The organism is Mycolicibacterium chitae (genome assembly GCF_900637205.1).
Classification (GTDB): domain Bacteria; phylum Actinomycetota; class Actinomycetes; order Mycobacteriales; family Mycobacteriaceae; genus Mycobacterium; species Mycobacterium chitae.
The window spans coordinates 2,680,208-2,737,878 of the sequence record NZ_LR134355.1 but is presented as its reverse complement, the minus strand read 5'-3'; the positions used below and the strand labels follow the sequence as shown (position 1 = coordinate 2,737,878).

The 57,671-nt window shown below is 70.0% G+C and carries 50 protein-coding genes and 2 pseudogenes (2 of these 52 running past the window's edge); 35 read left to right on the top strand and 17 right to left on the bottom strand.

From position 1 onward, the window contains the following. The 5 genes in view from EL338_RS12920 to EL338_RS12900 are tightly spaced (at most 53 nt apart) and all read left to right on the top strand, a layout consistent with a single transcriptional unit that may run on beyond the window. On the top strand, positions 1-35 hold the 3' portion of the coding sequence (locus EL338_RS12920) for a DUF58 domain-containing protein (RefSeq protein ID WP_126334119.1). Its footprint begins 910 nt before the window's first position; 35 of the gene's 945 nt are visible here — the last part of the coding sequence; the start codon falls outside the window, past its left edge; the stop codon is at positions 33-35. Positions 36-60: 25 nt separating this feature from the next. Then, positions 61-1,068 (top strand): VWA domain-containing protein, encoded by a 1,008-nt coding sequence (locus EL338_RS12915; RefSeq protein WP_126334118.1) that lies wholly within the window; start codon positions 61-63, stop codon positions 1,066-1,068. Between the two features lie 53 nt (positions 1,069-1,121). After that, complete coding sequence (gene fabG1, locus EL338_RS12910; RefSeq protein WP_126334117.1) at positions 1,122-1,886, top strand: 3-oxoacyl-ACP reductase FabG1; 765 nt, start codon at positions 1,122-1,124, stop codon at positions 1,884-1,886. Between the two features lie 20 nt (positions 1,887-1,906). Further along, the gene (gene inhA / locus EL338_RS12905; RefSeq protein ID WP_126334116.1) at positions 1,907-2,716 is read left to right on the top strand and encodes an NADH-dependent enoyl-ACP reductase InhA; all 810 of its coding nucleotides are present in this window, start codon (positions 1,907-1,909) and stop codon (positions 2,714-2,716) included. Between the two features lie 9 nt (positions 2,717-2,725). After that, positions 2,726-3,757: a ferrochelatase gene (locus EL338_RS12900; protein WP_126334115.1), complete on the top strand. Its 1,032-nt coding sequence runs from the start codon at positions 2,726-2,728 to the stop codon at positions 3,755-3,757. Here EL338_RS12900 and EL338_RS12895 read toward each other — a convergent pair. Beyond that, on the bottom strand, positions 3,729-4,604 hold the full coding sequence (locus EL338_RS12895) for an Rv1486c family protein (RefSeq protein ID WP_126334114.1): 876 nt from the start codon (positions 4,602-4,604) through the stop codon (positions 3,729-3,731). The genes EL338_RS12900 and EL338_RS12895 overlap by 29 nt on opposite strands. Positions 4,605-4,693: 89 nt before the next feature. Between EL338_RS12895 and EL338_RS12890 the strand changes: the two genes are divergently transcribed. From EL338_RS12890 to EL338_RS12880, 3 genes are read left to right on the top strand one after another with little or no spacing between them, the layout of a single operon-like run. After that, a complete protein-coding gene (locus tag EL338_RS12890; RefSeq protein ID WP_126334113.1) occupies positions 4,694-5,128 on the top strand; it encodes an NfeD family protein in 435 nt (144 codons plus the stop codon). Between the two features lie 10 nt (positions 5,129-5,138). Continuing rightward, the gene (locus EL338_RS12885) at positions 5,139-6,317 is read left to right on the top strand and encodes an SPFH domain-containing protein (RefSeq protein ID WP_235666124.1); all 1,179 of its coding nucleotides are present in this window, start codon (positions 5,139-5,141) and stop codon (positions 6,315-6,317) included. Further along, positions 6,314-6,673 carry a DoxX family protein gene (locus EL338_RS12880; protein WP_126334112.1) on the top strand — a complete coding sequence of 120 codons (360 nt, stop codon included), beginning with the start codon at positions 6,314-6,316 and terminating at the stop codon, positions 6,671-6,673. The genes EL338_RS12885 and EL338_RS12880 overlap by 4 nt, the downstream gene beginning before the upstream one ends. Here the strand turns inward: EL338_RS12880 and EL338_RS12875 are convergent. Beyond that, positions 6,589-7,377: a TVP38/TMEM64 family protein gene (locus tag EL338_RS12875; RefSeq protein ID WP_126336839.1), complete on the bottom strand. Its 789-nt coding sequence runs from the start codon at positions 7,375-7,377 to the stop codon at positions 6,589-6,591. The two genes, EL338_RS12880 and EL338_RS12875, sit on opposite strands and share 85 nt — an antisense overlap. Before the next feature lie 185 nt (positions 7,378-7,562). On the opposite strand from EL338_RS12875, the gene mutA reads away from it, so the two are divergent. The 6 genes and pseudogenes from mutA to EL338_RS26335 form a co-directional block, all read left to right on the top strand. Further along, positions 7,563-9,428, top strand: a complete 1,866-nt coding sequence (gene mutA, locus EL338_RS12870) for a methylmalonyl-CoA mutase small subunit (RefSeq protein WP_126334111.1) — start codon at positions 7,563-7,565, stop codon at positions 9,426-9,428. A 2-nt stretch (positions 9,429-9,430) separates the two neighbouring features. Further along, entirely contained in the window at positions 9,431-11,713 is a 2,283-nt protein-coding gene (gene scpA, locus EL338_RS12865; protein ID WP_126334110.1) for a methylmalonyl-CoA mutase, read from the top strand. A 5-nt stretch (positions 11,714-11,718) separates the two neighbouring features. Next, positions 11,719-12,708, top strand: a complete 990-nt coding sequence (gene meaB / locus EL338_RS12860; RefSeq protein ID WP_126334109.1) for a methylmalonyl Co-A mutase-associated GTPase MeaB — start codon at positions 11,719-11,721, stop codon at positions 12,706-12,708. A gap of 79 nt (positions 12,709-12,787) precedes the next feature. After that, the gene (lipL, locus tag EL338_RS12855) at positions 12,788-14,059 is read left to right on the top strand and encodes an esterase/beta-lactamase LipL (protein ID WP_235666458.1); all 1,272 of its coding nucleotides are present in this window, start codon (positions 12,788-12,790) and stop codon (positions 14,057-14,059) included. A 660-nt stretch (positions 14,060-14,719) separates the two neighbouring features. Next, a pseudogene (locus tag EL338_RS12850) lies at positions 14,720-16,195 on the top strand (beta-ketoacyl synthase N-terminal-like domain-containing protein); the annotation flags it as partial. Continuing rightward, positions 16,092-17,105, top strand: a pseudogene (locus EL338_RS26335) (AMP-binding protein); the annotation flags it as partial. The pseudogenes EL338_RS12850 and EL338_RS26335, both read left to right, overlap by 104 nt. Before the next feature lie 6 nt (positions 17,106-17,111). Here the strand turns inward: EL338_RS26335 and EL338_RS12845 are convergent. Beyond that, a complete protein-coding gene (locus tag EL338_RS12845; RefSeq protein ID WP_126334107.1) occupies positions 17,112-17,846 on the bottom strand; it encodes a hypothetical protein in 735 nt (244 codons plus the stop codon). 37 nt (positions 17,847-17,883) lie between these two features. After that, positions 17,884-18,249 (bottom strand): XRE family transcriptional regulator, encoded by a 366-nt coding sequence (locus EL338_RS12840; RefSeq protein ID WP_126334106.1) that lies wholly within the window; start codon positions 18,247-18,249, stop codon positions 17,884-17,886. A 97-nt stretch (positions 18,250-18,346) separates the two neighbouring features. Between EL338_RS12840 and EL338_RS12835 the strand changes: the two genes are divergently transcribed. Both EL338_RS12835 and ileS read left to right on the top strand, forming a co-directional pair. Then, positions 18,347-18,919 carry a hypothetical protein gene (locus tag EL338_RS12835; RefSeq protein WP_126334105.1) on the top strand — a complete coding sequence of 191 codons (573 nt, stop codon included), beginning with the start codon at positions 18,347-18,349 and terminating at the stop codon, positions 18,917-18,919. Positions 18,920-19,170: 251 nt separating this feature from the next. Continuing rightward, positions 19,171-22,344: an isoleucine--tRNA ligase gene (gene ileS / locus EL338_RS12830; protein ID WP_126334104.1), complete on the top strand. Its 3,174-nt coding sequence runs from the start codon at positions 19,171-19,173 to the stop codon at positions 22,342-22,344. An 18-nt stretch (positions 22,345-22,362) separates the two neighbouring features. On the opposite strand, the gene EL338_RS12825 is transcribed toward ileS, so the two are convergent. Further along, a complete protein-coding gene (locus EL338_RS12825) occupies positions 22,363-22,581 on the bottom strand; it encodes an RNA-binding S4 domain-containing protein (protein ID WP_126334103.1) in 219 nt (72 codons plus the stop codon). A gap of 19 nt (positions 22,582-22,600) precedes the next feature. Then, complete coding sequence (locus tag EL338_RS12820) at positions 22,601-24,040, bottom strand: HNH endonuclease signature motif containing protein (protein WP_126334102.1); 1,440 nt, start codon at positions 24,038-24,040, stop codon at positions 22,601-22,603. Between the two features lie 54 nt (positions 24,041-24,094). Between EL338_RS12820 and EL338_RS12815 the strand changes: the two genes are divergently transcribed. Continuing rightward, complete coding sequence (locus EL338_RS12815) at positions 24,095-25,453, top strand: DNA polymerase IV (RefSeq protein ID WP_126336836.1); 1,359 nt, start codon at positions 24,095-24,097, stop codon at positions 25,451-25,453. Here EL338_RS12815 and EL338_RS12810 read toward each other — a convergent pair. Beyond that, entirely contained in the window at positions 25,435-25,884 is a 450-nt protein-coding gene (locus tag EL338_RS12810) for a hypothetical protein (RefSeq protein WP_126336837.1), read from the bottom strand. The genes EL338_RS12815 and EL338_RS12810 overlap by 19 nt on opposite strands. Positions 25,885-25,907: 23 nt before the next feature. Further along, on the bottom strand, positions 25,908-26,849 hold the full coding sequence (locus EL338_RS12805) for an asparaginase (protein ID WP_126334101.1): 942 nt from the start codon (positions 26,847-26,849) through the stop codon (positions 25,908-25,910). A 64-nt stretch (positions 26,850-26,913) separates the two neighbouring features. On the opposite strand from EL338_RS12805, the gene lspA reads away from it, so the two are divergent. From lspA to dnaE, 5 genes are all read left to right on the top strand, one after another. Further along, positions 26,914-27,570 (top strand): signal peptidase II, encoded by a 657-nt coding sequence (lspA, locus tag EL338_RS12800; RefSeq protein WP_126334100.1) that lies wholly within the window; start codon positions 26,914-26,916, stop codon positions 27,568-27,570. Next, positions 27,570-28,490 carry an RluA family pseudouridine synthase gene (locus EL338_RS12795; RefSeq protein ID WP_126334099.1) on the top strand — a complete coding sequence of 307 codons (921 nt, stop codon included), beginning with the start codon at positions 27,570-27,572 and terminating at the stop codon, positions 28,488-28,490. The genes lspA and EL338_RS12795 overlap by 1 nt, the downstream gene beginning before the upstream one ends. Beyond that, positions 28,490-29,428: an EamA family transporter RarD gene (gene rarD, locus EL338_RS12790; RefSeq protein WP_126334098.1), complete on the top strand. Its 939-nt coding sequence runs from the start codon at positions 28,490-28,492 to the stop codon at positions 29,426-29,428. Before EL338_RS12795 ends, rarD begins: the two co-directional genes overlap by 1 nt. Further along, complete coding sequence (locus EL338_RS12785; RefSeq protein ID WP_126334097.1) at positions 29,425-30,012, top strand: SecDF P1 head subdomain-containing protein; 588 nt, start codon at positions 29,425-29,427, stop codon at positions 30,010-30,012. Before rarD ends, EL338_RS12785 begins: the two co-directional genes overlap by 4 nt. 95 nt (positions 30,013-30,107) lie before the next feature. Next, a complete protein-coding gene (gene dnaE / locus EL338_RS12780; RefSeq protein WP_126334096.1) occupies positions 30,108-33,647 on the top strand; it encodes a DNA polymerase III subunit alpha in 3,540 nt (1,179 codons plus the stop codon). Between the two features lie 50 nt (positions 33,648-33,697). On the opposite strand, the gene EL338_RS12775 is transcribed toward dnaE, so the two are convergent. Beyond that, entirely contained in the window at positions 33,698-33,937 is a 240-nt protein-coding gene (locus tag EL338_RS12775; RefSeq protein WP_126334095.1) for a hypothetical protein, read from the bottom strand. Between the two features lie 103 nt (positions 33,938-34,040). Between EL338_RS12775 and EL338_RS12770 the strand changes: the two genes are divergently transcribed. Both EL338_RS12770 and ilvA read left to right on the top strand, forming a co-directional pair. After that, positions 34,041-34,475: a nitroreductase family deazaflavin-dependent oxidoreductase gene (locus EL338_RS12770; protein ID WP_126334094.1), complete on the top strand. Its 435-nt coding sequence runs from the start codon at positions 34,041-34,043 to the stop codon at positions 34,473-34,475. Between the two features lie 42 nt (positions 34,476-34,517). After that, entirely contained in the window at positions 34,518-35,810 is a 1,293-nt protein-coding gene (ilvA, locus tag EL338_RS12765; RefSeq protein WP_126334093.1) for a threonine ammonia-lyase IlvA, read from the top strand. On the opposite strand, the gene EL338_RS12760 is transcribed toward ilvA, so the two are convergent. Genes EL338_RS12760 through sucT form a run of 5 tightly spaced genes read right to left on the bottom strand, consistent with a single transcriptional unit; the run spans position 35,803 to position 44,632 of the window. After that, a complete protein-coding gene (locus tag EL338_RS12760; RefSeq protein ID WP_126334092.1) occupies positions 35,803-36,246 on the bottom strand; it encodes a hypothetical protein in 444 nt (147 codons plus the stop codon). The genes ilvA and EL338_RS12760 overlap by 8 nt on opposite strands. 53 nt (positions 36,247-36,299) lie before the next feature. Beyond that, on the bottom strand, positions 36,300-38,033 hold the full coding sequence (gene treZ / locus EL338_RS12755) for a malto-oligosyltrehalose trehalohydrolase (RefSeq protein WP_126334091.1): 1,734 nt from the start codon (positions 38,031-38,033) through the stop codon (positions 36,300-36,302). Continuing rightward, entirely contained in the window at positions 38,026-40,317 is a 2,292-nt protein-coding gene (treY, locus tag EL338_RS12750; RefSeq protein WP_126334090.1) for a malto-oligosyltrehalose synthase, read from the bottom strand. The genes treZ and treY overlap by 8 nt, the downstream gene beginning before the upstream one ends. Continuing rightward, a complete protein-coding gene (gene glgX, locus EL338_RS12745) occupies positions 40,314-42,464 on the bottom strand; it encodes a glycogen debranching protein GlgX (RefSeq protein ID WP_126334089.1) in 2,151 nt (716 codons plus the stop codon). The genes treY and glgX overlap by 4 nt, the downstream gene beginning before the upstream one ends. Next, entirely contained in the window at positions 42,461-44,632 is a 2,172-nt protein-coding gene (gene sucT, locus EL338_RS12740; RefSeq protein WP_126334088.1) for an acetyltransferase SucT, read from the bottom strand. The genes glgX and sucT overlap by 4 nt, the downstream gene beginning before the upstream one ends. Before the next feature lie 67 nt (positions 44,633-44,699). On the opposite strand from sucT, the gene EL338_RS12735 reads away from it, so the two are divergent. From EL338_RS12735 to EL338_RS12720, 4 genes are read left to right on the top strand one after another with little or no spacing between them, the layout of a single operon-like run. Continuing rightward, entirely contained in the window at positions 44,700-46,016 is a 1,317-nt protein-coding gene (locus tag EL338_RS12735) for an adenosylmethionine--8-amino-7-oxononanoate transaminase (RefSeq protein ID WP_126334087.1), read from the top strand. A 46-nt stretch (positions 46,017-46,062) separates the two neighbouring features. Next, entirely contained in the window at positions 46,063-47,211 is a 1,149-nt protein-coding gene (locus tag EL338_RS12730) for an 8-amino-7-oxononanoate synthase (RefSeq protein ID WP_126334086.1), read from the top strand. Next, positions 47,208-47,879, top strand: coding sequence for a dethiobiotin synthase (bioD, locus tag EL338_RS12725; RefSeq protein ID WP_126334085.1), 672 nt, complete (start codon positions 47,208-47,210; stop codon positions 47,877-47,879). Before EL338_RS12730 ends, bioD begins: the two co-directional genes overlap by 4 nt. 1 nt (position 47,880) lies before the next feature. Further along, the gene (locus tag EL338_RS12720) at positions 47,881-48,390 is read left to right on the top strand and encodes a 2'-5' RNA ligase family protein (protein WP_126334084.1); all 510 of its coding nucleotides are present in this window, start codon (positions 47,881-47,883) and stop codon (positions 48,388-48,390) included. A 3-nt stretch (positions 48,391-48,393) separates the two neighbouring features. On the opposite strand, the gene EL338_RS12715 is transcribed toward EL338_RS12720, so the two are convergent. Beyond that, a complete protein-coding gene (locus tag EL338_RS12715; protein WP_126334083.1) occupies positions 48,394-48,978 on the bottom strand; it encodes a TetR family transcriptional regulator in 585 nt (194 codons plus the stop codon). Between the two features lie 49 nt (positions 48,979-49,027). On the opposite strand from EL338_RS12715, the gene bioB reads away from it, so the two are divergent. Genes bioB through EL338_RS12700 form a run of 3 tightly spaced genes read left to right on the top strand, consistent with a single transcriptional unit; the run spans position 49,028 to position 50,932 of the window. Continuing rightward, positions 49,028-50,041, top strand: coding sequence for a biotin synthase BioB (gene bioB, locus EL338_RS12710; RefSeq protein ID WP_163792347.1), 1,014 nt, complete (start codon positions 49,028-49,030; stop codon positions 50,039-50,041). Positions 50,042-50,051: 10 nt separating this feature from the next. Continuing rightward, positions 50,052-50,300, top strand: a complete 249-nt coding sequence (gene bsaP, locus EL338_RS12705) for a biotin synthase auxiliary protein BsaP (RefSeq protein WP_126334081.1) — start codon at positions 50,052-50,054, stop codon at positions 50,298-50,300. Next, entirely contained in the window at positions 50,297-50,932 is a 636-nt protein-coding gene (locus EL338_RS12700; protein WP_179967200.1) for a DUF2567 domain-containing protein, read from the top strand. The genes bsaP and EL338_RS12700 overlap by 4 nt, the downstream gene beginning before the upstream one ends. Here the strand turns inward: EL338_RS12700 and EL338_RS12695 are convergent. Together EL338_RS12695 and EL338_RS12690 are read right to left on the bottom strand one after the other, a co-directional pair. Continuing rightward, positions 50,913-52,250 (bottom strand): lipase family protein, encoded by a 1,338-nt coding sequence (locus EL338_RS12695; protein ID WP_126334079.1) that lies wholly within the window; start codon positions 52,248-52,250, stop codon positions 50,913-50,915. The two genes, EL338_RS12700 and EL338_RS12695, sit on opposite strands and share 20 nt — an antisense overlap. 73 nt (positions 52,251-52,323) lie before the next feature. Next, positions 52,324-53,016 carry an NUDIX hydrolase gene (locus EL338_RS12690; protein ID WP_126334078.1) on the bottom strand — a complete coding sequence of 231 codons (693 nt, stop codon included), beginning with the start codon at positions 53,014-53,016 and terminating at the stop codon, positions 52,324-52,326. 46 nt (positions 53,017-53,062) lie between these two features. Here EL338_RS12690 and nadA point away from each other — a divergent pair, with 46 nt between their 5' ends. The 4 genes from nadA to hisD form a co-directional block, all read left to right on the top strand. After that, on the top strand, positions 53,063-54,106 hold the full coding sequence (gene nadA / locus EL338_RS12685) for a quinolinate synthase NadA (protein WP_126334077.1): 1,044 nt from the start codon (positions 53,063-53,065) through the stop codon (positions 54,104-54,106). Beyond that, complete coding sequence (locus EL338_RS12680; RefSeq protein WP_126334076.1) at positions 54,103-55,710, top strand: L-aspartate oxidase; 1,608 nt, start codon at positions 54,103-54,105, stop codon at positions 55,708-55,710. The genes nadA and EL338_RS12680 overlap by 4 nt, the downstream gene beginning before the upstream one ends. Further along, complete coding sequence (gene nadC / locus EL338_RS12675) at positions 55,710-56,576, top strand: carboxylating nicotinate-nucleotide diphosphorylase (RefSeq protein WP_126334075.1); 867 nt, start codon at positions 55,710-55,712, stop codon at positions 56,574-56,576. Before EL338_RS12680 ends, nadC begins: the two co-directional genes overlap by 1 nt. 77 nt (positions 56,577-56,653) lie before the next feature. Continuing rightward, positions 56,654-57,671: the 5' portion of a histidinol dehydrogenase gene (gene hisD / locus EL338_RS12670; protein WP_126334074.1), read on the top strand. The gene runs 323 nt beyond the window's last position; 1,018 of the gene's 1,341 nt are visible here — the first part of the coding sequence; its start codon is at positions 56,654-56,656; its stop codon lies off the right edge, out of view.

The following is a 57,671-nucleotide window of genomic DNA, read 5'->3' as shown; positions in this document are numbered from 1 at the left end:
CCCGGCGCCGCGGCGCGCTGGCGGGCCGGCAATGACAGCGAGAGAGAAGACTGAGCGTTTATGACCTTGCCGTTGCTCGGGCCGATGTCGCTGAGCGGCTTCGAACACCCGTGGTTCCTGCTGTTCTTCTTCGCCGTCCTCGGCATCATCGCGCTCTACATCGTCGTGCAACTGGCCCGCCACCAGCGGGTGCTGCGGTTTGCCAACATGGAGCTGCTGGAAAGCGTTGCGCCCAAACGTCCGTCGCGTTGGCGGCACTTGCCGGCGATCCTGATGGTGTGCTCGCTGAGCCTGCTGACCGTGGCGATGGCCGGCCCCACCCACGACGTGCGGATCCCGCGCAACCGGGCCGTGGTGATGCTCGTCATCGACGTGTCCCAGTCCATGCGCGCCACCGACGTCGCCCCCAGTCGGCTGGCCGCGGCCCAGGAGGCCGCCAAGCAGTTCGCCGACCAGCTCACCCCCGGGATCAACCTGGGCCTGATCTCCTATGCCGGCACCGCCACGGTGCTGGTCTCGCCGACCACCAACCGCGAGTCCACCAAGAACGCGATCGACAAGCTGCAGCTCGCCGATCGCACCGCGACCGGTGAGGCGATCTTCACCTCGCTGCAGTCCATCGCCACGGTGGGCGCGGTGATCGGCGGCGGCGACGAACCCCCGCCGGCCCGCATCGTGCTGATGTCCGACGGCAAGGAGACGGTGCCGTCGAACCCGGACAACCCCAAGGGCGCGTTCACCGCCGCGCGCACGGCCAAGGACCAGGGCGTGCCGATCTCGACGGTGTCCTTCGGCACGGCCTACGGCTACGTCGAGATCAACGAGCAGCGCCAGCCCGTCCCGGTGGACGACGAGATGCTCAAGCGCATCGCGGACCTGTCCGGCGGCAACGCCTACACGGCCTCCAGCCTCGAGCAGCTCAAGGAGGTGTTCACCTCGCTGCAGGAGCAGATCGGCTACGAAACCATCAAGGGTGACGCCAGCACGGGCTGGCTGCGATTGGGTGCGCTGGTGTTGGCCGCCGCGGCGCTGGGCGCCCTGCTGATCAACCGCCGGCTGCCGGGCTGAGGCCCGTCGCGTCGATTTCGGCGAACAGACAACGAGACGATAAGTTGACGACCATGACCGATACTGCCGCCACCGACAACGCCGCCGCACCCGCCGGCGCCAAGCCGCCGTTCGTTCCGCGCTCCGTGCTGGTCACCGGGGGTAACCGGGGGATCGGCCTGGCCATCGCGCAGCGGCTGGCCGCCGACGGCCACAAGGTGGCGGTCACCCACCGCGGCTCCGGGGCGCCGGACGGGCTCTTCGGCGTGGTGTGCGACGTCACCGACAACGAGGCCGTCGACCGCGCGTTCAAGGAGGTCGAGGAACACCAGGGGCCGGTCGAGGTGCTGGTGGCCAACGCCGGGATCTCCAAGGACGCGTTCCTGATGCGGATGACCGAGGAGCGCTTCGAAGAGGTCATCAACGCCAACCTCACCGGCGCGTTCCGGGTGACCCAGCGGGCGTCCCGCAGCATGCAGCGCAAGCGCTTCGGCCGGATCATCTACATCGGATCGGTCTCGGGCATGTGGGGGATCGGCAACCAGGCCAACTATGCGGCCGCCAAGGCCGGCCTGATCGGCATGGCGCGCTCGATCTCCCGGGAACTGTCGAAGGCCGGCGTCACCGCGAACGTGGTCGCCCCCGGCTACATCGACACCGAGATGACCCGGGCGCTCGACGAGCGGATCCAGTCCGGTGCGCTGGAGTTCATCCCGGCCAAGCGGGTCGGCACCGCCGAGGAGGTCGCCGGGGCGGTCAGCTTCCTGGCATCAGAAGACGCGAGCTACATCGCCGGCGCGGTCATCCCCGTCGACGGTGGCATGGGCATGGGCCACTAGAACAGAAGAGGATTGCAGACATGACAGGGTTTCTCGAGGGCAAGCGCATCCTCGTCACGGGGATCATCACCGACTCGTCCATCGCGTTCCACATCGCCAAGCAGGCCCAGGAGGCCGGCGCCGAACTGGTGCTGACCGGCTTCGACCGGCTCAAGCTGATCCAGCGCATCGCCGATCGGCTGCCCAAACCGGCGCCGCTGCTGGAACTCGACGTGCAGAACTCCGAGCACCTGGACTCGCTGGCCGGCCGCATCACCGAGGTGATCGGCGAGGGCAACAAGCTCGACGGGGTGGTGCACTCGATCGGCTTCATGCCTCAGACCGGTATGGGCGTCAACCCCTTCTTCGATGCGCCCTACGAGGATGTCGCCAAGGGCATCCACATCTCGGCGTACTCGTACGCCTCGCTGGCCAAGGCCACCCTGCCGGTGCTCAACTCCGGCGGCAGCATCGTCGGCATGGACTTCGACCCGACCCGCGCCATGCCCGCCTACAACTGGATGACCGTCGCCAAGAGCGCCCTGGAGTCGGTGAACCGGTTCGTCGCCCGTGAGGCCGGACCGTTCGGTGTGCGTTCGAATCTCGTTGCGGCCGGCCCGATCCGGACCCTGGCGATGAGCGCCATCGTCGGCGGTGCCCTGGGCGCCGAGGCCGGCGATCAGATGCGGCTGCTCGAGGAGGGCTGGGACCAGCGCGCCCCGGTGGGGTGGAACATGAAGGACCCCACCCCGGTCGCGAAGACCGTGTGCGCCCTGCTGTCGGATTGGTTGCCCGCCACCACCGGCACGATCATCTACGCCGACGGCGGCGCTCACACCCAGTTGCTCTGATGGGCTTCCATGGAGTTTGACGCCATCCTGTTGCTGTCCTTCGGCGGACCGGAGGGTCCCGAACAGGTGCGGCCCTTCCTGGAGAACGTCACCCGTGGCCGCAACGTCCCGCCCGAGCGTCTCGACGACGTCGCCGAGCACTACTTCCACTTCGGCGGCGTATCGCCCATCAACGGCATCAACCGGGCGCTGATCGAACAGCTGCACACCCAGACCGACCTGCCGATCTACTTCGGCAACCGGAACTGGGAGCCGTACCTCGAGGACACCGTGATCGCCATGCGCGACAACGGTGTTCGGCGCGCGGCGGTGTTCGCCACCTCGGCCTGGGGCGGTTACTCGGGTTGCACCCAGTACACCGAGGACATTGCCCGCGCCCGCGCGGCGGCCGGGCCGGGCGCGCCGGAACTGGTCAAGCTGCGCCAGTTCTTCGACCATCCGCGGTTCGTGGAACTGTTCGCCGACGCCATCGCCGAGGCGCGCGGCCGGCTGCCCGAGCCGCTGCGCGACCAGGCTCGCCTGGTGTTCACCGCGCACTCGATCCCGCTGGCCGCCGACGAGCGCCACGGCCCGCAGCTGTACAGCCGGCAGGTCACCTACGCCTCGGCGCTGGTCGCGGCGGCCGCCGGATACGAGTCCTACGATCAGGTGTGGCAGTCCCGCTCCGGCCCACCGCAGGTCCCGTGGCTGGAACCGGACATCGGCGATCACGTTGCCGCGCTGGTGGATCGGGGAGTGCCGGCCGTCATCGTCTGCCCGATCGGATTCGTCGCCGACCACATCGAGGTGGTGTGGGACCTCGACAACGAGGTGGCCGAGCAGGCCGAGGCCGCCGGGCTGCCGCTGGTGCGCGCGTTCTCGCCCAACGACGACGTGCGCTTCGCGCGCCTGATCGTCGACCTCGTCGACGAACTGCGGCAAGGTCGGGAGCCCGCACGCGTGGCGGGCCCGAATCCGGTGCCGGGCTACGGGTTCAGCGTCAACGGCGCGCCGTGCTCGGCGGGCTGCTGCGCTACCACGCCGAGTGCAGGATCGCGGTAACCGCGGCCTGGCGCGCGGAGCGCACCACGCCGGCCAGTGGTCGCAGGGCATCCGAGGCCAACTGAGCCTCCGATGACGACTGCGTGGCGATCGGCATCAACCCGGCACTGACGGTGATGATCGCATCCACCTGCGCGGCGTTCTCGAGCACCCGCAGCGCCCGGGTGGGCGCATGCGGCGGGGCGTCGTGCGCATGGGAGGCCTCGAGCACCTGCTCGACCAGCGCGCGGGGATCATCGACGTCGAGGCCGCTACCGCCGGCGCGCAGGGCGGTCAGCGCCTCGGCGGCCGAGCGGACCGCCGAGCGCAGCGCGTATTCCGCCTCGCCCAGGTCGATGTGCTCGGGCGTCGGAGCGGCGGGCAACGAGTACACGGTCCAGGACAGCACCGGCGCGGCGCCGTCGAGACCGGCGCCGTCGAGATCGTCGTCCAGACCCTCGTCCGGGCCGTTGTCGAGGCCCTCGAACTCGGGCACCAGCCCGATCGGTGCGCCGCGCTCCGAGGTCACGATCACGGCCTCACCCGCGCTCATCGCATCGCGGGCGAATGTGCTGCCCGCGGGCAATCCGCGCGCGTCCCCGGGCACCGGCAGCACCAGATTCAGCGCCGGGCCCGGCGTCGCCCGCAAACCCGCAGCGGCGCGCACGGTCTGCAGCAGCGACACCGAGGTGGCGGTGTCGACGTCCGGCCACGGCAGGCCGGTGACGTCCGCGGCCACGGAATCGTAGGCGGCCACCGAATGCGTTGTCGCCCAAACGGACAACGCGTCGAGGACGTCGTCGGGCGCGGCTTGGCCGGCCAGCCAGGCATTGGCCCACAACGTCAGCGAAACACTCGGACACCACATGATGTGAGGAAGTGTAATGGCAACCGCCGACCGCCACCGTCGGGCGCGAGCCGAGGCCACGCCGGGCGTCCGCACGTTATCCTGGGCCCATGCCCGCGGCCCTGCTTTGGCTCATCGCAGCACTGGGGCTCGCCGGTGCCGAGGTGCTCACCGGTGACCTCTTCCTGCTGATGCTCGGCGGGGGAGCGTTGGCCGCGGCCGGGACCAGTTGGCTGCTGGACTGGCCGATCTGGGCCGACGGCGCGGTGTTCCTGGTGGTCTCGGTGCTGCTGCTGGTCCTGGTGCGTCCCGCCCTGCGCCGCCGGATGCAGTCCGCGGCGGCGCTCGAGACCGGCATCGAGGCGCTGGAGGGCCGCTCGGCCCTGGTGCTCGACCAGGTCACCCAGCACGCGGGCCAGGTAAAGCTCGACGGCGAGGTGTGGACCGCCCGGCCGCTGAACGATCACGACGTCTACGAAGCCGGTGACCACGTGATGGTCATGCGCATCGACGGCGCCACCGCGGTGGTCTGGAAGAACGACTGAAGGAGTTCTCATGGATGGTGCGGTAACCGGTCTCGTGCTGCTGGCCGTGCTGGTGATCGTCGCGGTCATCATCGTGGCCAAGTCCGTCGCGCTGATCCCGCAGGCCGAGGCCGCGGTGATCGAGCGGCTGGGCCGGTACAGCAAGACCGTCTCGGGGCAGTTGACCCTGCTGGTGCCGTTCATCGACCGCATCCGCGCCCGGGTGGACCTGCGCGAGCGCGTGGTGTCCTTCCCGCCGCAGCCGGTGATCACCGAGGACAACCTGACGGTGAACATCGACACGGTGGTCTACTTCCAGGTCACCAACCCGCAGGCGGCGGTCTACCAGATCAGCAACTACATCGTCGGTGTCGAGCAACTCACCACGACGACGCTGCGCAACGTGGTCGGCGGGATGACGCTGGAGCAGACCCTGACCTCGCGCGACTCGATCAACGGCCAGCTGCGCGGCGTGCTGGACGAGGCCACCAACAAGTGGGGGCTGCGGGTGGCGCGGGTCGAGCTCAAGGCCATCGACCCACCGGTCTCGATCCAGGACTCCATGGAGAAGCAGATGCGCGCCGACCGGGAGAAGCGCGCAATGATCCTCAACGCCGAGGGCGTGCGGGAATCCTCGATCAAGCAGGCCGAGGGGCAGAAGCAGGCCGCGATCCTGGCCGCCGAGGGCTCCAAGCAGGCGGCGATCCTCTCGGCCGAGGCCGAGCGGCAATCCCGGATTCTGCGCGCCCAGGGCGAGCGGGCCGCGCAGTACCTGCAGGCCCAGGGGCAGGCCAAGGCCATCGAGAAGACCTTCGCCGCGATCAAGGCCGGCCGGCCGACCCCCGAGCTGCTGGCCTACCAATACCTGCAGACGCTGCCCAAGATGGCCGAGGGCGAGGCCAACAAGGTCTGGCTGGTGCCCAGCGACTTCGGTTCCGCGCTGCAGGGATTCACCAAGCTGCTCGGCGCCCCCGGCGAGGACGGTGTGTTCCGCTACACCCCGTCACCCGTGGAACCCGATCAGGCCCCGGTCGACGACTCCGACGACGTGGCCGACTGGTTCGAGACCAAGAGCGACCCGGCGATCGCCGAGGCCGTCGCCAAGGCCGAGGCCGATGCGCGTGACACCTCCGCCGCGGCGCTGCCCGGCCCCGGCATGATGCCGCCGTCCCCGCTGCAGTCCGGGGCCCACCACCGAGAGGAGGCGTGAGCATGCTGACGTCCCCGAAGACCTACGCCGCGCTGGCGGCCATCCAGGCCGGTGACGCGGTGGCCTGCGCCATCCCGCTGGCACCGATCACCAAGGCGCTCGATGACGTCCGGTTGCCGCAGCGGTACCGACCGATCCTGCCCGTGGTCAAGGCGGCCTCGGCGGTCGGACTGGCCGCGGCGGGCCGCTTCCCGGCGCTGGCCCGGCTGACCACCCTGCTGCTGACGGTGTACTTCACGTTGGCGGTGGGCGCGCACATGCGCGCCAAGGATTACAGCGTGGGACTGGTGGCGGCGTCGTCGTTCCTGGCGCTGTTCGCGACGTTGACCGCCAAGGGACCCGACACCGGCTCCTGAGGCCGGTCGGCCGCCCCGCGGCGGTGGCTGCGGACCTCGAGGGCCAGCCCGGCCACGCCGACGCCGGCAGTGCACAGCGAGATCAGCACGAGCAGGGGATTGACGCTGCCGGTCAGGGCGTCGCCCAGGATGACCACGGCCGCGGTGCCGGGGAACAGCCCGATCATCGTCGCGGCCGCATACGGCAGCAGGCGCACCGACGACGCGCCGGCGGCGTAGTTGATCACAGAGAACGGCACCGCCGGAATCAGCCGCAGCGACAGCACCGCCAGCCAGCCGCGGCGGCGCAGGTGCGCATCGACGGCGTCGACGGTCGGATGGCTGACCATCCTGGCGAGCTGCCAGCCGAAGCCGCGCACCGCCAGCACCGCCAGCACGGCGCTGATCGTGCTCGCGGTCACCGCCAGGGCGATGCCCAGCGCGGAACCGAACAGCAGGCCGGCGGCCAGCGTGAACGCGGTGCGTGGGAACGGCAACACGGTGCCGACGCTGTGCGCGGCCAGGAACGCCAGCGGGAACCACGGCCCCAACGACCGGGCCCAGTCGCGCAGTTGCACGGCGGTGGGCAGCGGCACCAGCAACGCGATTGCGATAAGAATCACAATGGCGATCGCGGCGACGACCACGCGCCGTCGCGGGATCTGACGCACGATCGCGGTGATCGTCTCCGGGGCAGCGCGCAGCACGTCGATCATCCGTCTCATTGCGCTGGCCACGGCAATTAAGGGTACGGGGTGCCGGTGAACATCGGATGCCGCGCGCCGTGGCGCGCCGCCGCGGCGGGACGTCGGGCGCCTCATCGGCGGCGACGACCATCATCTAGCCTGAAGCCTCGAGTGATCCGTCACCTCGCGGACCACTGCACGCTGCGATAACAGGGGAGCTGCCGGTGTCTTCAGGTGCCTCAGTCGTATCCGCCGATCGGGCCGAGCTGGAACAGGCTCGCGCCCGCTGGCGCGACGCGGTGGCCGGTGTACTCGCCAAGAGCACCCGCCGCGACGTTTCGGAGTTGCCGGACGAGCCCGAGCGGTTGCTCGACAGCCCCACCTACGAGGGCTTCGACGTCCGGCCCCTCTACACCGCGCTGGACGCGCTGCCCGAGCCGCCGCTGCCCGGACAGTGGCCGTTCCTGCGCGGTGGTGACGCGACGCGCGACGTGCTGTCCGGCTGGAAGGTCGCCGAATCGTTCCCGGCGCCCGGCGCGGCCGTTGCGGACGCCAACGCGACCTTGCTCGCCGCGCTGTCGGAGGGCGTCAGCGCGCTCGTGCTGCGGGTCGGCGCCGAGGGCGTGCCCACCGGGGATCTCGACCGGTTGCTCGAAGGTGTCTTCGTCGAACTCGTCCCCGTGGTCCTGGCCGCCGGTGCCGACTACGTCGCCGCCGCCGACGTGCTGCTCGGGCTGGTGTCCGGCCTCGCCGAGGAGCAACGCGCGACCCTGTCGGTCGACCTCGGCGGCGATCCGCTGACGGCGGCCCTCAGCGCGGTCCCGTCGGCCTCGGTCGACGATGTCGTCGCGATGGCCAAGCGGGTCACCGAGTTCGGCGGAGCGGTGCGCGCGATCACCGTCGACGGCCCGGCGCTGCACAACCGCGGCGCCAACGGCGCCTGGGAACTGGCCGGGGTCATCGCCGCGGCGGTGAACTACCTGCGGCTGCTGGTCGCCGCCGGTGTCGACACCGCCGACGCGCTGCGCCAGATCAGTTTCCGCCTCGCCGCCGACGACGATCAGTTCATGACGACCGCCAAGATGCGGGCGGTGCGCCAATTGTGGGCCCGGGTGGCCGAGGTGCTGGGCGCCCCGGACGCCGGCGCGGTCCAGGTGCACGCGGTCAGCTCGCTGGCGATGATGGCCCAGCGCGATCCGTGGGTGAACATGCTGCGCTGCACGCTGGCCGCCTTCGGCGCCGGTGTGGGCGGGGCGGACACCGTCGAGGTCAACCCGTTCGACGTGGCGATCGCCGGCGGCGCGCCCGGGGTGTCCCGGTCGTTCTCGCGGCGCATCGCGCGCAACACGCAGCTGCTGCTGCTCGAGGAGTCCCATCTGGGCCGGGTGCGCGATCCGGGCGGCGGCTCGTGGTTCCTCGAGGATCTCACCCAGCAGCTCGCCGAGCAGGCCTGGCGGAACTTCCAGGCCATCGAGGCCCGCGGCGGTTTCGCGGCGGCCACCGAGTTCATCGCCGAGCAGGTCGAGGCCGTGGCCGCGGCCCGTCGCGCGGACATCGCGCATCGGCGCACCGCGGTGACGGGCGTCAACGAGTTCCCGAATCTGGCCGAAGTACCGCTGCCGCAGCAGGATTCACCGGAAGGCGTGCTGCGCTACGCCCAGGATTTCGAGGCGCTGCGCAACCGCTCCGACGACTACCTGGCCGCCAACGGCAAGCGTCCGCAGGTGCTGCTGGTGCCGCTGGGACCGCTGGCCGAGCACAACATCCGCACCACCTTCGCCACCAACCTGTTGGCCTCCGGCGGCATCGAGGCGATCAACCCGGGCCCCGTGGACAGCGCCACGGTGGCGGCCGCGGTCGCCGAGGCGGGTTCGTCCGCCGCGGTGGTGATCTGCGGTACCGACGCGCGCTACGCCGACGAGGCCTCGGGCGTGGTCGAGGCCCTGCGCGGCGCCGGTGTCGACCGGGTCTACCTGGCCGGCCCGGACAAGGCGGTCGCGGCCGCCGAGCACCGGCCCGACGAATACCTGACTGCGAAAATCGATGCGGTCGAAGCGCTTTCCACCCTCCTGACGCGATTGGGGGCCTGACGATGACCGCATCCGAGGTAGCCGGTAAGTCGACCATCGAGAGCTTCGCCGAGGTGCCGCTGCGCGGTGCCGAGGCCGGGGCCGCAGCCACGCCGGAGGCGGTGACCGAGTCGGTGCGCGCCGCCGCGACCGCGCACGGCTACACCCCCGAGCAACTCGAGTGGGCGACCCCCGAGGGCATCGACGTCAAGCCGGTCTACATCGCCGCCGACCGCGACGCCGCCGTCGCCGCGGGTTATCCGGTGGACAGCTTCCCGGGTGAGCCGCCGTTCATCCGCGGTCCGTATCCGACGATGTATGTCAACCAGCCGTGGACCATCCGGCAGTACGCCGGGTTCTCGACGGCCGCCGAGTCCAACGCCTTCTACCGGCGCAACCTGGCCGCCGGCCAGAAGGGTCTGTCGGTCGCGTTCGACCTGGCGACCCACCGCGGTTACGACTCCGACCATCCGCGGGTGGCCGGCGATGTCGGCATGGCCGGCGTGGCCATCGACTCGATCCTGGACATGCGGCAGCTGTTCGACGGCATCGACCTGGGTTCGGTCAGCGTCTCGATGACCATGAACGGTGCGGTGCTGCCCATCCTGGCGCTGTATGTGGTGGCCGCCGAGGAGCAGGGGGTGCCGCCGGAGAAGTTGGCCGGGACCATCCAGAACGACATTCTCAAAGAGTTCATGGTCCGCAACACCTACATCTATCCGCCGAAGCCCTCGATGCGGATCATTTCGGACATCTTCGGCTACACCAGCGCGAAAATGCCGAAGTTCAACAGCATTTCGATCTCCGGGTACCACATCCAGGAGGCCGGTGCCACGGCCGATCTCGAGTTGGCCTACACCTTGGCCGACGGGGTGGAGTACATCAAGGCGGGCCTGGATGCCGGTCTGGACATCGACAAGTTCGCGCCGCGGCTGTCGTTCTTCTGGGGCATCGGGATGAACTTCTTCATGGAGGTCGCCAAGCTGCGCGCCGGCCGGCTGCTGTGGAGCGAGCTGGTGGCACAGTTCGACCCCAAGAGCGCGAAATCGCTGTCGCTGCGCACGCATTCGCAGACCTCGGGCTGGTCGCTGACCGCGCAGGACGTGTTCAACAACGTCGCCCGCACCTGCGTGGAGGCCATGGCCGCCACCCAGGGCCACACCCAGTCGCTGCACACCAACGCCCTGGACGAGGCGCTGGCGCTGCCCACCGACTTCTCCGCGCGCATCGCCCGGAACACCCAGCTGCTGCTGGCCCAGGAGTCCGGCACCACCCGGCCCATCGACCCGTGGGGCGGCTCCTACTACATGGAGTGGCTCACCCATCAGCTGGCCGAGCGCGCCCGCGCGCACATCGCCGAGGTCGCCGAGCACGGCGGCATGGCGCAGGCCATCGACGACGGCATCCCGAAGCTGCGCATCGAGGAGGCCGCCGCGCGCACCCAGGCGCGGATCGACTCCGGCGCCCAGCCGCTGATCGGCGTCAACAAGTACCAGGTGGACGAGGACCAGGAGATCGAGGTCCTCAAGGTCGAGAACAGCCGGGTGCGCGCCGAGCAGCTGGCCAAGCTCGAGCAGCTGCGCGCCGAGCGCGACGAGGCGGCCTGCCAGGCCTCGCTCGACGAGCTGACCCGCGCCGCCGCGGCGACCGGCCCCGCCGGGGACGACGGCCTGGGCAACAACCTGCTGGCGTTGGCCATCAACGCCGCCCGGGCCAAGGCCACCCTCGGCGAGATCTCCGATGCGCTGGAGAAGGTCTTCGGGCGCCATCAGGCCGAGATCCGGACCATCGCCGGGGTGTACCGCGACGAGGTGGGGAACAGTCAGAACGTGGACGGAATCAACAACGCGACCGCGCTGGTGGACAAGTTCGCCGAGGCCGACGGCCGGCGTCCCCGCATCCTGGTCGCGAAGATGGGTCAGGACGGCCACGATCGCGGCCAGAAGGTGATCGCCACGGCGTTCGCCGACCTGGGCTTCGACGTCGACGTCGGCTCGCTGTTCTCGACGCCGGACGAGGTGGCCCGCCAGGCCGCCGACAACGACGTGCACGTGGTCGGGGTGTCCTCGCTGGCGGCCGGTCACCTGACGCTGGTGCCGGCGCTGCGCGACGCGCTGGCCGAGGTGGGCCGTCCCGACATCATGATCGTCGTCGGCGGCGTGATCCCGCCGGGTGACTTCGAGGAGCTCTACGCGGCCGGGGCCAATGCGATCTTCCCTCCCGGGACGGTGATCGCCGACGCCGCGACGGGCCTGCTGGTCAAGCTGGCCGAGCGCCTCGGCTACGACCTGAGCGGCACCGCCTGATCGCGATGACAGCCCCGTCGGCACTGAGCACAGACGAACTCGCCGGTCGAATCCGGCGCGGTGACCGGGCGGCCCTGGCCCGCGCGATCACCCTGGTGGAGTCGACCCGCGCCGACCACCGCGCGCGGGCGCAGGAGTTGCTGCTGGCGTTGATGCCGGAGGCCGGTTCGGCCATGCACATCGGCATCACCGGGGTCCCCGGGGTCGGCAAGTCGACGTCCATCGAGGCGCTCGGCATGTACCTCATGGACCAGGGCCACCGAGTTGCGGTGGTCGCGGTGGACCCGTCGTCGACCCGGACCGGCGGGTCCATCCTGGGCGACAAGACCCGGATGTCGCGGCTGGCGGCACATCCGGACGCCTACATCCGGCCCTCGCCGACCTCGGGCACGCTCGGCGGGGTGGCCCGCGCGACCCGCGAGACCATCGTCCTGTTGGAGGCGGCCGGCTTCGACGTCATCCTGGTCGAGACCGTCGGGGTCGGGCAGTCCGAGGTCACCGTGGCCGGCATGGTGGACACCTTCGTCTTCCTGACACTGGCCCGGACCGGCGATCAGTTGCAGGGCATCAAGAAGGGCGTGCTGGAACTCGCCGACATCATCGTGGTGAACAAGGCCGACGGCAACCACGTGATGGAGGCCAAGAAGGCCGCGCGGGAACTGTCCGGTGCGATCCGGCTGATCTACCCGGGGGAAGTGCTCTGGCGACCGCCGGTGTTGACGATGAGCGCCCTGGAGGGCTCCGGCCTGGCGGAGTTGTGGGACAGCGTGCTGAAGCACCGCGAGGTCCTGACGGCGGCCGGCGAGTTCGAGACGCGCCGGCGAACCCAGCAGGTCGAGTGGACCTGGGCGATGGTCCACGACGCGGTGCTCGACCGGGTGTTGGCACATCCCGAGGTGAAGGGGATCCGCGGCGAGGTCGAACGGCAGGTCCGGGAGGGCGAGTTGACCCCGGCGCTGGCGGCCGCCCGCATCCTGGACGCCGCCGCGCAGTAACCGAGGCCAGGGGTAACCGAGACTAACGGTTCGATAACTCCATGTTTGTTTGCTCGTCGCGGCGGGTAGATTTGGCTAGGTGAGCAAAGCATCTGCTTGGGAGCGCAGCGTAGCGCTTCCCGACGGTGTGGGCGGCGCGGCCGACCCGCGGTTCTCCTGCGCGGTGCGCGCCTTCGTCAGCATGTTCCCGCACCGTAAATTCGGCGGTGGTGCGCTGGCGGTCTTCCTCGATGGGAAGCCGGTGGTGGACATCTGGACCGGCTGGTCGGACCGCCGCGGCCGGCAACCGTGGACGGCCGACACCGGGGCCATGGTGTTCTCCGCGACCAAGGGGGTGGCCTCGACGGTCATCCACCGCCTTGTGGATCGCGGACTGCTCGATTACGACACGGCGGTGGCCGAGTACTGGCCGGAGTTCGGCGCCAACGGCAAGGCCGACATCACCGTCCGCGAGATCATGAGTCACCGGGCCGGGTTGTCGCATCTCAACGGTCTGGGCAAGGCCGACATCATGGACCACCAGCGCATGGAGGAGTGGATCGCGGCCGCGCCCGCATCCCAGTTGCGTGGCAAGCCGGCCTACCACGCGGTGACCTACGGATGGTTGCTCGCGGGGCTCGCGCGGGCGGTCACCGGCAAGGGTATGCGGCAGCTGTTCCGCGAAGAGGTCGCGGCCCCGCTCAACACCGACGGCATCCATCTCGGTCGCCCCTCGGCCGACGCGCCCACCCGGCCGGCCCAGATCATCCACCCGCAGATGAACATCCAGAACCCGGTGTTCAACTTCCTGGCCCCGCGCGCGGCCATGCTGCAGATGACCGCCGGCTTCGGGGCGCTGTATTTTCCGGGCATGAAAGCCGTTGTGCAGGGCGATATTCCGTTGCTGGACAGCGAGATTCCGTCCGCCAACGGCGTCGCTACGGCGCGCGGTCTGGCCAAGATGTACGGCGCCATCGCCAACGGCGGGGTCATCGACGGCACGGAGTACCTGTCGCCGCAGATCGCCGCGGGCCTGACGGGTCGGCGCAGCCTGCGGCTGGACCACAGCGTCGGGATGCCGATGGCGTTCCACCTCGGCTACCACGCCATTCCCATTCCCGGTGTGCTGCCAGGCTTCGGTCACGTCGGCCTCGGCGGTTCGGTGGGCTGGGCGGTGCCGAGCCTGGGCCTGTCGTTCTCGGTGGTGCACAACCGGCTACTGACCCCGTTCGTGGTGCCCGATCAGGCCGGCTTCGTGGCGACGGCGGCGCTGATCCGCCGCGCCGCGGGCGTCGCGCGCTCGCACGGCTTCGACCCGATCGCCGAGCAGGGCGCGCCGTACTGGCAGGAACCCACGTCCGCGGTGGGTTGATTCGGATTCGGTGTTGCCCTGGCGGACAACGCTGGTTGTCGCCGATGTCTCGACTTAACCAGCCGTGGTGCACGCTATGTGCACACCGGTAGCCACCGGGGTTTCTGACGTGGCGTTCACCCGCTGTCGGTGGGGCCGACTCGCGCATTTCGCAAACCGCCTGTGGTTCGCGGGAATTCACCGTCGGTGTGCACCCGCCCGCCTCACTGGGTAAAACACACCGGTGTCGTGGTGACGAGGGGTTGCTGAAGCGGGGACTCACAGCAGACTCATAGCTAGTTTCGTCTGCAAGCACAAATGTTTGCTACACGTTGCGGAAGCAAAGTTTCATTCGGACGCCGGCCGGACCGTCGGCTCCGGGTCGGTTGAGTCGGTGTTATCCGAAAGGCACTGTTTGCCAGTGCAATTCGATGAAATTCTGGAGCTCGGGGTCCGCGCACCTGCGGATGTCGTGGTACCCCACCGGTAGGCATCGCATGAAACAATCAATTCGCCCAAAAATTGGCAGACGCGTCATCGGGAGGGGCTAGGCTTCCGAATCGCACCTAGAGTCACGGAAGGCATCGGCTCGAAATCGGACCCACCCACGGCGGTGGACTTCGGCCTAGTGTGGCGTTTTGTCTCCTCGCCGACCGCGAGCAGAAGAAGAGGTTTGATTACGTGGATAGGACACCTGCGACTCCCGTGGCAGTGATCGGGTTGGGCTGCCGGCTGCCAGGCGGCATCAACTCACCGGACGAGTTGTGGTCGGCGCTGCTGCGCGGAGACGACCTGGTGGTCGAAATCCCCACCGACCGTTGGGATCCCGAGGAGTACTACGATCCGGAACCCGGCGTTGCGGGGCGCTCGGTGTCCAAGTACGGCGCATTCCTCGACGACGTGGGCGGTTTCGACGCCGAGTTCTTCGGCATCAGCGAGCGCGAAGCGGTGGCCATCGATCCCCAGCATCGCCTGCTGCTCGAAACCTCCTGGGAGGCCGTCGAGCACGGCGGCATCAACCCGGCCACCGTGGCCGGGACCAAAACCGGTGTGTTCATGGGGGTCACCCACAACGACTACGCTTACCTGGCCGCCGACACCGGATCGTTGGAGGGCCCGTACGGTTTCACCGGGACCAGCTTCAGCCTTGCCTCGGGACGGATCGCCTACGCGCTCGGCGCGCACGGGCCCGCCCTGACCGTCGACACCGCGTGCTCGTCCGGCCTGACGGCCGTGCACCTGGCGTACCGGAGCTTGCTCGACGGGGAGAGCGACCTCGCCCTGGCCGGTGGGGTGTCGGTGCTGCTCGAGCCGCGCAAGGCGGCCTCCGGGTCGGCGGCCGGAATGCTCTCGCCCACCGGGCGATGTCGCGCGTTCGACGTGGCCGCCGACGGGTTCGTCTCGGCCGAGGGTTGCGCGGTGGTGCTGCTCAAGCGACTCGACGACGCGCAACGTGACGGCGACCGGGTTCTCGCGGTGCTTCGCGGCGTGGCGTCCAACCAGGACGGGCGAACCGTCAACATCGCCACTCCCTCGAGCGACGCCCAGGTGGGCGTGTATCGCGCCGCGCTGCAGGCGGCCGGCGTCGAGGCCGCCACCGTGGGAATGGTCGAGGCGCACGGGACCGGCACGCCGGTCGGCGACCCGCTCGAGTACGCGAGCGTGGCCGCCGTCTACGGCACCGAGGGGCCCTGCGCACTGTCCTCGCTCAAGACCAACTTCGGGCACACCCAGTCGGCCGCCGGTGCGCTGGGCTTCCTCAAGGCCGTGCTGGCGGTCAACCACGGCGTGGTGCCGCAGAACCTGCATTTCACGGCCCTGCCCGATGAGATGGCCGCCATCGACACCAAAGTCTTTGTGCCGCAGGAGATGACGCCCTGGCCGCGCAACGGCGGCGCACCCCGCCGGGCGGCGGTCTCGTCGTACGGGTTGTCCGGCACCAACGTGCACGCCATCGTCGAGCAACCGCCCGCCGGGAGCGACTCCGGGACCGATCCCGCGACGGCACCCGGCGTGCCCGCCGGCCGGCTGCTGTTCCCGCTGTCTGCGAGTTCGACCGAGGAATTGGGCCGAACCGCCGAGCGGCTCGCGCGGTGGCTGGCCGAACGCGGCGCGCACGCTGTCGGCGGGGCCGAACTTCGCCTACGAACTCGCGGCGGGCCGCACCACCGACGAGGACATGGCCGGCCTGGACCTGAACAACGTCCTGAGCGTACTGAGCGGCGCGGAACGGGTGCACGCCGCGACGGTGTGCCGATTCGCCGAGCGCTTCGCCCCCTTGGGATTCGACGGGAACAAGATCCGGCCCTCCTACGGCCTGGCCGAGGCGGTCGTCTATGTCGCCACCCGGGAATCCGCGGCCCCGCTCGAGATCGTCGACTTCGACGCCGAGAAGCTGTCGGCGGGTCACGCCCAGCGCTGCGCGGCCGGGGCCGGTTCCCCGCTGGTGAGCTACGGCCGGACGGACTCCCCGGTGGTCCGGGTGGTTGACCCCGACACCGCGGTGGAGTGCGCCGACGGGCGCACGGGGGAGATCTGGGTCCGCGGCGACAACGTCGCGGTCGGCTACTGGCAGAAGCCCGAGGACACCCGGGAAACCTTCGGCGCCACCATCGTCAACCCCACCGCCGGTACCCCGGCCGGGCCCTGGCTGCGCACCGGTGATCTCGGGTTCTTCTCCGAGGGTGAGCTGTTCATCATGGGACGCATCAAGGACCTGCTGATCGTCTATGGGCGCAACCATTCGCCCGACGACATCGAGGCCACCGTGCAGGAGGTCAGCCGGGGCCGCGTCGCGGCCATCTCGGTGCCCGACGACCGCACCGAACACCTCGTCGTCATCGTCGAGCACAAGAAGCGCGGCGACACCGAGGAGGAGGCCATGGCCCGGTTGGCCGAGCTCAAACGCGAACTGACCTCGGCAATCTCGACTGCCCACGGATTGAAGGTGGCCGATCTGGTGATGGTGGGTCCCGGCTCGATCCCGATCACCACCAGCGGCAAGGTCCGTCGCGCCAGCTGTGTCGAGCAGTATCGGCTCGGAAAGTTCAGCAGGGTGGACGCCTGACGGAGCTCAGCGGGGCACCCCGGTCAGCCCCCGGATCTTGACCCGCCACGAGTGCGCGGCGGTGAGCGCGAACACCGCACCGCACGTGCACGCGGAAAGCCAGACCATCTTGCCGTTTTCGAGCGGCTGCAGCTGCGGCACCAGCGCGGTGATGATGCGCACCACGCAGGCGAGCATGCCGCTGGCCGACGCGATCAGGTAGACGGTGGCGATCCGCCGCGAACGGGGATCCCGGCGCAACACCAGCATGGCCCGGGCGCCGTAGGCCAACAGGTAGAGCAGCATCGAACACAGCAGGACCCAGTAGGCGGACAGCCAGAAGTCGGTGGGCAGCTGGAAGAAGTCGGGGTGGTAGATCGCCGCGCCGTTGCCCAGCCAGAAGGTGGCCAACAGCAACGGGATACACAGCGTCGCGGGCCGCTCGACGTACTGCTTGAACGTCTCCTGCATCGCCGAGTCGTCGTGCAGTCGACCGATCGCGTTGTAGACGATCGCCGAGGCGGCGACGACGTAGAGATCGTGACCGAGGTAGTCCTCGAAGTTCCACTTGCCGGTCAGGTCGTACAGGATCGGCCCCAGCGTCGCCGAGGCCCAGGGCGACATCAACAGGACCGCGCCGCCTTGCAGCGCGATGTTGAGGGTCGCCGCGACCTCCCAGCGACACGACCAGGTCAGGCGCCGGATCCACAGGCTCCACCCAATGCACACCAACGTGATGGTGATGATGAAGGTCAGGGCCATCGTGGGAACGCTTTCAACAATGGGGGTCCGGAGGCCGCTACAGCGGCGGCGCGTCCGGGCGTGGCGACAATTGCGACAACTTCGGCCGTCGCGCGGTGCGTGCGGTCGCAGTCTGATCGGTGAGTGAGGCCACCGCCACCGGGGCCGACTCCAGATAGTGGTACACCTCTTGGCGGCTCATCAGGCCGAAGCGGATCTGCAGGTCCGGATAGCTCAACGCGAACCGATCCGCGACCAGGCGCAGTTCCTCCGCGTTGGGGTAGTCGCGCTCCTTGATCCGGCGGTAATAGGTGCTGCTCGATACCCCGAGGGCGGTGTAGATCGCCTTCGCATCGACGTCTCCGTCAAGCAGATAGTCCAGCAGGGCTTTGAGTTGCCGGCCGTTCTCGTCGGTGCGGGGCACCCGTCCACCATAGACGCGGTCACCCGGGTATTGACACGACCGTAGAAGATTTGAGACGACTCTCCCAATTTTGGGACAACACGCCTACGGTTGACGTATGCCCGCAACATCCCTGGTTCGCTCGGCCGCCCCCGCTCGGCACCGCACCGACGATGCGCAGTGGCTCACCGACCGATGGGTCGATCCGCGCCCGAAGGCCACCGACATGGCGAAGTTGGCCAGCCGGTTGGACCCCGTCCTGACCGCGGAGGTGACTTCCCCGGGGGTGGCTGGCGGCGCCGCCTTCGAGCTGATCCTGGTGGCGGCGCTCGGGCGTGCAATCGCGCGCACCGTCGGGTCCGGAGCGCTGATCGTGGAGCTCGACGGCGAGCAGTCGTCGCGGCGCAGGCGACTGGAGTGCAGTGACCTGCGTGGCCCCGTCCCGGCCGACCCGTTGGCCGCGGTGACGCGCGCCGATACCGCGGTCGCCGGGCAGGCCTGGGTGTCCTACCGCTCGACGGTGTCCGGCACCACCCCGCCCGAGGGCCACCTGCTGGCGCTGCACGCGCGGCGCGGGGCCGACGTGATCTATCTGAACTGGTGGTACGACACACGCAGCTTCGACCGGCACACCGTCGAGGAGTTCGACGAACAACTGCCGCTGGTGCTGATCGAAGTGGTCTCCAGCTGATTTGCGTCGCTGGCTAGAATCGACGCTGTCTAGAATCGAGACCACGGCGCTGATCCGGCCATCACCGGGGAGCCTTCGGAAGAACCGCCCGCCGCGTCGGGCCCAGTAGAACCGAACGGGTCGGCCCGTCACAGCCGAACGAAGTTGAGCGGCGTGCCTCCGGCGCGCAAGCGGGGTGGTACCGCGGCGCTCGCGCACCGGCGCGACGTCGTCCCCGTGCCGAAGATGCCAGGCACAGGAGACGACGCGCAGTGGCCGACAGCGGTAGTCCACACACCAGCCCCAACGCCTATCCCAAGTTCAGCGCGGGCGCGCCGAACTTCCCGCAGCTCGAGACCGAGGTGCTGGCGTACTGGGACGCCGACGACACGTTCCGCGCCTCGATCGACCGTCGGGAGGGCGCTCCCGAGTATGTGTTCTACGACGGTCCGCCTTTCGCGAACGGCCTGCCGCACTACGGGCACCTGCTGACCGGCTACGTCAAGGACATCGTCCCGCGGTACCGCACCATGCGTGGCTACAAGGTGGAGCGGCGCTTCGGGTGGGACACCCACGGCCTGCCCGCCGAACTCGAGGTGCAGCGCCAGCTGGGCATCACCGACAAGGCCCAGATCGAAGAGATGGGCATCGAGAAGTTCAACGACGCTTGCCGCGCCTCGGTGCTGAAGTACACCGACGAGTGGCGCGCCTATGTCACTCGTCAGGCCCGGTGGGTCGACTTCGACAACGACTACAAGACGCTCGACCTGACCTTCATGGAATCGGTCATCTGGGCGTTCAAGCAGCTGTGGGACAAGGGCCTGGCCTACGAGGGCTTCCGGGTGCTGCCGTACTGCTGGAACGACGAGACCCCGCTGTCCAGCCACGAACTGCGGATGGACGACGACGTCTACCAGAGCCGCCAGGATCCGGCGATCACCGTGGGCCTCCGGGTCTCCGACGGGCCGCTGGCCGGGGCGTACCTGCTGGTGTGGACCACCACGCCGTGGACCCTGCCGTCGAACCAGGCCGTGGCGGTCAACCCGGATGTGGACTACGTCGAGGTTGCGGGCCCGGACGGGAATCGTTACGTGCTGGCGCAGGCCCGGCTCGCCGCCTATGCCCGGGAGCTGGGCGAGGAACCCGAGATCGTCGGGACGCACACCGGCGCCGACCTGCTGGGTGCGCACTACCTGCCGCCGTTCCCGTACTTCGTGGATACCGACAAGGCGGACAACGCCTTTCAGGTGTTGCGCGGCGACTACGTGACCACCGAGGACGGCACCGGCATCGTGCACATGGCGCCGGCCTACGGCGAGGACGACAAGGCCACCACCGACACCGTCGGGATCGTCCCGGCGACCCCGGTCGACTCCAAGGGGCGCTTCGACGCGACCGTCCCGGACTATCAGGGCCTGCAGGTCTTCGAGGCGAACCCGCAGATCATCCGAGACCTGAAGAACGGCACCGGTTCTGCCGCCGTCAACGGCGCGGTGCTGCTGCGGCACGAGACCTACGAGCACTCCTACCCGCATTGCTGGCGCTGCCGCAACCCGCTGATCTACCGCGCGGTGTCGTCGTGGTTCGTCAAGGTGACGGAGTTCCGGGATCGGATGGTCGAACTCAATCAGCAGATCACCTGGTATCCCGAGCACGTCAAGGACGGTCAGTTCGGCAAGTGGCTGCAGGGGGCCCGCGACTGGTCGATCTCCCGAAACCGCTACTGGGGCACGCCCATTCCGGTGTGGACCTCCGACGATCCGGCGTATCCCCGGATCGACGTCTACGGCAGTCTGGACGAACTCGAGCGCGACTTCGGCGTGCGGCCGGACAATCTGCACCGGCCCTACATCGACGAGTTGACCCGGCCCAACCCCGACGACCCGACCGGCAAGTCGACGATGCGCCGGATCGAGGACGTCTTCGACGTCTGGTTCGACTCCGGGTCCATGCCGTATGCCCAGGTGCACTACCCGTTCGAGAACCGGGCCTGGTTCGACGGGGGGGACGGCGAGGAGCCGCACTTTCCGGGCGATTTCATCGTCGAGTACATCGGCCAGACCCGGGGCTGGTTCTACACCCTGCACGTGCTGGCCACCGCGCTGTTCGACAAGCCCGCGTTCAAGACCTGCGTCAGCCACGGCATCGTGCTGGGCAACGACGGTCAGAAGATGAGCAAGTCGCTGCGCAACTACCCGGACGTCACCGAGGTGTTCGACCGCGACGGCTCCGACGCCATGCGCTGGTTCCTGATGGCCTCGCCGATCCTGCGCGGCGGCAACCTGATCGTCACCGAACAGGGCATCCGCGAGGGCGTGCGGCAGGTGCTGCTGCCGCTGTCCAACGCCTACAGCTTCCTGGCGCTGTACGCGCCGTCGGTGGGGCAGTGGCGGACCGATTCGACCCATGTCCTGGACCGCTACATCCTGGCGAAGCTGGCCGTGCTGCGCGACGACCTGACCGCCGCGCTGGACGGCTGCGACATCTCCGGGGCGTGTGAACAGTTGCGGTCGTTCACCGAGGCCCTCACCAATTGGTATGTGCGACGGTCGCGTAACCGATTCTGGGACGAAGATCGCGACGCGATCGACACCCTGCACACGGTGCTCGAGGTGACGGCACGGCTGGCCGCCCCGTTGCTGCCGTTGGCGACCGAGGTGATCTGGCGCGGGCTCACCGGTCAGCGGTCGGTGCACCTGACCGATTGGCCCGAGGCGAACCTGCCCACCGATCCCGCCCTGGTGGCCGCCATGGATCAGGTGCGCGACGTCTGCTCGCTGGGGTCCTCGCTGCGCAAGGCCAAGAAGCTGCGCGTGCGGCTGCCGTTGCCGAAGCTCACCGTGGCCGTCGCCGATCCCGACGCGCTGCGGCCGTTCGCCGATCTGATCGCCGACGAACTGAACGTCAAGGCGGTCGAATTGACCGACGACATCGCGAAGTTCGGTCGGTTCGAGCTGACGGTCAACGCCCGCGTCGCCGGCCCGCGCATCGGCAAGGACGTGCAGGCGGCCATCAAGGCGGTCAAGTCCGGCGCCGGGGTGGTCAACGCGGACGGCACCCTGACCGCCGGGCCCGCCACGCTGCTGCCCGAGGAGTACAGCTCCAAACTGGTTGCCGCCGAACCTGATTCCACCGCCGCGCTGCCCGATGGCGCCGGCCTGGTGGTGCTCGATCCGACCGTGACCCCGGAGCTGGAGGCCGAGGGCTGGGCCAAGGACCGGATCCGGGAACTGCAGGATCTGCGCAAGTCGAGCGGCCTCGAGATCTCCGATCGCATCGCGGTCAGACTGGCCGTGCCCGCCGAGAAGCAGGACTGGGCCCGCACCCACCGGGATCTGATCGCCGGGGAGATCCTGGCGACCAGCTTCGACGTCGTGGCGGCCGACGAGGTGACCGACGGGGCCGAGATCGGCGACGGCGTGCGGGTCTCGCTGGTCAAGGCCTGACGGCCTGGGCTCCGGCGACTACGTTTCGGCGACCCGGGCGCCCTGCCCGTCGACCACCACCACGTCACCGGGGCGTAGCTGCCGGCCGCGCCGCAACTCGACCTCGTCGTTGACGGTGACCAACCCGTCGGCAATCACGGCCTTCGCGTCGGCACCGGTGTCGATCAGGCCTGCGAGCTTCAGGAACTGCCCGAGCCGGATGACGCCCGCACGGATCGGCACTTCCTGATAGCTCATGAGGACAGGCTAGCCACCCTCAGAACGGTGGTGGTTCGGGTGGGGGTTCGGGATTCAGCGCGTAATACTGGGCGTTTTGGGTGCGTTCGTAGTTGATGCGGTAGGCGGTTTGTTGGGCGCGGGTCATGGTGCGGGTGGGCATGGCGTGGCCGCGGCCGGGTTTCGGTGGGGGTGCGGCGGGCAGGTCGAGGTGGCCGGTGGAGCGGGTCAGGCTCGGAAACAGCAGGGCGCCATGGGGTTTGGTGCGGTAGGTGTGGCCGGTGGGTGAGGTCCACACGATGGTGCCGTCGTGACGTTGGGTGTCTTTCCACCAGCGTGGTCCGGTGTAGAACGTTTTGAGCAAGTGGTGTCGACGGCAGAGGATTTTGAGGTTCGACGGGTGGGTGGGCCCGTGCGGCCAGGGCACGGTGTGGTCGACGTCACAGACCTGGGCCGGGGCGTCGCAGCCGGGGAAGCGGCAGGTCAGGTCGCGGGCGCGGACGAAGGCGGCCAGCGCGGCCGAGGGCCGGTAGCCCGGTTCGGGGTCGCTGTGCTCGCCGGGATGAGCCAGTTGCAGTTGTTGGGTGGCACGTTCGGCGATGTCGGCAAGGGCTTGTTCGCTCAGTACTCCGTAGCCGGGTAGGTAGCCGGTGCCGACCGCCGGGTCGCTCACCACGGTGATGACCACCTCGGGTTGCGGCGGGGCGGGTTCGGTCAGGGTGGGGCAGTCGTCGCGGCCGCAGTGGCAGGCCAGGGTGGTGGCCCCGACCGACAGGGCCCCGAGGGCGTCGGCGCGGCGGCGGGCCTTGGTGCGCGGGTCCTGGGGGCACACGGAGTCGGCGAGGGCATTGAGGCGGGTGTCGAAGGCGATGGCGTCCGGGGCGGCGACGGTGCCCCAGATTTCGGCGTTGCCGTCGCGGTCGGGACCGATGCCGATTTCGCGGTCGTCGGCGGGAGTGCGGGCGGGTTTTTTGGCGAGGCGGTCGATGTCGAGGACGCAGGTGTCGATGGCGTCGGTCAGTTTCTTGCGGGACAGCCGGTTCCAGCGGTGCACCTGGCGGGCCACCACTGCATCGAGGGTGGCCACGTCGGCGTCATCGAGGATCAGTTCGGTACGGGCGACGAGGATCGTGATGACGCGGTAATCGACCAGGCCCAGGGCGAACTTGGCGGCGGTCTTGGGTAGGCGCTCGTACAGGGCGTGGGCGACACGGATCAGGGCCGAGGCCCGGGCCCGGCTGATACCGAGGGCGCAGGCGACTTCGGCGGTCACCTGTTCGTGACCGTCGATGAGCCACTGCTCGCGTTGGTCGGCGTCGACCTCGTGTAGGCGGCGGTCGAATAACTCCGCGATCGCGGCCAGTCGCCGCGCGGCGGTGGCGGCCTCGAGCCGGGCCGCGCGGCCCATGGCGTCGACCAGAGCGGAAGTGTCCAGCTCACGCACCTGCGTGACCGGCGGCAACACCTCCAATTCGAACATATGAGCGAGTATGCCACCGGGGTGTGACAAGAGACCTAACATCGGTGCGTGGATCTGTCGGCCCGCTGGGTGTTGCATCTGGACATGGACGCGTTCTTCGCCTCCGTGGAGCAACTGACCCGCCCGACCCTGCGGGGCCGCCCCGTGCTGGTCGGCGGCCTGGGCGGGCGCGGTGTGGTGGCCGGCGCCAGCTATGAGGCCCGGGTCTTCGGGGCGCGCTCGGCGATGCCCATGCATCAGGCCCGCCGTCAGGTCGGTGCGGCCGCGGTGGTGCTGCCGCCGCGCGGGGTGGTCTACAGCGTCGCGAGCAAGCGCGTCTTCGACGCCATCCGGGAGGTCGTCCCGGTGCTCGAACAGCTGTCCTTCGACGAGGCGTTCGGCGAACCCGCCGCGCTGGTCGGTGCCGACGCAGCGGAGGCCGAACGCTTCTGTGAGGACCTGCGGCGCCTGGTCCGCGAACGCACGGGGTTGGTCGCCTCCGTCGGCGTGGGTTCGGGCAAGCAGATCGCCAAGATCGCCTCGGGCCTGGCCAAACCGGACGGCGTGCGGGTGGTGGGCCGCGCCGAGGAGAAGACCCTGCTGAGCGGTCTGCCGGTACGCAAGCTGTGGGGGATCGGGCCGGTGGCCGAGGAGAAGCTGCACCGCCTGGGCATCGAGACCGTCGGCGAACTGGCCGCCCTCGAAGGCAGCGAGGTGGCCAGCATCCTGGGCGTCACCATCGGGCCCGCGCTGCACCAACTGGCACGCGGCATCGACCACCGCCCGGTGGCCGAACGCGCGGAGGCCAAGCAGATCAGCGCCGAATCCACGTTCGCCGCCGACCTCATCACGCTGGATCAGCTGCGGGAGGCCACCGGACCCATCGCCGAGCACGCGCACCGTCGCCTCGAGCGCGACGGCAGGGGAGCACGGACCGTCACGGTGAAGCTCAAGAAGTCCGATATGAGCACCCTGACCCGCTCGGCCACCCTGCCGTACGCCACCACTGACGTCGCGACGCTGCTGGCCACCGCGCGACGGCTGCTGCTCGACCCGGTCGACATCGGCCCGATTCGCCTTCTGGGCGTGGGCTTTTCGGGGCTGTCCGATGTCCGTCAGGAGTCGTTGTTCCCCGAGCTCGAGCAGCAGGAGGCCGAGCTCGGCGACACCCGCATCCCGGTCGCCCCGCCGGAACCCGACTCCGGGGGCTGGCGCATCGGCGACGACGTCACCCACCCCCAGTTGGGCCACGGCTGGCTGCAGGGCGCCGGCCACGGCGTCATGACCGTGCGATTCGAAACCCGTTGCAGCGGAGTGGGTCCGACGCGAACATTCCCGGTCGACAGTCCGGATATCGTCCGGGCCAATCCGGTCGACAGCCTGGACTGGGCCGACTACCTCAGCGAGCTGGCCGACTACCAGAGCACGCCGTAGCCGCCCGAGATCGTGAACCCGTGCCGGCCGTAGGTCTGACACGTCACCGCGCCCTGGAACCCCATGGCGCAGCTGGCCCCGAAATTCACCAGCCGATGGCCCTCGGGCAACACGTCCACCCCGTCGCGACCGAAACCGGCGCCCGCCGAGGGGCGGTAGACCGCCGGCGATCCGGGAGCGACGACGGTCTGCGCGGTCCCGGGCGGGGCGTCGGCCGGGACCGCGTCGCAGCCGACCGGACCACCGTTGGGACCGATACCGCACGCGCGGCCGTCGGGGGTCGTGAAGAACAGCCAACCGTAATCGGACGGCACCGAATAACGGCCTTGCGCAACGGGATAGGCGTCCACGTCGGCGACGCCGGGCGGCGGTTCGGCCGTCGCCGCCGGTGCCAGCAACAGGGTCGCCACCACGGCGGCCGCCGTCGTCATCGCTTTCCTCACCTGGACTCCTCTCAGCCCCACCGGGCCAGCGTCTCGGCGACCGGCGCACCGGCAGCCAGCGCCGCCATCAGCAGCACCCGCGCCTGCGAGGGCCGCAGGCTGGGAACGACCACCGCGCCGGCATCCACCAGGGCCGCGCCCGGACCGTAACCCGGGCTGACCCCGCCGCCGGCCACCCGGGTCGACACCGCCACCGTAATACCGTCGCGGCAATGCCGGCGCACCCCGTCGATGATCGGCTCACCGGCATTGCCCGCGCCCAGGGCCTCCACCACGACGGCGCGCGCACCCGCGCGGACGCATGCATCCAGCGCGGCGGCGTCGGCGCCGGGATAGGCCGCCACGATGTCGACCCGCGGCGCGGCGGCCGCCGACAGAGCTCCCAGATAGGGCCGCTGGTCCTTGTCCAACCCGCCGTCCAACCCGCCGTCCGACCCGCCCAGGTCGGTCCCGACGAATCCGACGCCGTCCGGTCCGCCGGCCTTGTACAGCCCGCGCGGCGCCAGCACCCGACCGTCGAAGCTGATCAGCACGCCCTGACCCGCGGCCTCCGGCCGGGCGGCCAGGCCCAACGCGGCGGTCAGGTTGGCCGGTCCGTCGGCCTGCGGCGAATCGGCGCTGTACATGGCGCCGGTGAACACCACCGGCGCGGCGCCGCGATACGTCAGCTCGCACCACAGCGTGGTCTCCTCGAGCGTGTCGGTGCCGTGCGTCACCACCACCCCGTCGGCCCCACCGCGCACGCCGGCGTCGATGGCGGCGCCGATGGCGTCCCAGTCCGCGGGGGTCAGTTGCGAGCTGTCGCGGGCCATCAGCTCCGTGACCGTCACCTCGGCGGGGACATCCAGGCCCGACAGCAACTGCTCGCCGCTGCGGCTCGGACGCTTGATCCCGTCGTCATCGCTGCTGGTCGCGATGGTCCCACCGGTGCTGATGACGCAGAGACGAGGCATGCACCGATCATGCCGCAGCGGTGCGGCGTCGGGGGCCCGCAAGTTTCTAGGGGATGATGGAGGCGTGATTGACGAAACGGCCGGTTCTGTCGAACCGGCGGCCGCCGATGTCGGCGACTCCGAGGACGCCGAGGTTACCGACAAGACCACCGGCGCCGAGGTTACCGACAAGGCCACTGATACCCCGGCCCCCGCGGGCCGGGGACGGCTGCGGTTGCTGCTGTCGGTCGCGGCCGTCATCTTGCTGCTCGACATCGTCACCAAGGTGCTCGCCGTCAGGCTGCTGACCCCGGGCCAGCCGGTGTCGATCATCGGCGACACCGTGACCTGGACGCTGGTGCGCAACTCCGGCGCGGCGTTCTCGATGGCCACCGGATACACCTGGGTGCTGACGCTGGTGGCGACGGCCGTGGTGATCGGGATCGTGTGGATGGGCCGGCGCCTGGTGTCCCCGTGGTGGGCCGTCGGGCTGGGCCTGATCCTGGGCGGCGCGCTGGGCAACCTCGTCGACCGCTTCTTCCGTTCGCCCGGTCCGCTGCGCGGGCACGTCGTGGATTTCCTGTCGATCGGCTGGTGGCCGGTGTTCAACGTCGCCGACCCGGCGGTGGTAGGCGGGGCCATCCTGTTGGTCGTGCTCTCGCTGTTCGGATTCGACTTCGACACCGTCGGCCGCCGCGGCAAGGACGAGCCCGAGGCCGCCCCGACCGAATCCGAGCAGTGATGGCGGACCGGTCCATGCCGGTCCCCGAAGGACTGGCCGGAATGCGGGTGGACGCCGGGTTGGCGCGCCTGTTGGGGCTGTCCCGGACGGCCGCGGCGACGCTGGCCGAGGAGGGCGGCGTCGTGCTCGACGGCACCCCGGCGAGCAAGTCGGACCGCCTCGCCGCCGGCGCCTGGTTGGACGTGACGCTGCCCGAGGCGCCCCCGCCGGTGGAGAACACCCCGGAGCACATCGAGGGGATGGCCATTCTTTATTCCGATGACGACATCGTCGTCGTCGACAAACCGCCGGGGGTGGCCGCGCACGCCACGGTCGGCTGGCACGGTCCGACGGTGCTCGGCGGCCTGGCGGCGGCGGGCTTCCGGATCAGCACCTCCGGCATCCACGAGCGGCAGGGCATCGTGCACCGGCTCGACGTCGGCACCTCGGGCGTCATGGTGGTGGCGCTCTCGGAGCGGGCCTACACCCTGCTCAAGCGCGCGTTCAAGCAGCGCACCGTCGACAAGCGGTATCACGCCCTGGTGCAGGGCCACCCGGATCCGTCGAGCGGCACCATCGACGCACCGATCGGCCGACACCGCGGGCACGACTGGAAGTTCGCCGTCACCGAGGATGGCCGGCACAGCACCACCCACTACGACACCGTCGAGGCGTTCGTCGCGGCCAGTCTGCTCGACGTCCACCTGGAAACCGGCCGCACCCACCAGATCCGGGTGCACTTCGCCGCGCTGCACCATCCGTGCTGCGGTGACCTGACCTACGGCGCCGACCCGACCCTGGCGAAAAAGCTTGGGCTGCAAAGGCAGTGGCTGCACGCCAGGTCGCTGGCGTTTGCCCACCCCGCCGACGGTCGTCGCTTCGAGATCAGCAGCCCGTATCCCGACGATCTGCAGCACGCGCTGGACGTGCTGCAGCAATAGTGCGTCCGGACAAGCGCGCAGCCAGTTCCGGTGGCCTGCTCTTCGGGGTGGGTGCCTACGGTGCGTGGGGCCTGTTCCCGGGCTTCTTCCCGCTGCTCAAACCCGCCGGGGCGGCCGAGATCCTCGCGCACCGCATCGTCTGGATGGCGCTGCTGATGGTCGTGGTCGTGGCCGCGCTGCGACGACTGGGCGATCTGCGGCGGATCACCGGCCGGGTCTGGCTGCTGCTGGGCGCGGCCTCGGCGCTGATCTCGGCGAACTGGGTGATCTACATCTACGCCGTCAACAACGGGCACGTCGTGGACGCGGCGCTGGGCTACTTCATCAACCCGTTGGTCAGCGTCGCCCTGGGCGTGCTGATCTTCCGGGAGTCGCTGAACCGCGCGCAGGCCGTCGCGCTGACGGTGGCGGTGCTCGCCTGCGCCGTCCTGACCCTGGAACTCGGTGCCCCGCCGTGGATTTCGCTGGGGCTGGCGTTCTCGTTCGGGTTCTACGGCCTGGTGAAGAAAGTGGTGCCGACGGACCCGCGGGTCAGCGTCGGCATCGAGGCCGCCCTGGCCGCCCCGTTCGCGTTGGCGTTCATCGTGGCGGGTGCGGTGGCCGGCCAGAGCGCTTTCTTGTCCAACGGTCCGTGGCACGCGGCGCTGATGGTGTTGTCCGGACCGGTCACCGCGATCCCGCTGCTGCTGTTCGCCGTGGCCGCGCAGCGGCTGCCGCTGGTGAGCCTGGGTCTGCTGATGTACCTGACCCCGGTGATGCAGCTGAGTTGGGGCGTGTTCATCGGCCAGGAACCGATGCCGCCCGCGCGGTGGCTGGGCTTCGCGCTGATCTGGATCGCGCTGGCCGTGTTCACCGGTGACGCGATCCTGCGCACCCGACGCGAGTCCACGAGGCAAGATCTCGGGGAACCAACGCTGGACGAGGGGAAGCAACGGTGACGGATCCGTCGGGTCGGGACGCGGCGCGTCGACGCCGCAGGGCATGGATCGCCGGTTTGACGGCGGTGCTCGGGTTCACCCTGATCGTGCCGATGGCGGTGGCGCTGGTGAGCTCGGCGCCCGAGGCGCCGCCGGAGACCACGGCCGCCGCCGAGCCGGCCCCGCCGCCGACCACGCCGGTGGAGGTGCGCCCGGTGGTGAGCGTCGAGGGGATCGCACCCGAAGGGTGTCCGCCGGCCGGACCCGCCACCGAGCCGCTGCAGCTGTGCGACCTCGCGAAGAACGGGCTGTACACCCTGGGGTCCGACGCGGTGCAGTTGCAGCTGGTCCAGGTCGAGTCGCTGCTCTCGCCGATCACCCGCGGCCACTTCGTGCAGGTGATGATGACCGAGGACTCCGCGCGGATCTTCGGCGACCTGACGGCCGCGCAGGTGGGCAAGCAGCTGGCGTTCATCCGCGACGGCGTGGTGGTTTCCGCGCCCGCGATCAGCGAGCGCATCGACGGCACCGTGCTGCAGCTGACCGGCGAGATGAGCGCCGAGCAGTCCGACGAGATCGCCCGGCTGCTGCGCGACGAGGCGTGAAAACAACGACACGCCGGGGCGGCACGCCGAGACATTCCGACACCCCCAGCGAGTCACTCGGCGGTGTCGTACCGACGACCTAGACTGACGACCCTATGGGCACCTCGGGCTTCGTTCACCTGCACAACCACACCGAGTACTCGATGCTGGACGGCGCCGCCAAGATCAAGCCGATGCTGGCGGAGGCACAGCGGCTCGGGATGACCTCGATCGGCATGACCGACCACGGCAACATGTTCGGGGCCAGCCAGTTCTACAACGAGGCCAAGGCCGCCGGCATCGCCCCGATCATCGGCGTCGAGGCCTATATCGCGCCGGCCTCGCGGTTCGACACCCGGCGCATCACCTGGGGTGACCCCAGCCAGAAGTCCGACGACGTGTCCGCCAGCGGTGCCTACCTGCACATGACCATGGTCGCCGAGAACGCCCGCGGTCTGCGCAACCTGTTCAAGCTGTCGTCGCTGGCGTCGTTCGAGGGCCAGTTGGGCAAGTGGCCGCGGATGGACGCCGAGATCCTCGCCGAACACGCCGAGGGCATCATCGCGACCACGGGGTGCCCCTCCGGCGAGGTCCAGACCCGGCTGCGCCTCGGCCACAACCAGGAGGCACTGGAGGCCGCCGCCAAGTGGCGGGAGATCTTCGGGCCCGACAACTTCTTCCTCGAGCTGATGGACCACGGCCTGTCCATCGAGCGCCGGGTGCGCGACGGTCTGCTGGAGATCGGCCGCAAGCTCGACATCCGCCCGTTGGCCACCAACGACTGCCACTACGTCACCAAGGACGCCGCGCGCAACCACGAGGCGCTGCTGTGCATCCAGACCGGCAAGACGCTGTCGGACCCGAACCGGTTCAAGTTCGACGGGGACGGCTACTACCTGAAGTCGGCCGCGGAGATGCGCGCGCTCTGGGACGACGAGGTGCCGGGGGCCTGCGACTCGACGCTGCTGATCGCCGAGCGGGTGCAGTCCTACGACGAGGTCTGGACGCCGGTGGACCGGATGCCGATCTTCCCGGTGCCCGAGGGGCACGACCAGGGGTCCTGGCTGCGTCACGAGGTGCACGCCGGTCTGCGCAAGCGGTTCCCGGACGGCGTGGGCCAGGAGTACACCGACCGCGCCGAGTACGAGATCGACGTGATCTGCGGCAAGGGCTTCCCGTCGTACTTCCTGATCGTCGCCGACCTGATCAACTACGCGCGCTCCATCGACATCCGGGTCGGGCCCGGCCGCGGGTCGGCCGCCGGTTCGCTGGTGGCCTACGCGCTGGGCATCACCAACATCGACCCGATCCCGCACGGGCTGCTGTTCGAACGGTTCCTCAACCCCGAGCGGCCGTCGGCCCCCGATATCGATATCGACTTCGACGACCGTCGGCGCGGCGAGATGGTGCGCTACGCCGCCGACAAGTGGGGCAGCGACCGGGTGGCCCAGGTCATCACGTTCGGCACCATCAAAACGAAAGCCGCGCTCAAGGACTCGGCCCGGGTCAACTACGGCCAGCCCGGCTACGCGATCGCCGACCGGATCACCAAGGCGCTGCCGCCGCCGATCATGGCCAAGGACATCCCGCTGTCCGGGATCACCGACCCCACCCACGAGCGGTACAAGGAGGCCGCCGAGGTGCGCGGCCTGATCGACACCGATCCGGACGTCCGGACCATCTACGAGACCGCGCGCGGCCTCGAGGGGCTGGTCCGCAACGCCGGCGTGCACGCCTGCGCGGTGATCATGAGTTCCGAGCCGCTGATCGACGCGATCCCGCTGTGGAAGCGGCCGCAGGACGGCGCGATCATCACCGGCTGGGACTATCCGTCCTGCGAGGACATCGGCCTGCTCAAGATGGACTTCCTGGGCCTGCGCAACCTGACGATCATCGGCGACGCGCTGGAGAACATCAAGGCCAACCGGGGGATCGACCTCGACCTGGACACGCTGCCGTTCGACGACGCTCCCACCTACGAATTGCTCTCCCGCGGAGACACTCTCGGGGTGTTCCAGCTCGACGGCGGGCCGATGCGCGACCTGCTGCGCCGGATGCAGCCCACCGAGTTCAACGACATCGTCGCCGTGCTGGCGCTGTACCGCCCGGGCCCGATGGGCATGAACGCCCACAACGACTACGCGGACCGCAAGAACGCCCGCCAGCAGATCAAGCCGATCCACCCCGAACTCGAGGAACCGCTGCGCGAGATCCTGTCGGAGACCTACGGCCTGATCGTCTACCAAGAGCAGATCATGTTCATCGCCCAGAAGGTGGCCTCCTACACCATGGGCAAGGCCGATGCGCTCCGAAAGGCCATGGGCAAGAAGAAGCTCGAGGTGCTCGAGGCCGAGTACAAGGGCTTCTACGAGGGCATGACCGCCAACGGCTTCTCCGAGGCGGCCGTGAAGGCCCTGTGGGACACCATCCTTCCGTTCGCCGGCTACGCGTTCAACAAGTCGCACGCCGCGGGCTACGGCCTGGTGTCCTACTGGACGGCGTACCTCAAGGCCAACTATCCGTCGGAGTACATGGCGGGGCTGCTGACCTCCGTGGGTGACGACAAGGACAAGGCCGCGGTCTATCTGGCGGACTGCCGGCGCCTGGGCATCACGGTGCTGCCGCCGGACGTCAACGAATCGAGCCTGCACTTCACCTCGGTGGGCACCGACATCCGCTTCGGTCTCGGGGCGGTGCGTAACGTCGGCGCCAACGTGGTGTCCTCGCTGATCGAAACCCGCACGCAGAAGGGGCATTTCACCGACTTCTCGGACTACCTGAACAAGATCGAGGTGTCCGTGTGCAACAAGAAGGTGACGGAATCCCTGATCAAGGCGGGCGCGTTCGACTCGCTCAAGCACGCCCGTAAGGGGCTGTTCCTGATCCACACCGATGCGGTCGACTCGGTGCTAGGCACCAAGAAGGCCGAGGCGATGGGGCAGTTCGACCTGTTCGGCGGGGCGGACGAGTCGGGTGGGACCGACGCGGTGTTCACCATCAAGGTCCCCGACGAGGAGTGGGACGACAAGCACAAGCTCGCCCTGGAACGGGAGATGCTGGGCCTGTACGTGTCCGGGCATCCGCTCGACGGCGTCGCGCACCTGCTGGCCGCCCAGGTGGACACCCCGCTGCCGGCCATTCTCGACGGCGACGTCGCCCACGACACCAACGTTGCGGTGGGCGGCATCCTGGCCTCGGTGAACCGTCGCGTCAACAAGAACGGATTGCCCTGGGCCTCAGCACAACTGGAGGATCTCACCGGCGGTATCGAGGTGCTGTTCTTCCCGCAGACCTACTCGATGTTCGGCGCCGAGGTGGCCGACGACACCGTGGTGCTGCTCAAGGCGAAGGTCAACGTGCGCGACGATCGCCGCTCGCTGATCGTGCACGAATTGGTGGTGCCGGACTTCTCCAGCGCGCAGGTCGACCGCCCGCTGGCGGTCAGCCTGCCCACCCGGCAGTGCACCATCGACAAGGTCACCGCGCTCAAGCAGGTGCTGGCCCGTCATCCCGGGACCTCGCAGGTGCATCTGCGGCTGATCAGCGGCGAACGCATCACCACGCTGGAATTGGATCAGTCGCTGCGGGTGACCAACTCGTCGGCGCTGATGGGGGACCTCAAGGCGCTGCTGGGTCCGGGCTGCCTCGGCGGCTGATCAGGCAGGGCGGCTGATCAGGCAGGGCTTGCGGTGAGGAGAGCGTGGCGTCAGTGCCGGCGATGGCCGGCGCCGAGCACCCACCACGCCACGGTGGTGACCGCCGTCGCGCTGAGCACCGCGGTGGCGGCACTGGCGGAGACCACGCCCACGACCGCCAGCACGAGTGCACCCACGAGCAGCGCGACCACCTTGTAGGCCGGCCAGGGCACGCCCGCGATCGACAGCTCCCGCTGTGCGAGCGGCGTCCGCGACTGTGCTGCGGAACGGAACTGCTCGGCGGTGGTCATGAGGGCCATCATAGCCCTTATGAAAAGTTTCGGCCACCCGAAACACGCCGTTGGGGGTGTCTGTTTCCCCTAGCCGGGCGCCTGTTTCGCCTAGGCTGGGCGCATGCCGTTGCAGGGAGAGTACGCACCGAGTCCGCTCGATTGGTCCCGGGAGAACGCCGAGGAGTACATGAGTTCCGGCGGGACCAAGGGCACCGAACTGCGGGGTATGCCCGTCGTGTTGTTGACCACGGTCGGCGCCAAGACCGGCAAACTGCGCAAGACCCCGCTGATGCGGGTGGAGCACAACGGCGAGTACGCGATCGTGGCGTCGCTCGGCGGCGCCCCCAAGAACCCGGTCTGGTACTACAACGTCAAGGCAAACCCGCTGGTCGAACTGCAGGACGGCACGATTTCGGCCGACTACAACGCCCGCGAGGTGTTCGGCGACGAGCGCGCACAGTGGTGGGAGCGGGCCGTCGCCGCGTTCCCCGACTACGCCGATTACCAGACCAAGACGGACCGGCAGATCCCGGTGTTCGTGCTCACGCCCGCCTGAAACGATTTCACTGGTGAATTCCTCGCGTGGCACCATTGACCGGTGTCCGCTGAACTGAGTCAAGCACCACGGGTGACACCGTCGAGCCCCCCGCTCACCGGGGCCGATGTCGAGGCGGCGGCCAAGCGAATTTCCGACCTGGTGACGCCGACGCCGCTGCAGTTCAGTGACCGGTTGTCGCAGCTGACCGACGCGCGGGTTTTTCTCAAACGTGAGGACCTGCAGACCGTCCGCTCCTACAAGGTGCGCGGCGCCTACAACCTGCTGCTCCAGCTGAGCCCCGAGGAACTTGCCGCCGGCGTCGTGTGCTGCTCGGCCGGCAACCACGCCCAGGGCTTCGCGCTGGCCTGCCGGTCGATGGGCATTCAGGGCCGCGTCTACGTGCCGGCCAAGACGCCCAAGCAGAAGCGCGACCGCATCCGCTACCACGGCGGGGACAACATCGAGCTGATCATCGGCGGCAAGACCTACGACATGGCCGCCGAGGCCGCCCTCGACGATGCGCGGCGCACCGGCGCCACGTTGGTGCACCCCTACGACGACCTGCGCACGATGGCCGGTCAGGGCACCATCGCCGTGGAGATCCTCGAGCAGCTCGACGCCGAGCCCGACCTGGTGGTCGTGCCCGTCGGCGGCGGCGGCTGCATCAGCGGCATCGCGAGCTACCTGGCGGACCGAACCACCGTCACCTCGGTCCTGGGCGTCGAACCCGCCGGTGCCGCGTCGATGGTCGCGGCCCTGGCCGAGGGGCAGCCCGTCACGCTCGAGCAGGTCGATCAGTTCGTCGACGGCGCGGCCGTGGCCCGCGCGGGCGCGCTGCCGTTCGCGGCGCTGTCCTCGGCCGGTGACATGGTGTCGATCACGACGGTCGACGAGGGCGCGGTCTGCACCGCGATGCTCGACCTGTACCAGAACGAGGGCATCATCGCCGAACCCGCCGGCGCGCTGTCGGTGGCCGGACTGCTCGAGGCCGACATCACGCCGGGGTCGACGGTGGTGTGCCTGATCTCCGGCGGCAACAACGACGTGTCGCGCTACGGCGAGGTGCTGGAGCGCTCCCTGGTGCACCTGGGTCTCAAGCACTACTTCCTGGTCGATTTCCCGCAGGAGCCGGGCGCGCTGCGCCGCTTCCTCGACGAGGTCCTGGGCCCCAACGACGACATCACCCTGTTCGAGTACGTCAAGCGCAACAACCGGGAGACCGGCGAAGCGTTGGTCGGTGTTCAGCTGGGTTCGGCCGCCGACCTGGACCGCCTGCTGGCGCGGATGCAGCGCTCGGAGAGCCACGTCGAACTGCTCGAACCGGGCTCACCGACCTACCGCTACCTCACGTAACGCTGGCGCTGAAGCTGGGCTCGACGAGTTCCAACGATTCGTCGTTGGCGCGGAAGATCGGCTCCAGCGGCACCTCGCAGCGCTGCGCGAAGTCGGTGAGCATGCCCGCCCACCGGCGGTCCCGCTCACTGACGCCGCCGGTGCCCGGCCCGGTCAGCAGGATCGCCACGGTCACCGGCGCATCGAGTTCCTCGACGACCACCGCGAGGCCGCCGAATAGCTTCTCGCAGACGTCTTCTCGGGGTCGTCGGGGGATGGGCAGCTGATGCAGGGCCTTGATCAGGCGGCGGTCGGGGCCGAGGAAGCCGAACCAGATGAGCCGCTGGCCGAAGCCGAGCGGGCCCATCAGGGCGCGCCAGCGTTGGCCGAGGTCCGCGGTGCTGTGCACCGGGTCCGTCGCGGTCTCGATGGGCGGGGGCAGATACGGGTTGGTCATATCGGCAGCCTGACCGACACCGCGCTGCGGTGTGTACCGCTATCCACAGGCTCCTACGCGGGGGACACCTGCCGCAACACCGCGAACGAGTGGCCGTCGAGTTCGGTTGCGGTCTCACCGATTCGGGGTGTGCCCCAGGCGTAGACCAGTTCGCCGCGGACCGGCACGTCCACGGGCTCGGCGCCCAGGTTGCACGCGGTCGTCAGCGACCCGCGCCGCCACGCGATCCAGCGGGCGTCCTCGTCGTAGTCGACCGTCATGTGGTCGAGCCAGAAGTCGCCGAGATCCGGTTCGGTGCGCCGCAGGGCGATCAGGTCGCGGTACAGCCGCAGCAGCGCGGCGTGCCGACCCGAGGCGGGCTCGTCCCAGTCCAGCTTGGAGCGTGCGAACGTCGCGGGGTCCTGCGGGTCGGGCACCTCGTCGGCGTCCCAGCCATGCTCGGCGAACTCGGCCTTGCGGCCCTGCCGGGTGGCCTCGGCCAACTCGGGTTCGGGGTGCGAGCTGAAGAACTGGAACGGGGTCCCGGCGGCCCATTCCTCGCCCATGAACACCATCGCGGTGAACGGGGTCAGCAGCGCCAGCGCCGCGCTGACCGCCAGCTGGCCGTCGTCGAGGTAGGCCGTGGGCCGGTCCCCGATCGCCCGGTTGCCCACCTGGTCGTGCGTGCTGGTGTAGGCGAGCAGCCGGGACCCGGGGATGGTCGCGGTGTCCAGCGGTCGGCCGTGTCGGCGCTTGCGGAACGACGAGAACGTGCCCGCGTGGTAGAAGCCGTTCTTCAGCGTGTCGGCCAACACCTCGAGGGTGCCGAAATCGCTGTAATAGCCCTGCCGTTCGCCCGAGACCGCGGTGTGCAGGGCGTGGTGGATGTCGTCGTCCCACTGCGCGGTCATCCCGTAGCCGCCGTCGGCGCGAGGAGTGATGAACCGTGGGTCGTTGCGGTCACTCTCGGCGATCAGCGACAGTGGCCGGCCCAATTCGGCTGCCAGGGCGTCGGTTTCGGCCGACAGCTCCTCCAGGATGTGCACGGCCGTGGTGTCCACCAGGGCGTGCACGGCATCCAGGCGCAGCCCGTCGATGTGGAACTCGCGCATCCAACGCAGCGCGCAGTCGATGATGTAGCGGCGCACCTCGTCGGATTCGGCGTCGGCGATGTTGATGCCCTCGCCCCACGGGTTGCTCGCCGAGGACAGGTACGGACCGAACCGCGGCAGGTAATTGCCCGACGGGCCAAGGTGATTGAATACCGCGTCGAGCAGCACACCCAGGTCCCGGCCGTGGCATGCGTCGACGAACCGCAGCAGGGCGTCCGGGCCGCCGTAGGGTTCGTGCACCGCGTACCACAGCACCCCGTCGTAGCCCCAGCCGTGGGTGCCGGCGAACGCGTTGACCGGCATCAGTTCGACGAAGTCCACCCCGAGGTCCACCAGGTGTTCGAGCTTGTCGATGGCCGCGTCGAGGGTGCCGGCCGCGGTGAAGGTCCCCACGTGCAGTTCGTAGATGACCGCGCCGGCCGCGGATCGGCCCGCCCAGTCGGACACCGGCGCCGCCGCCGGGGACCACAGCGCCGAACGGGCGTGCACGCCGTCGGGTTGGCGAGCCGAGCGCGGGTCGGGCAGCACCGTCGGATCGTCGTCGAGCACAAAGCCGTATCGGGCCCCGGCCTCGACATCGACCGTGGCGCGCCACCAGCCGTCGGCCTCGCGGCGCATCGGATGCAGCGTCGCGTCCACGTCGAGGCGTACCACCTCGGGCCGCGGCGCCCACACGGCGAAGGTGTGCTCAGCCATCGGTGCGCTCCAGCAGGGCCACCGGTAGCTGAGCGAACAGGTCGGCGGCCGCGACCGGGCCGGAGTGTGTCCGCCCCGTCAGCCGGTCCGTCCAGGTGCCGTCGGGCAGCGGCAATGCCGTGTCGCGCCAACCGGATTCGCTCAGGGCGACCGTCCACCGGCTGACGGCCACCAGCACCTCGGCGCCGCGGCGGAATGCGACCAGATGCTCGGCCGCCGCGCCGGTCGCCGACACAGGGGTGTGGGCCCCGGACAGGAACGTCTCGGGGCGGGCGCGGCGCAGCTGCAACGCGGCGCGCACGACCCGCAGCTTGGGGTGTTCGCCGGCGGCCAGGGCGGCGCGGCGCGCGGCGTAGTCCACCGGCCGGCGGTTGTCCGGGTCCACCAGGCTGTCCTCCCACAGCTCGGTGCCCTGATAGACATCGGGGACACCCGGCACGGTCAGCGCCAGCAGCTTCTGTCCGAGCGCGTCGTCGCGGGCGTGCGGGGCCAGACGCGCCACCAGCGCGGTGAGTTCGGCGGCGACCGGGCCGTCGAACACGGCGTCGAGCCACTCGTGGACCGCGGTCTCGAAGTCGGCATCGGGCTCGTGCCAGGAGGTGTGCACCTGGGCCTCGCGCAGCGCCTTCTCGGCGTAGGCGTGCAGCCGGTCCCGCAGCGAATCGTCCACCGCGCCGTCAACAGGCCACACCCCGAAGATGTTCTGCCACAGGAACAATCCGGCGTCCGGGGCGGGGGAGGGGGTCATCTGCTCCCAGCCGGCGACCATCTCGGTCCATAACCCGGGCACCTGCGACAGCACGCCGATCCGGGCCCGGACATCCTCGCCGCGCTTGGTGTCGTGGGTGGTCAGCGTTGACATGGCGGTGGGCCAGCGGCGCGCGCGTTGCGCGGCGCTGTGGTGGAACTCGGCGGCGCTGACCCCGAAGCGCTGCGGGCTGCCGCCGACCTCGTTGAGGGAGATCAGCCGGGTGTCCCGGTAGAACAGGCAGTCCTCGACGGCCTTGGCCGTCACCGCGCCGCACAGCTGCTGCAGCCGCGTCGCGGGTTCCTCGGCGTTCAGGCCGGCGACCAGCACCTGCAGCGGGGCGGCGAGGTCCGGACGGGCCGCGACCGTCTCGGCGATGGCGGTCGACAGCATGGCGGCCAACCCGGGGTAGTCGCAGCGGTAGACGTCGATGTGGGTCAGCAGCGCCGCGATGGCCGCCGGCAGTTGCGGATGGTCGTGGCCGGCGGCGGCCACGACGGCGCGGCGCAGCCGGGACAGCTCGGAGGCCAGCGTCTCGGTCGCCGCGGCGGTCTTGAGGTCGGCCTCGAGCCGCGCCACGTCGGCGGCGTCGAACCCCGCCGCGGCGCTCAGCGCGCTCAACGACTCGGCGCCGGCCGGATCGATGAACAGGCCCCCGACCTCGCGCAGCACGTCGTAGCCGGTGGTGCCGTCGACCGGCAGGGTGGGCTCCAACGCCTCGTCGACGGCCAGGATCTTCTCGATGACGATGTAGGCGTGCGGCCCGGTCAACTCGCGCAGCCGGCGCAGATATGCCACCGGGTCGGCCAACCCGTCGGGATGATCGATGCGCACCCCGTCGACCAGCCCCTCGTCGAACCAGCGCTTGACCTCGATGTGGCTGGCGTCGAACACCTTCGGGTCCTCCTGGCGCAGACCCGCCAGCGAGGTGATCGAGAAGAACCGCCGATAGCCGCACACATTGTTCCGCCAGCCCACCAGCCGGTAGTGCTGACGGTCGTGTACCTCCGCGCCGCTGCCCCCGGCAGTGCCGGGCGCGACGGGGAAGCGCAGGTCGCCCAGCGTCAGCGCGTCGCCATCGACGGTCAGCGCCGCGACGTCCTCGTCGGCGCCGAGGACGGGCAGCACGATGCGCCCGTCGGCGTCCAGATCCCAGTCGATGTCGAAGAATTCGGCGAACCGCGAGTCCCGGCCGTACCGCAGCACGTCCCACCACCAGGGATTCAGCTCGGGCTGCTCGACCCCGACGTGGTTGGGCACGATGTCGACCAGCAGGCCCATGCCGCGGGCCCGGGCCGCCCGCGACAGCGCGGTCAGCGCCTCGGGCCCGCCGAGTTCGGCGGACACCGCCGTCGGGTCGGTGACGTCGTAGCCGTGGGTGGAACCGCGTACCGCGGTGAGCAGCGGCGACAGGTAGACATGGCTGACGCCCAGGTCGTCGAGGTAGTCGAGGAGATCCAGCGCATCGGCCAGGGTGAACCCGTCGCCGCGCAGTTGCAGACGGTAGGTGGACAGCACCGGCCGGGCCGCGGTCATGACGTCTTTCGAAGGACGAGCACCGACCTCGGTTCCAGGGTGACCGTCTGGCCGGCGCGCACCACGGTGTCGCTGGCTCCGGTCGGCGTGGCGGTGTCCAATGCCGAACTCCATTCCTGTGCGTAGCGGCCGTCGGGGGTGACGAAGTCCATACCCTCGGGGCTGGCGTTGAAACACAGCAAAAACGAGTCGTCGACCACGCGCTCGCCGCGACGGTCGGGCTCGGGAATGGCCTCCCCGTTGAGGAACACCGCCAGCGACGCCCCGAACGGTGCGTCCCAGTCCTCGGGCGTCATCTCCCGACCCGACGGGGTCAGCCAGGCGATGTCGCGGTACTGGTCGCCGCTGCGGATCGGGGTGCCGGCGAAGAACCGCCGGCGCCGGAACACCGGATGCGCCCGGCGCAGGTTGGTGGCCCGCCGGAAGAACGCCAGCAGGTCGGCATTGGTCTCGCACAGTGACCAGTCCATCCACGACAGCTCGGAGTCCTGGCAGTAGACGTTGTTGTTGCCGAATTGGCTGCGCCCCAACTCGTCGCCGTGGCTGATCATCGGGGTGCCCTGGCTGACCATCAGGGTGGCGATGATGTTGCGCATCTGTTTGGCCCGCAGCGCCAGGATCTCCGGGTCGTCGGTGGGGCCCTCCACACCGCAGTTCCAGGACCGGTTGTGGCTCTCGCCGTCGGCGTTGCCCTCGCCGTTGGCCTCGTTGTGTTTCTCGTTGTAGGACACCAGGTCCGCCAGGGTGAAGCCGTCGTGGGCGGTGACGAAGTTGATGCTGGCGCTGGGACGGCGACCGGTGTGCTCGTACAGGTCCGAGGAACCCGTGAGCCGGGAGGCGAACTCGCCGAGGGTCGCCGGCTGACCGCGCCAGTAGTCGCGGACCGTGTCGCGGTACTTCCCGTTCCATTCGGTCCACAGGCCGGGGAAGTTGCCCACCTGGTAGCCGCCCTCGCCGACGTCCCACGGCTCGGCGATGAGTTTCACCTGGCTGATCACCGGATCCTGTTGCACCAGATCGAAGAACGCCGACAGCCGGTCCACGTCGTAGAACTCGCGCGCCAGGGTCGAGGCCAGGTCGAAACGGAAGCCGTCGACGTGCATCTCGAGCACCCAGTACCGCAGCGAGTCCATGATCAGCTGCAGGGTGTGCGGGTGCCGCGCGTTGAGGCTGTTGCCGGTGCCGGTGAAATCCTTGTAGTAGCGCAGGTCCCCGTCGAGCAGCCGGTAGTAGGCGGCGTTGTCGATGCCGCGGAAGTTCAGCGTCGGGCCCAGGTGGTCACCCTCGGCGGTGTGGTTGTAGACGACGTCGAGGATCACCTCGATGCCGGCCTCGTGGAAGGCCCGGACCATGGTCTTGAACTCGGCGACCGCGCCGCCGGCCTTGTGGGTGGCCGCGTACTGGTAGTGCGGGGCGAAGAAACCGAAGGTGTTGTAGCCCCAGTAGTTTCGCAGCCCGAGGTCCAGCAGTCGCTGGTCGTGCAGGAACTGGTGCACCGGCATGAGCTCGATGGCCGTGACGTCGAGCGACTTCAGGTGCTCGATGATCACCGGATGGCCCAGGCCCGCGTAGGTTCCGCGCAGTTCCTCGGGGATGCCGGGGTGGTTCTGCGTCATCCCCTTGACGTGCGCCTCGTAGATGATCGTGTGGTGGTACGGCGTGCGCGGCGCACGGTCGTTGGCCCAGTTGAAGAACGGGTTGATCACCACGCTGGTCATGGTGTGGCCCAACGAATCCACCCGCGGCGGGGTGCCGCCGGACGCCGGATCCTCGGCGTTGCGGTCGTAGGAGAACAGCGCCTGGGAGAAGTCGAAATCGCCGTGGAAGGACTTGCCGTACGGATCCAGCAGCAGCTTGGAGGCGTCGCAGCGGTGGCCGGCCGCCGGCGCCCAGGGGCCGTGCACGCGGTAGCCGTAGCGCTGGCCGGGCGTGACCGCGGGCAGGTACGCGTGCCACACGTGGCCGTCGACCTCGTCCAGTTCGATGCGGGTCTCGCCGCCGTCCTTGCCGATCAGGCACAGCTCGACCCTGTCGGCGATCTCGGAGAACAACGCGAAGTTGGTGCCGGCGCCGTCGTAGGTGGCGCCCAGCGGATAGGCGCTGCCCGGCCACACGTGGCGGCCGACCTCCGGTGGAGTGATGGTCACCACCAACCGGTCGCGGCGGCGATCTGGCGGCCCAACTCAGGTGCCATGGTGCGCATGTACGTCGCGGTGAAGTGGTGCGAATCGTGGTACATCAGGACGTTGCCCTCGACCGCCCGGCAGAAGTCGGCCCGGCACACCGCCTCGCTCATGTCCAACGGCTTGAGGTTGGGGAAGCGGTCGAGGAATTCGAGGGTGGGGTTCTCCGGGGCCAACACCACGGACCGTTTGACGCCGCACGAGACCGAGTCGCCGCCGTCGGCCAGGCAGTCGCTGGGAAAGAACGGCTTGGTGTTCTTGACCATCCAGGGCGTATCGCGCATGGCCAGCACCTCGATGCCGTGCTCGGCGAACTCCTCCCAGATGCCGATGTAGGTCCCGGGCATCACGTCGCCCGGCTTGATGTTCCACGGCCGGGTCGAGGTGGTGAAGACGTAGTCCGGTTCGTCCTCGATGATCTCGGCCATCGCCTTCTGCACCCAGTCGTGACACTGCGGGTAGCGCGAGTTGCTGCCCATGATCAGCGGGTTCTTCTCGGTGGACAGCGGGCAGGCCATCTTCAGGTAGGTGACCACCTTGAAGTTGTGCATGCGGCCGAGCAGATCCAGCGCGGTCAGCCAGTGCTCGGCGTGCGAGCCGCCGGCGACCGCGATGGTGCGGGTGGCGTCGGTGTCGCCGTAGCTGCACTTGATGACGTCGGCGTTCTTGAAGTTGCTGATGCAGCCGTCGGTGGTCGAGATCGGCAGGTCCTTGGCGGCCTCGAGGACCGTCGGGCGCATCGGTACCCGCGGCACCCGCGCGTCGTTCAGCAGCGCCTTGGCGCCCGGATAGTCGCGGGTGCTCAACCCGGCGAGTTCCTTGCCGTCGGCGCGTTGCAGCATCACGTGCTCGCGCCAGGTGAACGACGTCGCGGTCAGCGCGACCCCGAGCAACGCGACCGTCGAGCCGAGCACGATCGTGGGCCGGCGCAACCGCTGCCGCAGCGGCGCCTTCACCGCCGGGACCGACGCCGGGGCGGCGCCCCGGTAGCGCAGCGGTTCCTCGATGTAGCGCATGGTCAGGTAGGCCAGCACGCCGGAGACCGCCAGGATCACCGCGCCGTCGACGAAGGTCGCGTGCGTGCGGCCGCTGTAGGCCAGCCAGAAGATCAGCAGCGGCCAATGCCAGAGGTACAGCGAGTAGGCGAGGGCACCGAGGGTCACCAACGGACCCCAGGCCAGCACCCGGTTGGGCAGTGGCATCTTGCCGCGGCAGTGCGGGTCGGCCTGCCGGTTGGCCGCCGCCAGGATCATCAGGATGGTGGCGCCGACCGGGACCAGCGCCCACGGGCCGGGGAACTCCTGGCCGCCGTCGATCAGCATGCCGCAGGACAGGATCGCGGCCAGGCCGACGACGGCCATCAGGCTGCGGATCCACATCGGCAAGCGCAGCGAACCCACCGCCGCGCCGGCCAGCGCCCCGGCCAGCAGTTCCCAGCCGCGCGCGAAGCTGTTGTAGTAGGCGGCCGACGGATCGGCGTTGTGGGCGAAGATCGCGTAGACGAACGAGGCGATGGTCAGCGCGCCGATCAGCACCAGGAAGAAGATCCGCAGATTGCGGCCCAGCGGCTTGCGCAGCAGCGCGGTGCACAGCAGGACGACGACCAGGAACGCGATGTAGAACTGGCCCTGCACCGACATCGACCAGATGTGCTGCAGCGGGCTGACCGCCTCGCCGGCGCGCAGATAGTCCCCGGCGGTGTTCGACAGCTCCCAGTTCTGGTAGTAGCCGAGGCTGGCCAGGCTCTGGTCGGCGAAGGCCTCCCAGCGCGTCTCGGGCTGGATCAGGATGGTCAGCACCGCGGACGCGGCCAGCACCACGACCAGCGCGGGCAGCAGCCGTCGGACCAGCCGGGTGATCTCCGCGCGCGGCGACGGCAGGGTCTGGGCGGTCAGCGAGTTGCGCAGCAGCCGGCCGCCGAAGAAGAACCCGGACAGCACCAGGAACACGTCGACACCACCGGAAACCCGGCCGAACCAGACATGGAAGACAGCAACCAGCGCGATGGCCACGCCGCGCAGGCCATCGAGATCATGTCGGTAGAAACCCGCCTTCCTGGCCCCCTTCGCGGGCGGGGACGCAGGCTCCGGAACGGTTGCAGAAGCCGGCCGGTTGGGGAGCAAGGCGATCATCGTCGCCCGACAATCTACCTAACCGACCGTCGTAACTCATTTCCGCGGCGCGTTAGGCTCGGTGTCCGTGTCTGCGTTGACCCCCGAGGAGATCAGTGCGGTCGACGCCGCCCATGTGTGGCATCCGTACAGCACCATCGGCGCGCCGGGCACGTTGCCGCCGGTCGTGGCGCTGGGTGCGCGCGGCGCGTGGCTGACCCTGTCCCGCGACGGTCGGCAGGTCGAGGTCCTCGACGCGATGGCCTCCTGGTGGACCGCGGTGCACGGGCACGGCCACCCCGTGCTCGACGCGGCGATCACCAAGCAACTGGGCGTGCTGAACCACGTGATGTTCGGCGGGCTCACCCACGAACCGGCCGCGCGGCTGGCGCAGTTGCTCGTCGAGATCACCCCCGCCGGGCTGGACACGGTGTTCTTCAGCGACTCCGGTTCGGTGTCGGTCGAGGTCGCGGTCAAGATGGCCCTGCAGTACCAGGTGTCTCGGGGTCGGGCCGGCAAGCACCGGTTGATGACGTGGCGCGGTGGCTACCACGGCGACACCTTCACGCCGATGAGCGTGTGCGATCCCGACGGCGGCATGCACGAGCTGTGGACGGGCGCCGGCGTCGGCGGTAACTCGCTGCTGGCCGAGCAGGTCTTCGCCGCGGCCCCACCGCGCGAGTTCGACCCGGTGTACTGCCGGGCCTTCGAAGATCAATTGGTCCGCCACGCCGACGAACTGGCCGCGGTGATCGTCGAACCCGTGGTGCAGGGCGCCGGGGGCATGCGCTTCCACGACCCGCGCTACCTCACCGAGCTGCGGGCGCTGTGTGATCGCCACGACGTGCTGTTGATCTTCGACGAGATCGCCACCGGTTTCGGCCGCACCGGTGAGCTGTTCGCCGCCGACCACGCCGGTGTGAGCCCCGACATCATGTGCGTCGGCAAGGCGCTCACGGGCGGCTACCTGACCTTGGCGGCCACGCTGTGCACCGCCGAGATCGCCTCCGTCATCAGCAATTCCGAGGCCGGCGCGCTGATGCACGGCCCGACCTTCATGGCCAACGCGCTGGCGTGTGCGGTCTCGGTGGCCAGCGTCGAGTTGCTGCTCGGCCAGGACTGGCGCGCGCGGGTGACGCAGATCGAGGCGGGGCTGCGGACGGGGTTGGCCCCGGCCCGGGACCTGCCCGGCGTCGCCGACGTGCGGGTGCTGGGCGCCATCGGGGTGATCGAGATGCAACGTCCGGTCGACCTCGCCGTGGCCACCGTGGCCGCGTTGGACCATGGCGTGTGGCTGCGGCCGTTCCGCAACCTGATCTACGTCATGCCCCCCTTCATCTGCACCGCCGAGGAGATCGCTGCGATCACCGCCGCGATGATCGGCGTCGCGCGTGCATTAGCCTGAACGGTGTTCAATTCGGCACTGAGGATTCGGCACTGAGGAGCATCGGGTGACGCACACCGGCCTTTCCCCGTTGGCCTGGCTGGCCGACGTCGAGCGTGACCGTCGGGCCGCCGGGCTGCGCCGCGCGCTGCGCACGCGCCCGCCGGTCGGCACCGAACTCGACCTGGCCTCCAACGACTACCTGGGCCTGTCGCAACACCCCGCCGTCCTCGACGGCGGCATCGCCGCCCTGCGCACCTGGGGTGCCGGCGCGGGTGGATCGCGGCTGGTCACGGGCAACACCGAACTGCACGAGGAGTTCGAGACCGCGCTGGCGGCGTTCGTCGGCAGTGAATCGGCCCTGGTGTTCTCGTCGGGCTACACGGCCAACATCGGGGCGGTCGTCGCGCTGACCGGCCCCGGCGCGCTGCTGGTGTCCGACGCCATGACCCACGCCTCGCTGGTCGACGCGTGCCGGCTGTCCCGGTCCCGGGTGGTGGTGACCCCGCACCGCGACGTCGCCGCCGTCGAGGCCGCGCTGGCCGAGCGCACCGAGGAACGCGCCGTCGTCGTCACCGAATCGGTGTTCTCCACCGACGGGGCGCTGGCCCCGCTGCGGAAACTGCGCGAGGTGTGCCGACGCCACGGCGCGCTGCTGATCGTGGACGAGGCCCACGGCCTCGGGGTCCGCGGCAGCGGGGGACAGGGCCTGGTCCAGGAACTCGGGCTGGCCGGCGATCCCGACATCGTCGTGACCACGACCCTGTCCAAGGCGCTGGGCAGCCAGGGCGGGGCCGTGCTGGGGCCCGCCGCGGTGCGCGCGCACCTCATCGACACCGCCCGGACCTTCATCTTCGACACCGGGCTGACGCCCGCCGCGGTCGGCGCGGCGCTGGCCGCGCTGCAGGTGTTGATCGCCGAACCGCAGCGCGCCCACGCCGTGCTGACCCACGCCACCGAACTGGCCCACATCTGCGGCAGCCCCGAACAACCCGACTCGGCCGTGGTGTCGGTCATCCTGGGCGATCCCGAGGTGGCCGTGGGCGCCGCCGCGGCCTGCCTGGATCGCGGGATCCGGGTCGGATGTTTCCGGCCGCCGACGGTGCCCGCCGGAACCTCGCGGCTGCGCCTGACCGCCCGCGCCTCGCTGAGCGACGACGAGATGGCCTCGGCGCGCAGGGTGCTCTCCGAAGTGCTCGCCGCCGCCCGCGCATGACCGTGCTGGTGGTGACCGGCACCGACACCGGGGTCGGGAAGACGGTGACAACCGCCGCCCTGGCCTGCGCCGCGCGGTTGGCCGGGCGCGACGTCGCGGTGTGCAAACCGGTGCAGACCGGCACCGTCGACGGTGACGACGACCTCGGCGAGGTGGCCCGGCTCGCCGGCGCGACCCGGTTGCACGGCGGTTGGCGCTATCCCGAACCCCTGGCGCCCGTGGCGGCCGCCCGGCGGGCCGAACTGCCGCTGCCCACCCGGGATGAGCTGGTGGCCTCGGTGCGCGCCGCCGACGGACCCGACCGGCTCACGCTGGTCGAGGGGGCCGGCGGACTGCTGGTGGCCCTCGGTGCCGACGGCGTCACGCTGCGCGATGTGGCCGCGGACCTGGCGGCGCCGGTGCTGGTGGTCGTCGCCGCCGGCCTGGGCACGCTCAACCACACCGCGCTGACGCTGGAAGCGCTTGCCGGACAGGGAATTCCGTGTGCCGGGCTGGTGATCGGCGCCTGGCCTTCGCGGCCCGGCGTGGCCGAACGCGACAACCGCGAGGCCCTGAGCGCGCTGGCCCCGGTGCGCGCGGTGCTGCCCGCGGGCGCCGCCGGCGACGGCGGCGATTTCGCGGCGCTGTGCGCCGACGCGTTCGACCGGCAGTGGATCGCGAGCCTGTGAGATGGTCCACTCGATCGAGCTGATCTTCGACGAGGGCACCGAGGCCGCGGTCCGCCGGATCTGGGCGGGCTTGCGCGAGGCCGGGATACCGAGTCCCGCGCCGGCGGCCCGGCCGCACTGCACGCTGACGGTCGCGCAGCGGATCGACGAGTCGGTGGATGCGGCGCTCGCCGGGGTGCTCGACCGCCTCCCGCTGCCGGCCCGGCTGGGCGCCACGCTGGTCTTCGGCCGCAGCGCCGGGGTGCTCGCGCGGCTGGTGGTCCCGAGCGACGAGTTGTTGGCGCTGCACCGCGAGGTGCACCGGTTGGCTCTGCCGCTGCTGGCGCCGGCGGCGCTGCCGCACACCGCTCCCGGGCAATGGACCCCGCACGTCACCCTGGCCCGGCGCCTGGCGCCCGAGACCGTCACGACGGCGCTGCGCATCGCGGGCGGACCCGCGGAGATCGTCGGTGAGATCGTCGGGCTGCGCCGCTGGGAAGGTGAGAGCCGCACCGAGCACCGGCTCGGCTGACCGCTACGGCGCGGTGGCCCCTTCGTGGGCCGCCAGGCCGTCGATCAGCAGGCGCAGACCGAACGCGAACTGTCGGTCGGTGTCGCTCATCAGCACCGACTGCTCGTCGCTGAGCGCACCCGCGGCGTCCCACTGGCGGCGGGACTGCTCGTCGACGGTGAACCCCAGGACGTAGTAGAGCAGCGTGCGCGCGGTCGAGTCGGCGTCGTCGTTTCGGGCGCCGGCATCGGCGGCGGCCGCGGCCAGCTGGGCGACGATGTCGGTCACGGTTTCCGACTGGCCGGCGGCGAAGCTGGCGGACACGAGCTCGGCCCCGTCGGTGTGCGACAGCAGGGCGTCGCGCAGCGCCGCGCAGATGTCCTGGATCGCGTGGCGCCAGTTCAGCCCGGCCACGTCGATGACGGCGGGTCGCAGGATGTGGTCGGCCACCGCGCCGAGCAGTTCCTGCTTGTTGGCGAAGTGCCAGTACAGGGCGCCCGGGCTGACGTTGAGCTCGCGCGCCAGCCGGCGCATGCTCAGGTCCGCGATTCCGTAGTTGTCGAGGATTGCCGCCGCCGCATCCACCACGTCGGGTTTGTGGAGTTGCACACCGTTACCTTAACCTGAACACCGTTCAAGAGAGATGACCACGGAGGGAATGCTGGTGACGCAGGCGGCAGTGGATGTTCTGGGCGTGGCCCGTGACCAGGTGCTCGAACGTGGCGAAGGCCTGACCCAGGACCAGGTGCTGCAGGTGCTGCAGCTACCTGATGACCAGCTCGAGGACCTGCTGGCGCTGGCCCACGAGGTCCGGATGCGCTGGTGCGGTCCCGAGGTCGAGGTCGAGGGCATCATCAGCCTCAAGACCGGTGGCTGCCCCGAGGACTGCCACTTCTGCTCGCAGTCGGGCCTGTTCGCCTCGCCGGTGCGCAGCGCGTGGCTCGACATCCCGAGCCTGGTCGAGGCCGCCAAGCAGACCGCGAAGTCCGGGGCCACCGAATTCTGCATCGTGGCCGCGGTGCGCGGGCCCGACGAGCGCCTGCTGGCGCAGGTGGCCGCCGGTATCGAGGCGATCCGCGACGAGGTCGACATCCAGATCGCGTGCTCGCTGGGCATGCTCTCCCAGGAGCAGGTGGATCGCCTCGCCGAGATGGGCGTGCACCGCTACAACCACAACCTGGAGACCGCCAAGTCGTTCTTCCCCAACGTGGTGACCACGCACAGCTGGGAGGAGCGCTGGGGCACGCTCGAGATGGTGCGCGAGGCCGGCATGGAGGTCTGCTGCGGCGGCATCCTCGGCATGGGTGAGACGCTGGAGCAGCGCGCCGAGTTCGCCGCCAACCTGGCCGAACTGGACCCGCACGAGGTGCCGCTGAACTTCCTGAACCCCCGGCCCGGCACCCCCTTCGGCGACCTCGAGGTCCTCCCGGCCGCCGATGCGCTGCGGGCCGTGGCGGCCTTCCGCCTGGCACTGCCGCGCACCATGCTCCGGTTCGCCGGCGGTCGCGAGATCACCCTCGGCGACCTGGGCGCCAAGCAGGGCATCCTGGGCGGCATCAACGCCGTCATCGTCGGCAACTACCTGACCACGCTGGGCCGTCCCGCCGAATCGGACCTGGAGTTGCTCGACGATCTGCAGATGCCGATCAAGGCGCTCAACGCAAGCCTGTAAGAATTCGGTGATGGACGCAGAAACCCCGGCGCTGCCCACCCCCGTCGGCGCGGGAGCGTTCAACGTATACACCGGCGTTGCGGCCGATAACGTTGCGGCGAAGGTGATTCCGACCGCCGCCCAACTGGGCCTGGAACCGCCGCGGTTCTGCGCGGCCTGCGGACGACGGATGATCGTGCAGGTGCGGCCGGACGGCTGGTGGGCCAAGTGCTCGCGGCACGGCGTCGTCGACTCCCACGATCTGGAGACCCAGCGGTGACCGCCGCCACCGTCGCACCGCGGACCTCGCGCGCCCGCGCGGCGCTCATCGTGGTGCTCGCGCTGACCGTGGCCGGTGCGCTGATCGGGGCGCTGTGGGCCTGGCTGGCCCCGCCGGCGCGCGGCGTCGTCGCGCTGACCAAGAGCGGCATCCGGGTGCATGCCTACCTGGGCGCCGAGGCGGATCACTTCTTCGTGGCGTCGTTCCTGATGCTGGGTCTGCTCTGCGTGCTGGCGGTCGTCGGTTCGGCCGCAGCCTGGCAGTGGCGCGCCCACCGCGGGCCGGTGCTGCTGATCGCGCTGTGCCTGGGCGTCGGGGGTGGCGCCGCGGCGGCCACGCTGGTCGGCTCGGCGGTGGTGGGCGGCCGGTACGACGTGATCGACCTCGACGGGGCGCCGGTGACCCCCGAGCAGCGCGTGCACTACGTGACCGAGGCGCCCGCGGTGTTCTTCGGGCAGACACCCCTGCAGATCGCGGTGACCCTGCTGGTGCCCGTGGCGACCGCGGCGCTGGTGTACGCGGTGTGCGCGGTGGCGTCCCCGCGCGACGACCTCGGTGGCTATCCGCCGGTCGACGGCGTGGTGCTGGGCGTGCCGGCGGACGCGGCGCCGGTCACAACGGACGGCGGTTGAGCACCCGTCCCGCGACCACCCGGGCCGCGACCGTACCGAGCCGCCACATGCCCTGGTAGGTCATGGGGTTGAGCAGCGTCGGCCACTTGGTGCGCACGACGTTCTCCGACAACGGCCGGCCCTCGAAGCGGTCGATGAGCCACCGCAGCGTCATGGGCGCCGACATCGGATGCAGCAGCAGATGCTCGCTGAACAGGTCGCGGTGATAGGTGACGTGCGACCCACCGGTGCTGTAGGTGTCGGTGAGTTCATCGATGTCGTCGACCGAGACGATGCGGTCGTGCACGGCCTGCACCACCAGCACGGGCGGGGTGGGCGCGGTGCCGCCGAGCTTGATGTCGGCGAACACATGCTGCACCTCGGGGGTGTCGAGGATCTGCTCGAGCGGGCAGTCGACCAGCTTGTCCATGTCCATGCGCACCAGGCTCAACACGGCGTGCATGGTGGTCAGCTTCTCGACGCGCTGCAGCATCGCCTTGCCCTCGGGGGTGGCGTGCTGGTCGATGAGGCGGTGCAGATCCGGGTAGATGTGGGTCAGCGCGGCCACCACCGTCGCGGGCAGCCCCGAATAGATGGTGCCGTTGAGCCGACGGAAGGTGCTGCCGAGATCGCCGACGGGGGATCCCAGGACCGCCCCGACGATGTCGAGTTCCGGTGCGTAGTCGGCGCACACCTCGGCCGCCCAGGCGGTGGCCAGACCGCCGCCCGAATAGCCCCACAGGCCCACTGGCGCGTCGGGGGACAGCTCCAGCGTGGGCGCCGACTGGGCGGCTCGCACGCCGTCGAGAATGTGGTAGCCGGGCTCGTTGGGGGCGCCCCACATGCCGCGCACACCCTCGTGATCGGGCACCGACACCGCCCAGCCCTCGGCCAGGGCGGCGGCCATCAACAGGAATTCCAGCTGCGCCAGGGAGCCGAGCGCGTGGGCGCCGCGGCGCAACGCGTAGGACGGGAAACAGCGGTCGGTCACCGCGTCGATGGCGCACTGGTAGGACAGCACCGGCATCGGCTTGCGCGAGGAACGCTGCGCGGGGACCAGCACCGTGGTCACGGCGGCCTCCGGCGCGCCGTCGCGGTCGCAGGTGCGGTAGAGCAGCTGCGTCGCGACGATCCGCTGGGGGATCAACCCCAGGAACGCCAGCTGGACGTCGCGGCTGCGCAGCACCGTGCCGGGCTGGGCATGCTCGAAACCGGCGGGCGGGACGTAGAACGGGTCCAGGGACGGCCGCAACGGACGGGTACCCGAAACCCATTCCTCGTGCGGCGGTGCTCCGATCCATTCGGCGTCACGCGCCGCGGCGGCGGTGCCAAGCTCCATGGGACTCCCTTCGCGCCCGCAAAAACGCGGACCCGCGATTGTCTCTTACGAATCCCTTAAAAATCAACACCTGTCAGGTCGGCGGGCGCAGCGCGGCGAACTCGTCGGTGACGCGCAATTGCGAATCCGCGAACTGATAGAGCGCCGCCGGCCGGCCCCCGCTACGCCCGGATTGGGCGGTGGTCCCGGTGCGGGTGATCACCTTGCGGCGGGCCAGCACGCGCTGCAGGTTGGTGGCGTCGACCTGATAGCCCAGCGCCGCGCCGTAGATGTCGCGCAGCGTCGACAGTGCGAATTCCTTTGGTGCCAGCGCGAACCCGATGTTGGTGTAGGACAGCTTGGCGATCAGCCGGGCGTGGGCGTGGGTGACCATCGGACCGTGGTCGAAGGCCATCGGCGGCAGGGCGTCCACCGGATGCCAGCGGGTGTCCGGCGGCAACTCGGGGGTGGCGGGGGAGGGCACCAGGCCCAGGAAGGTCGAGGCGATGGTCCGGTCGACGGGCACCCGGCGCGGATCGGAGAACACCGCCAACTGCTCGAGGTGGGCGATCTCACGCAGGTCCACCTTCTCGGCGAGTTGACGGCGGACTGAACTGTCCATGTCCTCGTCGTGACGCAGTCGACCGCCGGGCAGGGACCACGCGCCGCGCTGGGGATCGAGCGCCCGTTCCCACAGCAGGACGCTGAGCTGCGGATTTCGGCTGTCGAGCCGCCGAACCTGAAACACGACGGCCAGCACTTCGTGCGCGGTGCTAGAATTTCCCATGTTTTCGATTGTAAGTCGAAAACCTCCGACGCCGAAAGGAGCGGTCATGACCGTGATCGACCGCGACATGGACAGTGCAATGGTGGACCGGATCGTCGACGGCCCCGGGGGCTACACCGGTGTGGCGGGCGACGAGCAGTGGGCCGCACAGATCCGCCGCCTGGCGAAGCTGCGCGGCGCGACGCTGCTGGCACACAACTACCAGCTGCCGGAAATCCAGGACGTCGCCGACCACGTGGGCGACTCGCTGGCGCTGTCCCGCATTGCCGCCGAGGCACCCGAGGACACCATCGTCTTCGCCGGAGTGCACTTCATGGCCGAGACCGCCAAGATCCTCTCGCCGGACAAGACGGTGCTCATTCCCGACCAGCGCGCCGGCTGCTCGCTGGCCGACTCCATCACCGCCGAGGACCTGCGGGCCTGGAAGGACGAGCATCCCGACGCCGTCGTGGTGTCCTACGTCAACACCACGGCCGCGGTGAAGGCGCTCACCGACATCTGCTGCACCTCGTCGAACGCCGTGGAGGTGGTCGAGTCCATCGACCCCGACCGCGAGGTGCTGTTCTGCCCCGACCAGTTCCTCGGTGCCCACGTGCGCCGCATGACGGGCCGGGAGAACCTGCACATCTGGGCCGGCGAATGCCACGTCCACGCCGGCATCAACGGTGACGAGCTCGCCGATCAGGCGCGCACCCACCCGGACGCGGAACTGTTCGTGCATCCCGAGTGCGGCTGCGCCACCTCGGCGCTGTACCTGGCCGGCGAAGGCGCCTTCCCCGAGGACCGGGTCAAGATCCTGTCCACCGGCGGCATGCTCGACGCGGCCCGCGAATCGAACGCCCGCCAGGTGCTGGTGGCCACCGAGGTCGGCATGCTGCACCAGTTGCGCCGCGCCGCACCGGAAATCGACTTCCAGGCGGTCAACGACCGGGCCTCCTGCAAGTACATGAAGATGATCACGCCGGCCGCGATGCTGCGGTGCCTCACCGAGGGCGCCGACGAGGTGCACGTCGATCCCGAGACCGCGAAGCTGGCCCGCGCCAGCGTGCAGCGGATGATCGAGATCGGGCAGCCCGGCGGCGGCGAATGACCGGACCGGCCTGCGGCGGTTCGGGTCCGCTCGCCGGAATGTGGCAACAGCGCGCCGACGTCGTGGTGATCGGCACGGGCGTGGCCGGCTTGACGGCCGCGCTCGCCGCGCACCGCGCGGGCCGCTCTGTGGTGGTCCTGAGCAAGGCCGCGCCCGGGACCGGGGCCACGGCCACGTTCCACGCCCAGGGCGGCATCGCGGTGGCGCTGGGGGACGACGCCGACGCGGTGGCCACGCACGTGGCCGACACCGTCGCCGCCGGCGGTGGCTTGTGCGATCCGCACGCGGTCGAGTCGATCGTCGCCGACGGCCGTCGCGCCGTGGCGCAGCTGGTCGGTGACGGAGCGCGTTTCGACGAGGTGGCCTCCGGGCAGTGGTCGCTGACCCGCGAAGGTGGCCATTCGCGCCGCCGGATCATCCACGCCGGTGGGGACGCCACGGGCGCGGAGGTCCAGCGCGCACTCGACGCGGCGGCCGAGCGCCTCGACATCCGCTACGAACACGTCGCCGCCGAGATCCTGCTCGACGACGGCGCGGTGGTCGGTGTCCAGGTGCTCAGCCCGCAGGGGATGGGCGTCCTGCACACCGCCGCGGTGATCCTGGCGACCGGCGGACTCGGTCAGCTCTACGCCGCGACCACCAACCCGGCCGGCTCCACCGGGGACGGCATCGCGCTGGCGCTGCGGGCCGGGGCCGCCGTCAGCGACCTCGAGTTCATCCAATTCCATCCGACCATGCTGTTCGCCGCGCCCAGCTCCGACCGGGCCGACACGCGACGCCCGCTGATCACCGAGGCGCTGCGCGGTGAGGGCGCGATTCTGGTTGATGCGCAAGGCAATTCGGTGATGGACGGCCTGCACCCGATGCGTGATCTGGCGCCGCGCGACGTGGTGGCCGCCGCGATCGACGCGAATCTGCGCACGACGGGATCCGCGTGCGTGTACCTCGACGCGCGCTCGATCGCGGGGTTCGAGGCGCGCTTCCCGACGGTCACGGCCTCGTGCCGGGCGGTGGGGATCGACCCGACCCGTCAACCCATCCCGGTGGTGCCGGGCGCGCACTACAGCTGCGGTGGCGTCGTCACCGATGTCGCCGGGCGGACCGACGTGCCGGGACTGTTCGCGGCCGGTGAGGTCGCCCGCACCGGTATGCACGGCGCCAACCGGCTGGCCTCCAACAGCCTGCTCGAGGGCCTGGTGGTGGGTGGCCGCGCCGGGCGGAGCGCCGCCGACCACGCCGCGTCGGTGGGGGCCGTCACGGCCCGCGCGGTGCGCCGCGACGAACACGAGATGGTGGAGCGCAGCGAACTGCAGCACGCGATGTCCCGCGATGCCTCGGTGGTCCGCGACGGGGCGGGCCTGGCGCGGCTGACCGAGACCTTGGCCGCCGCGCACCGACGGCCGGCGAGCACCCGGGCCCGGTTCGAGGACGCGGTGCTGACCGTCACCGCCCGCGCGGTGGCCCTCGCGGCCGCCGAACGCACCGAGACCCGGGGCAGCCATCACCGAAGTGACCATCCGCTGACCGACGAGTCCCGTGCCCGCAGCACAATGCTTCGCATGGTGGACGAACAGCTTGTCGTGGATGCCCCGGTGGTGGCGTGATGACCCGGATCGGTTTGACCGCGGCCGAACTCGACGAGGCCCGCGAGGTCATCGCGCGCGGCCTCGACGAGGACCTGCGCTACGGCCCCGACATCACCTCGGTGGCCACGGTCGCCGAGGACGCGCGCACGACCGCGGCCATGGTGACCCGGGCCGAAGGTGTGGTCGCGGGCATCGACGTCGCGCTGCTGGTGCTCGACGAGGTGCTGGGGCCCGACGCGTACCGGGTGCTCGGCCGCGCCGACGACGGCGACCTGCTGCGCCCCGGGGACCCGCTGCTGACGCTCGAGGCGACCACGCGCGGGCTGCTGACCGCCGAACGCACCATGCTCAACCTCATCTGCCACCTGTCCGGGATCGCCTCGACCACCGCGCAATGGGTCGCCGAGGTCGACGGCACGCGCGCGAAGATCCGCGACACCCGCAAGACGCTGCCCGGCCTGCGCGTGCTGCAGAAGTACGCGGTGCGCGTCGGCGGCGGGGTCAACCACCGGATGGGCCTCGGCGATGCCGCGCTGATCAAGGACAACCACGTGGCCGCGGCGGGTTCGGTGGTGGCCGCGCTGCGGGCGGTCCGGGCGGCGGCGCCCGACCTGCCCTGTGAGGTCGAGGTGGACTCGCTGGAACAGCTCGACGAGGTGCTGCGGGAGGACGTGCAGCTGGTGCTGCTGGACAACTTCGCGGTGTGGGAGACCCAGATCGCCGTGCAGCGCCGGGATGCCAACGCCCCCGACGTGCAACTGGAGTCTTCCGGCGGGCTCTCGCTCGCCGATGCCGCGGCCTACGCCGGGACCGGGGTCGACTATCTGGCGGTGGGGGCGCTGACGCACTCCGTGCGGGTGCTCGATATCGGCCTGGATTTCTGAGCGCCGCGGGACCCGCAACGCGGTCCAGCTCAGGCGTGATTTTATTCAGCTGGACCAATCAGGGACAATCGACGGTGATGGCCAATTTCCAGATGTCCCGCATCGACCTGCGCGACCGACCCCTGTCGGTGGCGCAGCTGCGCGCCGCGCTGCCGCGCGGCGGTGTCGACGTCGATGCGGTCGTGCCCAAGGTCCGTCCGATCGTCGACGACGTGGCCGAGCGGGGTGCGCCCGCGGCCCTCGACTACGGCGCATCCTTCGACGGCGTGCGGCCCGAGACCGTGCGGGTGCCCGCCGCCGCGCTGGCCCAGGCGCTGGACGCGCTGGATCCGGAGGTCCGCGCCGCCCTGGAGGTCGCGATCGCGCGGGCCCGCGCCGTGCACGCCGATCAGCGGCGCACCGACACCACCACCGAACTGGCGCCCGGGGCCACCGTCACCGAGCGGTGGGTCCCCGTCGAACGGGTCGGGCTGTACGTGCCGGGCGGCAATGCCGTCTACCCGTCGAGCGTCGTGATGAACGTCGTGCCCGCGCAGCTCGCCGGCGTCGACTCGCTGGTGATCGCCAGCCCGCCGCAGGCTTCCGGGACCGGCGCCTTCCAAGCCCTGCCGCATCCCACCATCCTGGCGGCCGCGGCGCTGCTGGGCGTCGAGGAGGTCTGGGCGGTGGGCGGCGCCCAGGCGGTCGCCCTGCTGGCCTACGGCGGCACCGACACCGACGGCGCCGAACTGGCGTCGGTGGACATGATCACCGGCCCCGGCAACATCTACGTCACCGCGGCCAAGCGGATCTGCCGCTCCCAGGTGGGCATCGACGCCGAGGCCGGACCGACCGAGATCGCGATCCTGGCCGACCACACCGCCGACCCGGTCCACGTGGCCGCCGACCTGATCAGCCAGGCCGAGCACGACGAGATGGCCGCCAGCGTGCTGGTCACCTGCAGCCCCGAGTTGGCCGATGCCACCGACCGCGAACTGACCGTCCAGCTGGCCACGACGGTGCACCGGGACCGGGTGTCGACCGCGCTGAGTGGACGGCAGTCGGCGACCGTGCTGGTCGACGACATCGATCAGGGGGTGCGGGTGGTCAACGCCT

Bases quoted from the DNA above. Each gene is read 5' to 3' on its own strand.
- dnaE (WP_126334096.1), top strand. From the start codon at position 30,108: ATGGGCACCTCGGGCTTCGTTCACCTGCACAACCACACCGAGTACTCG.
- sucT (WP_126334088.1), bottom strand. From the start codon at position 44,632: ATGATCGCCTTGCTCCCCAACCGGCCGGCTTCTGCAACCGTTCCGGAG.
- EL338_RS12690 (WP_126334078.1), bottom strand. From the start codon at position 53,016: ATGGGAAATTCTAGCACCGCGCACGAAGTGCTGGCCGTCGTGTTTCAG.
- EL338_RS12795 (WP_126334099.1), top strand. From the start codon at position 27,570: ATGGCGGACCGGTCCATGCCGGTCCCCGAAGGACTGGCCGGAATGCGG.
- EL338_RS12695 (WP_126334079.1), bottom strand. From the start codon at position 52,250: ATGGAGCTTGGCACCGCCGCCGCGGCGCGTGACGCCGAATGGATCGGA.
- EL338_RS12875 (WP_126336839.1), bottom strand. From the start codon at position 7,377: ATGAGACGGATGATCGACGTGCTGCGCGCTGCCCCGGAGACGATCACC.
- EL338_RS12775 (WP_126334095.1), bottom strand. From the start codon at position 33,937: ATGACCACCGCCGAGCAGTTCCGTTCCGCAGCACAGTCGCGGACGCCG.
- EL338_RS12820 (WP_126334102.1), bottom strand. From the start codon at position 24,040: ATGTTCGAATTGGAGGTGTTGCCGCCGGTCACGCAGGTGCGTGAGCTG.
- bsaP (WP_126334081.1), top strand. From the start codon at position 50,052: ATGGACGCAGAAACCCCGGCGCTGCCCACCCCCGTCGGCGCGGGAGCG.
- EL338_RS12915 (WP_126334118.1), top strand. From the start codon at position 61: ATGACCTTGCCGTTGCTCGGGCCGATGTCGCTGAGCGGCTTCGAACAC.
- EL338_RS12835 (WP_126334105.1), top strand. From the start codon at position 18,347: ATGCCCGCAACATCCCTGGTTCGCTCGGCCGCCCCCGCTCGGCACCGC.
- EL338_RS12895 (WP_126334114.1), bottom strand. From the start codon at position 4,604: ATGTGGTGTCCGAGTGTTTCGCTGACGTTGTGGGCCAATGCCTGGCTG.
- bioB (WP_163792347.1), top strand. From the start codon at position 49,028: ATGCTGGTGACGCAGGCGGCAGTGGATGTTCTGGGCGTGGCCCGTGAC.
- EL338_RS12885 (WP_235666124.1), top strand. From the start codon at position 5,139: ATGGATGGTGCGGTAACCGGTCTCGTGCTGCTGGCCGTGCTGGTGATC.
- EL338_RS12810 (WP_126336837.1), bottom strand. From the start codon at position 25,884: ATGACGACGGCGGCCGCCGTGGTGGCGACCCTGTTGCTGGCACCGGCG.
- treZ (WP_126334091.1), bottom strand. From the start codon at position 38,033: ATGGCTGAGCACACCTTCGCCGTGTGGGCGCCGCGGCCCGAGGTGGTA.
- bioD (WP_126334085.1), top strand. From the start codon at position 47,208: ATGACCGTGCTGGTGGTGACCGGCACCGACACCGGGGTCGGGAAGACG.
- EL338_RS12890 (WP_126334113.1), top strand. From the start codon at position 4,694: ATGCCCGCGGCCCTGCTTTGGCTCATCGCAGCACTGGGGCTCGCCGGT.
- EL338_RS12680 (WP_126334076.1), top strand. From the start codon at position 54,103: ATGACCGGACCGGCCTGCGGCGGTTCGGGTCCGCTCGCCGGAATGTGG.
- EL338_RS12900 (WP_126334115.1), top strand. From the start codon at position 2,726: ATGGAGTTTGACGCCATCCTGTTGCTGTCCTTCGGCGGACCGGAGGGT.
- meaB (WP_126334109.1), top strand. From the start codon at position 11,719: ATGACAGCCCCGTCGGCACTGAGCACAGACGAACTCGCCGGTCGAATC.
- EL338_RS12845 (WP_126334107.1), bottom strand. From the start codon at position 17,846: ATGGCCCTGACCTTCATCATCACCATCACGTTGGTGTGCATTGGGTGG.
- treY (WP_126334090.1), bottom strand. From the start codon at position 40,317: ATGACCGCGGCCCGGCCGGTGCTGTCCACCTACCGTCTGCAACTGCGC.
- EL338_RS12720 (WP_126334084.1), top strand. From the start codon at position 47,881: ATGGTCCACTCGATCGAGCTGATCTTCGACGAGGGCACCGAGGCCGCG.
- nadC (WP_126334075.1), top strand. From the start codon at position 55,710: ATGACCCGGATCGGTTTGACCGCGGCCGAACTCGACGAGGCCCGCGAG.
- inhA (WP_126334116.1), top strand. From the start codon at position 1,907: ATGACAGGGTTTCTCGAGGGCAAGCGCATCCTCGTCACGGGGATCATC.
- EL338_RS12770 (WP_126334094.1), top strand. From the start codon at position 34,041: ATGCCGTTGCAGGGAGAGTACGCACCGAGTCCGCTCGATTGGTCCCGG.
- EL338_RS12825 (WP_126334103.1), bottom strand. From the start codon at position 22,581: ATGAGCTATCAGGAAGTGCCGATCCGTGCGGGCGTCATCCGGCTCGGG.
- scpA (WP_126334110.1), top strand. From the start codon at position 9,431: ATGACCGCATCCGAGGTAGCCGGTAAGTCGACCATCGAGAGCTTCGCC.
- fabG1 (WP_126334117.1), top strand. From the start codon at position 1,122: ATGACCGATACTGCCGCCACCGACAACGCCGCCGCACCCGCCGGCGCC.
- EL338_RS12760 (WP_126334092.1), bottom strand. From the start codon at position 36,246: ATGACCAACCCGTATCTGCCCCCGCCCATCGAGACCGCGACGGACCCG.
- EL338_RS12805 (WP_126334101.1), bottom strand. From the start codon at position 26,849: ATGCCTCGTCTCTGCGTCATCAGCACCGGTGGGACCATCGCGACCAGC.
- nadA (WP_126334077.1), top strand. From the start codon at position 53,063: ATGACCGTGATCGACCGCGACATGGACAGTGCAATGGTGGACCGGATC.